Consider the following 57,671-nt stretch of genomic DNA (forward strand, 5'->3'; position numbering starts at 1 on the left):
CCTCGTGCACCACGGGATCCGGTTCATGAGCCGTGGCGTCCACCGCCGATGACAGGTCGATCAACCGCACATGGACCTCCACGTACTGTTCCGTACCGCTTTCGCCGACGCGTCAGATCGTGCTCCGTGCGAACGGAGAAGCGCTCAAACCTCACTCGGCTCCCGCGGGTCGCGTTCGAGCCGATGTCGATGGGCGTCGGGAATCGTTCGCAGGTGCCGCCCGTTCGGACCCGGACGGGACTAGCGTGAGGAGGACGCGGTGGCAATGCCGATGGGAACCTCGTCGTCGGTCGAGTCCCTCTATGCCGAAGTGCAACAGTTCTATGCCCGACACATGCATCTGCTGGACGCCGGGGACGGCGAGGGCTGGGCGCTGACCTTCACCGAGGACGGCTCGTTCGCGCCGCCCTCGCTGCCGGAACCCATCGTCGGCCGGGACGCCCTGGCCACGGGGGTCAACAAGGCCGCCGCGGCGCTCGCCGAGGCCGGCGAGGTGCACAGGCATCTGCTCAGCATGGTGTGGGTCCAGCCGCGCGAGGACGGCGAGCTGAGCGTCCGTTCGTACGCGCAGATCGTCGCCACGCCCCGGGGCGGCAGCCCCAGACTCCATCTGATGTGCGTATGCGACGACGTACTTGTGCGCGTGGATGGTGAACTGAGGGTGCGTGAACGCCGGGTCACGCGTGACGACCGGCATCCGTGACTCCGGCGCCGGGAACAGCCAGAACAGTCGAGGGCAGCGAGGAAGGGGGACGGTGTGGTGACCTCGCGTGACGCGAGCCGGCCCGGCACGGTCGCCGTGCTGGGCGCGACCGGCGGCATCGGACGACAGGTGAGCGCGGTGTTCTCGCGCGCGGGACACGAGGTGCTCGGTGTGGCCCGGCGTCCCGCGCCGCACGCCGCCGGCCGGGCCTTCGTCCCGCTGGACGTGGCATCGGCGGAGCCACCGGAGATCGCCGAACTCCTCGCCTCGCGGAACGTGGGGGTCGTGGTCAACGCCACGGGCGGCTGGGCGGTGACGGAGGGGGCGATGCACCACGCCCATGTGCGGCTGGTGGACCATGTGCTCGCCGGAGTCGCCGCGCTGCCCACGCGCCCGCGCGTCATCCACGTCGGCAGCATCCACGAGTACGGCTTCGTACCGCCCGGCACCGGCATCGACGAGTCGGTGGCGCCGGATCCGAGCACTCCGTACGCCCGTACGAAACTGGCCGGCTCGCAGGCCGTGCTGGCGGCGGCCCGCGCCGGGGACGTCGACGGGGTCGTGCTGCGCGCGGTCAATGTGTGCGGGCCCCATCCGTCGGCGGCGAGCTTCCTGGGCGCCGTGCTGCACCGGCTCCGCGGGGTGACGCCGGGGGAGCGGCTGGAACTGATGATCGCGGACGCCGCCCGCGACTACATCGACGTACGCGACGTCGCCTCGGCGGTCCTGCGGGCCGCGGACGCGGCGGCCCCCGGCGCGGTGTTCAACATCGGGCGCGGTGCGGCGCCGACGATGCGCGAGCTGGTGGCGACCCTGGTCGAGGTAGCCGGATTCCCGCCCGAGACGATCAAGGAGACCGGCGGGCCGGTGGAGAGCAAGGGCGGTGGTTGGACCAAGGCCGACATCCGTCACGCGGAACGGGCGCTGGGCTGGCGCCCGGTCATCGGTCTGCGCGACTCCCTGCGCGACATGTGGGAGGCGGCGGGCTGAGCCCCACCCTCCCCGATTGCTCGGCGGCGAGCGCTCTCTTTCCCACAAGCAGAGAGGATACGTGTGATGAGTGAACTCACCCTGCCGGTCCTGGTCGAGATCATCCGGGAGTGCGCCGGTGAGGCGGACGGAGTCGATCTAAACGGCGAGGGCGTCGGTGACGTCGAGCTGAATGTCCTCGGGTACGACTCGCTCGCCCTGTTGGAGGCGATCAGCCAGGTCGAACGGAGGTACTCGATCGGCATGCCGGATGCGGAGACCCGGATCCGGACGCTGAACCAGTTCCTCGATCAGGCCAACGAGCAACTGGCCCGGCGGCCCTGAACCCGGCGCCCGTCCGGTCCGCCGGGTCAGCCGGCGGACCGGACGCCGACGAAGAGGCCACGGCCGGCGGGCTCGACGGGGAGGTAGTCGACGCCGAAACCGGCGGCCGTGAACGCCGCCTCGTACTGCTTCTGGGAGAACAGGCCGATCAGGTGCGTCTCATGGAAGTGACGTACCCCCGACGCACCGTCGGCGACCAGATAGTGCACATGCATCCGGGACGCCGCCCCCTCCCGTACGGAGTGGGAGACCCGGGACACGGTCCGTTCCCCGACGGTCACCGTGCTGCCGGCGACATGGCCGTGCCGGTACGTCTCGGGGAACCACCACGGGTCGACGGCCAGCACCCCGCCGGGCGTCAGATGCCGTGCGCACCGGCGCAGCGCGTCCACCAGCGCCGACTCCGTCAGCAGATAGCCGATCGACCCGAACATGCAGGTGATGACGTCGTATGTGCGGCCGAGGTCGAAGTCCCGCATGTCGCCGACGTGTACGGGGACACGTGGCAGCGCCGCGTGCGCGAACCGGGCCATCGGCTCGGACAGCTCCAGCCCGGCCACCTCGTCGAACAGCTCGTCGAAGCACCGCAGATGCGCCCCGGTGCCGCAGGCCACGTCGAGCAGGGTGGCGGCATCCGGCCTGCGCTTCCGCACCTGCCGCTCCACCGCGGCCGCCTCTTGGAGATAGTCCTTGCCGCGGCCGCGGTGGATCAGCTCGTAGATCTCGGCGAGTTCGGCTCCGTACACGGCGACCTCATTCGTTACGTGCCCGACAGGGACGGGGGTCCGGAAGCACCGATCGTCGGGCGGGATGCTAGAAGAACGCCGGAGACCTGCTGGACGCGTGGGGCACCGGGGGCCCTCGTGGCGACCGGCCGCGCTGTCGAGCGGGGTTCGAATCCGCCCTGCCAGGGTCGGGAGGACCACGTACCCGCGGCACAGGTTGGAGCCCACCGTGAGCACAGGCGTGAGTACAGGCCGGATCGTCGGCGAGAAACACCCGGGCACGGCGCGCGACGATCACGATGGTGCGATCGACGGCAGTGGCAGCGGCGAGGGCGCCTGGTCACCGTCCGGCGAGGTCGCCGCACTGCTGGACGAACTGCGCCGTTACCTGGAACTGGAAACTCAACTCAGCCTGCCGCCTCGCGCGTTCACCTCTCCCGGCCTGTACGAGCTGGAACGCACCCGCATCTTCGGGCGCTCCTGGGTGCTCATCGCCCACCGCGACGATCTCGCCGAGCCGAACAGCTACGTTTCGGTCGACATCGCGGGGGAGCACGTGGTGGTCACCCGCGACGCGGACGGCGTGCTGCACGGCATGTCACCGATCTGCCGGCACCGGATGATGCCGCTTGTCGCACGCGGTGCCGCCGGTCGCGCCGACTCCTTCACCTGCCCGTACCACCTGTGGAAGTACGGACTCGACGGCCGGCTCATCGGCGCGACCCATATGCGCAAGAACCCGGACTTCGACCCCAAGGACTGTCGGCTGCCCGCCTTCGCGGTGGAGGAGTGGCACGGCTTCGTGTACGTGAACCTCGACGCGGCCGCCGCCCCGCTTGCCCCCGAACTGAGCCGGATCTCCGAAGACCTGACCAACTATCAGCTCGACGGCATGGCGCAGCTCGGGTCCTGGAGCGAGGAGTGGGCCTGCAACTGGAAGGTCGCCGTCGAGAACGCCCACGAGAACTACCATGTGATGGGCTTTCACCCGGAGACCCTCCAGCAGTCGACGCCCGGCGGGTCCGACACGGACGTACGGGTCGACTCTCCATGGGCGCTGCGCCTGCTCATCCCGTTCACCCAGCCGCAGGAGACCTACGCCCTGCCGCTGACCGACGAGGAGAAGGCCCATTTGTACGGCTTCTTCGTCTTCCCCGCGGCGAGCCTGGCCGCGGCCGGCGAGATGGTCATCTGGCTCAGCCTCATCCCGCTGACCATCGACCGGACGCTGGTCCGCGGCGGCATCCTCGTGCCGCGCGCAGCGTTGGAGGGCGCCGACCTCGACGAGATGCGTCGGCAGGCGGAGTCGTACGCGGGCATGATCAACAGCGAGGACCGGCGGGGACTGGAGGCCGTCCAGCGCGCCGTGGGGTCACGCTTCGCCGCACGCGGCCATCTGAGCCCCAAGGAACCCGGTGTCGTGGCCTTCTACCAGAATCTGGCCCGAGCCCTGTTGCGCGGCGACGGCGACTGGCCGGGAGAGCTGTGAACCCGTCGGCCGGGCGGTTCCGCCATCGCACGTCATGACCATCGCTACTCCGTTACTCAAGGAAGAGGGCTTTCCCCCATGCTCAGTTGTCGGATCTGCGGCGGTCGGCTGCACGAGTTCATGGACTTCGGACGGCAGCCGCTCTCCAGCGGGCTCCTTGAGCCCGAGTACCTCGGCGACGAGTTCTTCTTCCGGCTGGCCGTCGGCGTCTGCGGTGAGTGCACCATGGTCCAGCTCACTGAGGAAGTGCCGCGCCATCTGATGTTCAACAGCCACTATCCGTACCTGTCGTCCGGGTCCTCCGTCATGCGCAAGCACTTCGAGGGGACCGCGCAGCGCTTCCTGGAGACCGATCTCACCGGGAAGGACGCCTTCCTGGTCGAACTGGGCTGCAACGACGGCGTCATGCTCCGCGTCCTGGCCGAGGCCGGGGTCCGGCACCTGGGCGTCGAACCCTCGCAGAGCGTGGCCGACATCGCGCGTCGCCAGGGTATCCGGGTCACCACCGAATTCTTCCAGGAGTCGACGGCGGCCGACATCCGCAAGACCGAGGGGCACGCGCAGGTTATTTTCGCGGCCAACACGATTTGCCACATCCCCTACCTGGACTCGATCTTCCGGGGAGTGGACGCGCTGCTCGCGCCGGACGGGGTGTTCGTCTTCGAGGACCCGTACCTCGCCGACATCGTCGACCTCGCCTCCTTCGACCAGATCTACGACGAGCACTACTTCTTTTTCTCCGTCTCGTCCGTGAGCGCCATGGCCGAGCGGTTCGGCTTCGAACTGGTCGACGTGGAGCGGCTGCCCGTGCACGGCGGCGAGGTCCGCTACACCATCGCCCGCGCCGGGCGGCGCGCCCCCGCGCCCGCGGTCGCCGAGCTGCTGGAGCGGGAGCGGCGGCGCGGGCTATCGGACCTCAAGACCCTCAAAGGCTTCGTCGGCCGTGTGGAACGGGCCCGGGACGAGCTGGTCTCCCTGCTCCGCAGGCTGCGGGACGAGGGCCGTACGGTCGTCGGGTACGGGGCCACGGCCAAGAGCGCCACCGTGGCCAACTACTGCGGCATCGGGCCCGACCTCATCTCGTTCATCTCCGACACCACCCCGAACAAGCAGGGACGGCTGACACCGGGCTCGCACATCCCGGTGCGGTCGCGAGAGGAGTTCGAGAGCCCGTACCCCGACTACGCCGTGCTGTTCGCCTGGAACCACGCCGAGGAGATCATCGCCAAGGAGCAGCAGTTCCGGGCCTCGGGCGGCAAGTGGATCCTCTACGTCCCGGACGTCCGTGTGGTGTGAGCGCCTCGCGCTCCCGCTTTGACCACGCCAGCCGAGGAAGGGTGCCCCGATGCGGGTCCTGTTCACCACACACACCGCGAAATCCCATCTGTTCGCGCAGGTCACGCTGGCGTGGGCGCTGCGGGCCGCCGGCCACGAGGTCCATGTGGCCGGCCAGCCCGATCTCGCCGACGACATCACCGGCACCGGCCTGACCGCCGTAACGGCCGGTGCCGCGCTCGACCTGGCGGCACAGCTGGAGTCGTACGAACAGTACGACGGGCCAGGCGGGTCCGGTGCGGCCGGTGAGTCCGGAGGGTCCGGCGCATACGCAGCTCAGGCCCCGGAAGCCTGGGACGAAGCCGGGGGCGCGGACGACTACCGTGCGATGGCCGAGCGGTTCGAGTATTGGACGGACATGACCGAGATCCGTCCGGAGAAACTGTCGTACGAGTACATGCACGGCGTCTTCACCGCCATGACCACGCACGTCTTCCAGCAGTACTCCGCGCCGGCGATGGTCGACGACCTGGTGTGCCACGCCCGGTGGTGGCGGCCCGACCTGGTCGTCTGGGACCCGCTCACCTTCGCGGGGCCGATCGCCGCGCGGGCCAGCGGCGCGGTCCACGTCCGACTCCTGTTCGGCCTGGACCTCATCGGCCGGATGCGCGAGTCCTACCTCGACGCGGTGCGACGGCTGCCCCCGGGGCAGCGGGAGGACCCGATGGAGGAATGGCTGGGCTGGACCATGCGGCGGTACGGCGGGGAGTTCGGCGAGGACCTCGTCGTCGGGCAGCGCACCATCGACCCGCTGCCGGGCTCCCTGCGCTTCCCGGTCGGACTGGACCGCGTGCCGATGCGGTTCGTGACCCACAACGGCAGCTCCGTCTTCCCGGACTGGCTGCGCGAGCCGCCGAAGCGCAGGCGGATCTGCCTGACGCTCGGCGTCTCGCACCGTGACCTGCTCGGCGCCGACCGGGTGCCGCTCCGGGAGGTGCTCGCGGCCGTGGCCGGAGCGGACGTCGAAGTGGTGGCCACCTTGAACAAGGCCCAGCTCGCGTCCGTCACCGAGGTGCCGGACAACATCCGCGTCATGGACTTCGTCCCGCTGGAGGCCCTGCTGCCGAGCTGCTCCGTGGTGATTCACCACGGTGGTGCGGGCACCTTCAACACCGCGCTGAGCTGCGGGGTGCCCCAGCTGATCCTGCCCGACGGGGTGTGGGACACCGACCACAAGGCACGCCTGCTGGAGGAGCGTGGCGCCGGGCTCCGGGTCGCGGAACCGGAGCGGGCCGATGCCGGGATGCTGCGCGTCATGCTCACGCGACTGCTGGAGGAACGCTCCTTTGCCGATGCCGCCGCCCGGCTGCGCCAGGAGTCGAGGGACATGCCTGCGCCCAGCGCTGTCGTGCCGGTCCTCGAAGAGCTCGCAGAGGCCAACCGGCGCGGCGCCGGGGCGGAGCCCGTGCAGATCTGACGACCCGAAACAGACCGAGTGACCCACAACGAAACGGGGAGTGGCAGTGAAGGATTTCTCGCGCCGCGGATTTCTCGCGGGCGGCGTCGCGGCCGGCAGCGCCGTGGCACTGGCCGGGCCCGGTACGGGGGTGGCGGCGGCGGACACCGGGGCCGGTGGCTGCTTCCCGCCGCCTCCGGCCAAGGCCATGGGCCCCGGCGATCCGCGTTACGCGGAGCTGGTCGCCAGAGGCTACAACGGGCGCTTCTCCGGCCGGCCGGAGTCCGTATCCCTCGTCCACCGCGCCGACCACGTGGTCGCCGCGGTGGACGACGCCCTGCGGACAGACAGACGGATCGTCGTCCGCAGCGGCGGACACTGCTTCGAGAACTTCGTCGACGACCCGGCCGTCCAGGTCGTCGTCGACGTCTCCGAGATGAAGTCCGTCTATTACGACTCCACGCACCGCGCCTTCGCCATCGAATCCGGCGCGACGCTGGGCGAGGTGTACCGCACCCTCTACTTGGGCTGGGGCGTGACCATACCGGCGGGCGCGTGCCCCTCCGTCGGCGCCGGCGGCCACATCGCGGGCGGCGGATACGGCGGACTGTCGCGCCACCACGGCTTCGTCGCCGACCACCTCTACGGCGTCGAGGTGGTCGTCGCCGACTGCCGCGACCGCGCCCGCCTGGTGCTGGCCACCCGTGACCCCGCCGACCCCCACCACGACCTGTGGTGGGCCCACACCGGAGGAGGCGGTGGGAACTTCGGCATCGTCACCCGCTATCTGATGCGCTCGCCCGGCGCGCGCCGCAACGACCCCACGACCCTGCTGCCCAGACCCCCGGCGACGATACGTTCCGTCACCCTCGGCTGGTCGTGGGCGGACATGACCGAGTCCGCGTTCGTACGGATCCTGCGCAACCACGGCACCTGGCACGAGAAGGAGTCCGGCACCGGCTCCCGCTACGCACCGCTCAGCAGCTGGCTCATCCTCAACCACCGGGCGACCGGACGGTTCACCCTCGTGGCTAACGTGGACGGCTCTCTGCCGCACGGCAAGACGCTGCTCGACGAGTACGTCGCGGCGATCACCGCGAACACCGGAGTGCGTCACGAGACCGAGGAGTCGACCGCGCTGTGGATGAAGTCCACGCTGACCGCCGACCCGTACGCCGGCGGCAGATACCCTTTCAAGTCCAAGGCCGCGCTCCTGCGCAAGTCCTGGACGGAGGCACAGATCCGGACCCTCCACCGCTATCTGACCCAGGGCGGGGAGGAGCATCAGGCGTCCACCGTGTACCTCTCCACCCTCGGCGCCAGGATCAACACGGTCCCGGCGTCCGCGACGGCGATCCCGCACCGCAACTCCCTCTTCAGCGCGACGTACGAGACCTCGTGGTGGCCCGGCGTCCCCGGCGATGCGCAACTGGCCTGGGTGCGTGATCTGTACCGGGACGTGTACGCGGACACCGGCGGCGTCCCCGTACCCGACGCCGCCAATGGCGGGGCCTACATCAACTACCCGGACGCCGACCTGACCGACCCCCGCTGGAATACCTCCGGGGTGCCCTGGCACACCTTCTACTACCGGGACAACTACCCCAGGCTCCAGCAGGTCAAGGCACGGTGGGACCCCGCGAACGTCTTCCGCCATGCGATGTCCGTCCGGCTGCCGGGCCGCTGACGCGCCACCGGCGCTCGCGGCCACCCGGCCACAGTCCCTCACACCAGGGACGCCAGCCGCCCGACGAGTGCGGCGGGAGACGGCATCGCCGCTGTCTCGTCGCGCACCTCGGCCGCGGCCGTCCGCAGTCCCTCATCATCCAGCAGGGCCCGGAACTCCGCCGTCCCGACCGTCTCGGCCGCCCCCCCGATCGCGATGCCCCGCTCGATGACCGCGCGCTCGTTGTCCTTCTGGTCCGGGCTGAGCGGCATCACGCACTGGGGAACGCCCACGGCCATCGCGACCGCAGAGGTGCCCGACCCGCCGTGGTGGATCAGCCCGCGGCAGGTTCTCAGCAGCGGCCCGAGGGGGAGCCAGTCCACCGTCCATACGTTGGGGGGCAGTTCACCCAGGAGCGACGGGTCGCCGCCGCCGAGGGTGACGACGAACTCCGCGTCCGTGTCCGCCGCCGCGGTGACGAGCGGCGCCAGCACGGCCAGGCCGCCCCACAGACCGGCGATCGACCCGAGCGTGACGGCGATCCTTGGCCGCCGCGGCGGCTCCAGCAGCCAGCCGGGCAGCTCGCCGTTGCCGTTGAAGGGCACATAGCGGACCGGTACGTCGTCGTCCGCGCGCACCCGCTCCGGAAGCAGCTTCAGCAGGCTCGGCGGCATCGAGTTGAGCCGGAAGCCGGTCGCGGGCGCCGGCGTGACGCCGTGCCGCAGATAGTGCTCCTTCATGTGGTCGCGCAGCAGACCGTCGATGCGCGGTGCGCTGTCGGCCGGCCCGGTCACCACCGACACGGCGGGCACGCCGAGCGCTCCCGCCGCCAGCGGGCCGGCACCCTGGAGCGGTGAGTGGACGATCAGATCCGTGGACCAGCCGCGGGCGACCTCCACCACCCGGTCGACGGTGACACCGGAGACCCTGGCGAAAAGCGCGGCGACGAACTCGTCCCCGCCGTCGACGCTGAAGTCGATCTCCTCGGGCCGGAACACCGTCGCGTAGTCGAGCCCGGGGGTCACATCGACGACGTTGACGCCCGCGGCGGCCACCGCGTCGACGTCACCGCCCTGGGCGTACAGCACATCGTGACCGGCTGCGGTCAGCGCGTGCGCCAGGGGCACGGAGGGAAAGATGTGCCCCAGCCCTGGGGAGTTGACGAACAGTACGCGCATGGGAACTCCTCGCCTCACGAGAGGGATGGGGTGATGGGCTCACCTTCCACCGGTGTCCTTGAAGGCGCACGGAGCCTTGATGAACGGACTTCCCGACCGGGCCTCGGCCCGCAGTCCGAGACCCTTCGAGCGTCCTTCGACACCCGGCTGCGAAGGTCGGTGCCCCCAGCGAGCCGAAGGGCTGCCTTGTCAGATGGAGATCATCGGGAACGGGTTTCTCGCACGACATCTCGCACCGCTCTCGACCGAGCACCCCAGGGCGACGGTGCTGGCCGCGGGCGTGCCCACGCACCCGCTGCCCGACGCGGAACACCAGCGTGAGACCAGGCTCGTCGACGAGACGGTCCAGCACTGTCTGCGGCGCGACCGGATGCTCGTGTTCTTCTCCACCGTCAGCATGTACGGCGGACCCGGCGGTTCGGGCGACGAGGACGGCCCGCAGGTCGCCTCCACCCGCTACGGCCAGCACAAGCTGGACCTCGAACGGCTGATCAAAGCCTCCGGGGTACGCCACCTCATCCTTCGGCTCGGCTATGTGCTGGGCCCGGACGAACCCGGCTTCCGCCTGCTCGCCGCGCTCATCACCCAGGTGCTGGCCGGCCGGGTGCGCGTCCAGCGCGGGGCGCGCCGGGACATGGTCCACGTGGCGGACTTCACCACCGTCGTGGACGCCCTGCTCCGTACCGGGGTGTGCGACGAGACCGTGAACGTCGCCTCCGGAGACTGCGTGGAGGTCGCCACCATCGTGCGGCATCTCGAATACCGGCTCGGCGTCACGGCCCAGTGGCAGGTCACCGACGACAGCGTCAGGCACTGCCCCTCGCTACGGAAACTGCGGCGGCTGGTGCCCGAGGTCGACGGGCTGGGATTCGGGCCGGGCTATCACCGGACCGCCATCGACCGATATCTGGAGGCGACGCGCCCGGCGGCTGCCATCCGGACGGAAAGGACGGAAAGGCCATGACGGATCAGGCAGGCAGCACGGTCCAGGCGAAGGCGGGGGACCTCACCGGACCGCTCACCCCCGAGGGCCACGCCCTGCTGGACATACTGAGCAGGCATCTGCCGGGCATGGCGTCCGGCGCGGCCGAGCACGACCGCAAGGCCACGTTCCCGCTGGACGCCGTCCAGCGCCTTGGCGCCGACGGCGTACTCGGCGCGACCGTGCCGCGTGAGTTAGGTGGACTGGGCGTGAGCAGCGTCCATGACGTGTGCCTCGCCGTGAAGCGGATCGCCGAGGCCGACGCGTCCGTCGCGCTGTCGCTGCACATGCAGTTCAGCCGCGGGATCACGATGTCGTACGAGCGGGAGCACGGCACCGACACCGGACGCGCCCTGGCCGAGCGGCTGTTGCGGCTGATGGGCACGGAAGGGGCACTGATCAGCGGCGCCCTCAAGGACGCCGGCGTCACCACCGAGCTGGTGCCCGCGGACGACGGCGGCTGGCGGCTGACCGGCCGGAAGATCCTGGTCAGCATGGCCCCGTTCGCCACGCACTGTGTCGTCGCGGCACAGACCCGTCCCGCCTCCGGGCCCCCGCTGATCGCCTCCGCCTTCCTTCCCGCTGACGCCCCCGGCCTGAAGGCGCCGGACAACTGGAACGGCATGGGAATGCGGGCGTCCGCCAGCACCGAGGTCGTCTTCCAGGACTGTCCCGTTCCCGCGGCCGATGTCTTCCTGCGCGGACCGGTCGGCGTCCGCAACGACGCCGCGATGGCGGGCCAGACCGTCAGCTCGATCGGACTGCTCGGGGTTTACGCGGGGATCGCGCAGGCAGCACGCGACCTCGCCGTCGCGGGCATCGCCCGGCGCGGCGGACAGCCGCCGGCCGCGGTCCGCACCCTGGTGGCCGAGCTCGATGTGAAGCTGTACACGTTGCGCACGGCGCTCGCGGCGGCACTGACCAACGCCGACCACCACGCGCACCGGACGACGGACGACCCCGACGAGCGCGGCCGGCTGATGATGGCTCCCTTCCAGTACGCGAAGCTCGTCGTCAACCGCACCGCGGCGAGCATCGTCGAGGACTGCATGACCCTGGTGGGCGGGGCGTCGTTCACCGCGAACCACCCCCTGTCCCGCCACTACCGCGACGTCCGCGCGGGCTGGTTCATGCAGCCCTTCACCTACGCCGAAGCCGTCGACCACCTGAGCGCGTACGCGCTCGGCACCGACCGGGAAGGCAGCGCATCGTGAGCGGTACGAGTGGCGGAACCGTGGGCGGCGCCGGCGGGGACGAACGGCCCGTCGACGCCCTGGTGCGAATGTCGAACCTGGTGACCCCGATGGCGCTGCGGGTCGCAGCCACCCTGCGGCTGGTCGACCACCTGCGCGGGGGTGCCACGAGCCCTGAGGCCCTCGCCGAGGCCACCGGGGCGGACGCGGACGCGCTGTCGCGGCTGGTGCGGCACCTGGCGGCTGCCGGGGTCCTGGAGGAGACCGGCCCCGGCCGCTACGCGCCGACCCGCATCGGCAACCTGCTCGCCGACGACGACCCGTCACGGCAGCGTTCCTGGCTCGACCTGGACCAGGCCGTCGGGCGCGCGGATCTGACGTTCCTCGGTCTGTGCGAGGCGGTCCGTACCGGGCAGCCGCAGTACGAGGCCCACTACGGCAAGACGTTCTGGACGGACCTGTCCGAGGACGACGAACTCGGGGCCTCATTCGACACCTTGATGACGACACGGGAGGATGAGGCATTCGCCGCGCCCGTCGCCGCGTACGACTGGGGCCGGGCACGGCATGTGCTCGACGTCGGCGGTGCGCCTGGCGGCCTGCTCAGCGCGATTCTGCGGGCCGCGCCCGAGGCGCGCGGCACCCTGCTGGACCTGCCGGGAGCGGCGGGGAGGGCGCGCGAGCGCATCGCGGCGGCCGGAATGGACGGCCGTATCGACGTCGTCGTCGGCGACTTCTTCGACGAGCTGCCGGTGTCCGCCGATGTCGTCGTGCTGTCGTTCGTCCTCCTCAACTGGTCGGACGCGGACGCGCTGCGGATCCTGGGGCGCTGCCGTGACGCCCTGCGGCCGGGAGGCCGGATCGTCCTGTTGGAGAGGGCCGAGGCGCCGACCGGCGGGACGCGGACGTCGGACCTGTACTTCAGCGTGCTCGACATGCGCATGCTGGTGTTCCTCGGCGGTCGGGTCCGCACCGACCGCGAGTGGGCCGGGCTGGCCGACGCCGCCGGCCTCGACATCGTCTCCAGGAGCGGGCCCCTGGTGTCGCCCAATGTGCCGCTGGACTCCTGCCTCTGGGAGCTGTCCCCGCGCTGAGCCCGTCCGTCCACCACGACCGTCGATCCATGGAATCAAGGTTCCCCGAGCCGAGAGGAGTCTCGCAGTGGCAGAACGTATCGTCACGTCGCAGGAAGTGGAGCTGTGGAGCGAGGATTTCGGTGACCCCGCCGACCCCGCCCTGCTCCTGGTGACGGGCGGGAACCTGACCGCGATGAGCTGGCCCGTCGAGTTCGCCGAACGGCTCGCCGCCGACGGGCTGCACGTGATCCGCTACGACCACTGGGGGGTCGGCCGCTCCACCGGCTGGGACCCGGCCGAGCGCCCGTACGGCTATCTCCAGCTGGCCGCCGACGCCGTCGCGGTGCTCGACGGCTGGGACGTCGAACGGGCCCACTTCGTCGGTATGTCGATGGGCGCGGTCCTGTGCCAGCTGGTCGCGCTGGACCACCCGCAGCGGATGCTGAGCATGTCGATCATGCTCGGCGGGGCACTCGACGTGGACTTCCCCGGCAACATCCGCCGCGCCGTCGCCGGGGAACCCTCCGCCGACGGCCTCCCCCTGCCGCAGGAACGGTTCCTGAAGGCGCTCGCCGTCATGAACGAGGAGGTGGATGGCCTGGAGGCGGAACTGGACCGCCGGGTGCGCCGGTGGAAGCTGTTCTCCGGGGACGAAGTCCCCTTCGACGAAGCCGGCTTCCGGCGGTGGGAACGGGAGGCCATTGACCACTCGGGCTCCCTCACCGAGCCGCAGGTGCACTACGCGGTGCAGCCGCCGCCGCGCGAGCGCGCCCCCGAGCTGCGCGACGTCCGTGTCCCCACCCAGGTGATCCAGGCGACGGAGGACCCGATCGCTCCGCCGCCGCACGGCCGCCACCTCGCTGATCTGATCCCGGTCGCGCACCTGGTGGAGATCAAGGGCATGGGGCACGCGCTGCCGAGTTCGGTCCACCGGCCGCTCGCCGAGGCCGTGCTCCACCATGTGCACCGGCACCGGTAATTGACGCTCGGGCGTGCCGTGTCAGCCTGCCATGTCGAACCGGGGCTCCTCGGTCCGGGTGCGCTTGACCTCGTAGAAGCCCGGAACAGTGGCCATCAGCAGAAAACCGTCCCACAACTGTCCGGCCATCTCCCCGGTAGGAGCGGGGGAGACGGCCGGACCGAAGAAGCCGACCCGTTCGCCACCGGGCCCGACGACCGATATCACGGGCGTGCCGATGTCCCCGCCGGCCAGGGCGACGGCCTGCGCGTGCGAGGACCGGATCGCCTCGTCGTACGCGGTGGACTCGGCGACCTCTGCGATCTCTTCCGGCAGCCCGGCATCCGCCAGGGCCGCCGTGAGGTTCCCCCAGTCGCCCCGGAGGTGGAAGCGGGTGCCCATCGCCGTGAAGAGGTCACCCAGCGCCTGCCGGCCGAACCGCTCCTCCACCGCGGCACACACCCGCACCGGCGCCCACATGTAATCCTCCCATTCACCCTCGGGGTTGTCGTCCCGGTGCTCGTTGAGCACCGACAGACTCATCACCCGCCAGCGCACGGACACCGGCCGCACCTTGGTGACCTCCACCATCCACCGCGAGGTGATCCACGTGTACGGGCAGACGGGGTCGAACCAGAAGTCGACGGTCCGTTTTTCGGTCATCTGATCGGCTCCTCGCACGGTCTCGTTCTAGCGGCGCCAGCCGTCCGGCTCGGGCCATGGCTCACCGAGCTGGCGGTACGTGCTCTGGTACTCCGGCCAGTCCCGATGGTCCCTGATCTTGCCGTCGACGACGCGCAGCAAATGGATCTGCTCCCCGGAGAAGCGGCGGCCGGTCGGTGCGAAGCCCACCATCGGACCGACGTGCCGCCCGTAGAGCACCAGGTACGCACGCACCCAGTCCCCCCGCTCCTCGATCTTGACCTCCTCCAGGTGCGCGTCCTCGGAGAAGGTCATCCGCACCCAGGCTACCGCCATCGCGAACGCCTCGGGCCCCTCACCGATCCCGTGCTCCATCGTGGCCGGATTCAGATACTCGGGGTGGATGAACTCGTGGACGTCGTCGGTCCTGCCCGTGTTGTACGCCTTGATCATCCGCCGTACGGCTTCGACGTTCTGACTCACCGTGTGCCTCCGGTTCTCGGTGTGCTCGTCGCCGACGAGCATCCCAACACCACGATCGGCAGCGGATCGACATTCGCTCGACCCGCCGCTCCACGGCCGCTCGACCCCCCACCCGGCCATGGACGGCACCGGGTCCAGACGCTGTTGAGCGGGCTGCGAGAGCCGACGCCCACGTTGGACGACGCCACATCGTCAAAGCCCGACCTCGGATGTGAAAAGAGGCGCTGAGATGCAGCCGAACGACCTTGATCCCACCGGGAGCGGGGTGGTCACCTTCCTCAACAGGTTCACCGTGCACGCCTCGCCGGAGGAGTTCGAGAAGGCATTCGCCGAGACCGGACGGTACCTGGCGGACCGGGACGGATTCCTGCGGTACACCCTGCACCAGCACGCCGAGGACCCGACCCGCTGGTTCAACATCGCGCACTGGCGAGACGCGCACGCCTTCCGCGCGGCGGTGGGCCAACCCTCCTTCCCACAGCACGCCGCGGCGGTACGTGAACTGAGTACCAGTGAGCCCGGCCTGTACGTCCCCCGGCAGCACGTGTCGGCGGAGCGGGCGGCTACGGAGGACCGCTGATGGCCACGCCCACCGGCCGCCGTGCCGTCATCACCGGCATCGGTGTCGTCGCTCCCAACGCCGTGGGGCGCAAGCCCTTCTGGGACGCGCTGACCGCCGGGCGCACGGCCACCAGGAGCATCAGCTTCTTCGACCCCGCCCCCTACCGCTCGCAGATCGCCGCCGAGGTCGACTTCGACCCGCTGCGCGAGGGGCTGACCCCGCAACAGGCCCGGCGGATGGACAGGGCCGCGCAGTTCGCCGTGGTGAGCGCCCGGGAGGGTCTCGCCGACAGCGGGCTGGACCACGCGGAACTGGACCCCGCGCGGACCGGTGTCACCATCGGCAGCGCCGTGGGCTGCACCATGAGCCTTGAGGACGAGTACTCCGTCGTCAGCGACGGCGGGCGCCACTGGCACGTGGACGACTCCTACGCCGGGCGGCACCTCTTCGACTACTTCGTCCCGAGCTCGATCGCCGCCGAGGTAGCCCGCGATGTCGGCGCCGAGGGCCCCGTGTCGCTGATCTCGACCGGCTGCACCTCCGGACTGGATTCGGTCGGGCACGCGGTGGAGCTGATTCGGGAGGGATCGGCGGACGTGATGGTGGCCGGCGCCACCGACGCCCCGATCTCGCCGATCACCGTGGCCTGTTTCGACGCGATCAAGGCGACCACGCCGCGGAATGACGAGCCCGGGCGGGCGTCGCGGCCCTTCGACCGCACCAGGAACGGGTTCGTCCTCGGCGAGGGCGCCGCGGTCTTCGTCCTGGAGGAGCTCGGGCACGCCCGCCGGCGCGGCGCGCAGGTGTACGCGGAGATCAGCGGGTTCGCCTCGCGCTCCAACGCCTTCCACATGACCGGGCTGCGCCCGGACGGCCGAGAGATGGCCGAGGCCATCCGCGTCGCGATGCAGCGGGCCATGGTCGCCCCGCAGGACATCGACTATGTCAACGCGCACGGATCGGGCACCGTACAGAACGACCGGCACGAGACGGCGGCCTTCAAGAGGGCCCTCGGCGAGGACGCCTACCGGGTGCCCGTCAGCGGCATCAAATCGATGATCGGGCACTCTCTGGGGGCGATCGGCTCGCTGGAGATCGCGGCCTGCGCGCTCGCCATCGAACACAACACCATCCCGCCCACCGCCAATCTGCACGAGCCCGACCCCGAATGCGACCTGGACTATGTGCCGCTGACGGCACGTGAGCAGCGCGCAGACACCGTGCTCACGGTGGGCAGCGGCTTCGGGGGCTTCCAGAGCGCGATGGTGCTGCGGAGCCCGGAGAGGGCGACGTCATGACATCCACCGCTGTGATCACCGGTATGGGCGTGCTCGCGCCGACCGGCCTGGGCACCGCCTCCCACTGGCGCAGCACCCTGGCCGGGCGGGCCGCGATCGGCCCGATCAGCCGCTTCGACTCGGAGCGCTACCCCAGCCGGCTGGCCGGTGAGATCGAGGGTTTCGCTCCGCAGGAGCACGGCATCCCGAACCGGCTGCTCCCGCAGACCGACCACATGACCCGGCTGGCGCTGGTGGCCGCCGAATGGGCCATCAAGGACGCCGGGGTGGAGCCCGGCGCACTGCCGGACTACGGCATCGGCGTCGTCACGGCCAGCTCGGCCGGCGGATTCGCGTTCGGCCACCGGGAACTGCACAACCTCTGGAGCAAGGGCCCGGAGCACGTCAGCGCCTACCAGTCCTTCGCATGGTTCTACGCGGTCAACACCGGACAGATTTCCATCCGGCATGGACTGCGCGGCCCGGGCGGCGTGGTCGTCACCGAGCAGGCCGGCGGGCTGGACGCCCTGGCGAAGGCCCGGCGGCAGCTGCGCGACGACGTGCAGATGGTGATCGCGGGCGGCGTCGACGGCTCGCCGTCGCCCTGGGGCTGGGTCGCGCAGCTGGCGGGCGGCCGGATCAGCACCGTGGACGATCCCGAGCGGGCCTACCTGCCCTTCGACGCGGACGCCTCCGGCTACGTACCGGGTGAGGGCGGCGCGTTGTTCGTCCTTGAGTCCCCGGAGTCGGCACACGCCCGTGGCGTGCGGTCCTGGTACGGGGAGATCGCCGGATACGCGTCCACCTTCGACCCGCCGCCCGGGACGGGCCGGCCCGCCAACCTGCGGCGTGCCGCCGAAATCGCCCTCGAAGACGCGGGATTGGAACCCGGCGACATCGACGTGGTGTTCGCCGACGGCGCGGGCATCCCCGAACTCGACCGCGCCGAGGCGGACGCCATCCGCGAGGTCTTCGGCCCGCACGGCGTACCGGTGACCGCGCCCAAGACGATGACCGGGCGGCTCGGCGCCGGCGGCGCGGCACTCGACCTGGCGACGGCCGTGCTGTCCATCCGCGACAGCGTGATCCCGCCGACGGTGAACGTGCGGCGGCCGGTGCCCCAGTACGGGATCGACCTCGTCCGCCGCTCCCGCAACGTACCGGTGTCCGCCGCGCTCGTGCTGGCCAGGGGACACCAAGGTTTCAACGCGGCCGCGGTCGTGACCCGACAACGATGAGGAGAGACATGTCCACTCAAGACGACCGGCACGCCGTGGTCACCGGTGCCACCAGCGGCATCGGGCTCGCCGTCACGACGCTGCTGTGCCAGCTCGGGCAGCGCGTGTTCCTCTGCTCCCGTGACCCCGAGAACGTCGAAGTCACCGTCGCACGGCTCCGCGACAAGGGGTACGACGTCGCGGGACAGGCATGCGACGTCCGTTCCACCGAACAGGTCGGCGCCTTCGTCCGGGCCGCCGTCGACCGGTACGGCCCGGTGGACGTGCTGGTGAACAACGCGGGCCGCAGCGGGGGAGGCCACACCGCGCAGATCACCGACGAGCTGTGGCTCGACGTCATCGACACCAACCTCAACAGCGTCCTGAGGCTCACCCGTGAGGCGCTCACCACGGGCAGCATGCTTGAGCGGGGCACCGGCCGGATCATCAACATCGCGTCGACCGGCGGCAAGCAGGGCGTGGTGCTGGGCGCCCCCTACTCCGCGTCCAAGCACGGCGTGGTCGGCTTCACCAAGGCGGTGGGCCTGGAGCTGGCCAAGACCGGCGTGACCGTGAACGCGGTCTGCCCCGGCTACGTGGAGACGCCGATGGCGCAGCGGGTGCGGAAGGGCTACGCCGCGGTCTGGGACACCACGGAAGAAGCTGTGCTGGAACGGTTCGAGGCGAAGATCCCGCTCGGCAGGTACACCACCCCGGAGGAGGTCGCCGGGCTCGTCGGCTACCTCGTCACCGACCAGGCCGCCCCCATCACGGCGCAGGCGATCAACGTCTGCGGCGGACTGGGCAATTACTGACGGCCCGCGCGAGGACCAGGAGACCCGTAGCATGACGAACAATCACCGAGCCGAGCACCGGATCACTGTGCAGGCACCTGCGCGCACCGTCTTCGGCCTGATCGCGAACATCGAAGCGTGGCCGCGGGTCTTTCCCCCGACCGTGCATGTGGACGTCCTCAAACGGACCGCAGGCGAGGAGCGCATCCGGATCTGGGCGACCGCCAACGACTCCGTCAAGACGTGGACCTCGCGCCGCGTCCTCGACTCCGAGGGCCTGCGGGTGAGCTTCCGTCAGGAGGTGTCCCAGCCGCCGGTCGCCGCCATGGGCGGCGAATGGATCATCGAGCCGTTGTCGGATTCCCGGACCCTGGTCCGCCTCACCCACGACTTCCGGGCCGTCGACGACGACCCGGAGGGTGTGGCGTGGATCAACCGGGCCGTCGACCGCAACAGCGACGCAGAACTGGGCGCGCTCAAGCGGGCCGCGGAACCGGCTCCCGGGGCCGGAGCCGGCGATCTGTCGTTGCAGTTCGACGACGTGGTGGAGGTGGCCGGGGACCCCGCCGAGGTCTACGACTTCCTCTACGACGCACGGCAGTGGGAGAGGCGGCTGCCGCACGTGAACCGCGTGGAGCTTGCGGAGAGCACCCCGAACCTGCAACTGCTGGAGATGGACACGCTCACCCCGAACGGCGCGGTCCACACGACGAAGTCGGTGCGGATCTGCTTCCCTGCCGGCACCATCGTCTACAAGCAGCTGAAGACACCCGCGCTGATGGCCGTCCACAACGGCCGCTGGCGCATCGAGAAGAGCCCGTCCGGGTGCACCGTCACCTCGACGCACACTGTTGTACTGAACCGCGACGCGGTCGTCCCGGTCCTCGGCGGGGGCGCCACGGTCCAGGACGCACGCACCTTCGTCCGCGACGCGCTCGGCCGCAACAGCACCGCGACGATGCTGCTTGCCAAGGAGTACGCCGAGCGAGCGGTACGGGAGCGCTGATGCGCGTCCTGTTCGCCACCTTCGGCGCCCGCAATCACGTCCACGCCCAGGTGGCGCTGGCCTGGGCGCTGCGGGTCGCCGGGCACGAGGTCTGCATGGCCAGCCACCCTGACCTCGGGGACGTGATCGCCCGCACCGGCCTGACCGCGGTCCCGGTCGGCCGGGAGCTCAACGAGGACCAGGTGATGGAGGAACTGCGGGAACGCGAGGACGCCGCCCGTGACACGTACGACGAGGAGGCCCCGGACGCCCAGCTGCTGCTGACGATGGACGAACTGCGCCCGGAGAAGCTGACGTACGACCACATGCACGGCGTGTTCACCGCGATGACCTCGGCGGTCTTCCAGAACTACTCGTCGACCGAGATGATCGACGACCTGGTGGACTTCGCCCGTGGCTGGCGGCCCGACCTGGTGGTCTGGGACCCGCTGACCTTCGCCGGGGCCGTCGCCGCCCGGGTCACCGGCGCGGCACACGCCCGGCTGATGTTCGGCCTGGACCTGGTCGGCCGCATGCGCGAGAGCTATCTCGCGGAGGTGCGGGGGCGGCCCGCCGCGCTGCGCGAGGACCCCATGCGGGAGTGGCTCGGCTGGGTGATGGAGCGTTACGGCGGCGCGTTCACCGAGGACCTGGTGACCGGCCAGTGGACCATCGACCCGGTGCCGACCTCCCTGCGGCTCCCGGTAGGTCTGCCGTATGTCCCCGTCCGCTGCGTGGCCTACAACGGCAGGGGGAGCATCCCGCCCTGGCTGCGTGAGGTGCCAGAACGCCCCCGGGTGTGCCTGACGCTCGGGGTGTCGCACCGCGAGGTGATGGGCGGTGACCAGGCGTCGATAGGCGAGCTGATCGACGCGGTCGCCGGACTGGACGTCGAGGTGGTCGCCACCCTGAACGCCCGCCAGCTGCGGGCGGTCACCAGTCTTCCCGGCAACGTCCGCACCGTCGACTTCGTCCCGATGGACGCGCTGCTGCCCAGCTGCTCGGCCGTCATCAGCCACGGCGGGTCCGGCACGGTCCACACGGCGTTCCTGTACGGCGTCCCGCAGATCCTGGTGCCCGGCACCATGTGGGACAACGGCATCCGCGCCGACCTCGTGGAACGGTCGGGCACCGGCCTGCGCCTGGACGCGGAGACCCTGACCGCCGCCGCCCTGCGCGACGCGCTCGCCCGTGTACTGACGGAGCCGTCGTTCGTGGCCGGAGCCGACCGGCTGCGCCGGGAGACGCTGGCCACCCCGTCTCCCCGGGACATCGTCCCGGTACTGGAGTCGCTCACCGCCGAACACCGGCGCCCCGGTGCCACAAGACACAACGCCCCTGCGAGGAACGATGTCTGACACGGCCTCCCCGCCCCCCGCCCCGCGGTCGGTCGTGGTGACCGGAGGCGGCTCCGGCATCGGCAGGGCCACCGCACGCGCCTTCGTCGACGAGGGCGCGGCCGTACTCGTCGTCGGCCGGACGGCTGGTGACCTCGCCGACACGGCGCGGGGATACGACACCATCAGGACGCTCGCCGTCGACCTCACCGAGGCCGACGCGCCCCAGAAGGTCGTGGACACCGCGCTGCGCGAGCTGGGCGGGATCGATGTCCTGGTGAACAACGCGGCGGCCCTGGGGCACCGCGCCCTCGCCGACATCGACCCAGAGCAGGTGACCGTCCAGCTCGGCACGAACCTCGCGGTGCCCGTGCTGCTCACCCGGTGCGCGCTCGACGCCCTCGCCGCCGACGGCGGCGGCACCGTGGTGAACGTCAGCTCGTCCGGTGCGCGCGGGTCCCGGGCCTGGCCGGGCAACGGTGTGTACGGCGCCGCCAAGGCCGCGCTCGACTTCCTCACCCGTACCTGGGCGGTCGAACTCGCACCGCTCGGCATCCGGACCGTCGGCGTCGCACCCGGGCTGGTCGACTCCGGGTTCGCGGAGCGGGCGGGCATGTCGCCCGAGCAGTACGACGGCATGCTCCACCACGTCGGCGCCCGGACACCGCAGGGCCGCGTCGGCACCCCCGAGGAGATCGCCTGGTGGATCACGCACCTGACCCGGCCGGGCGCCCACTACCTGACCGGCGCCGTACTGCCGGTCGACGGCGGCCTCTCCCTGACGTGACATGACCCGGCATGACCTGACATCGGGACGACCACAGCGGGACCCCGGAGAAGCGGAGTTGAGTACATGGTGAGCATGACCGAGAGCGAGTTGGGCCGTGTGCTGCTCACGCACCGCGGCGTCCAGTGGATCATCGGCACGAAGGACGATCCGTACGCCCTGCTGCTGCGGGCCGCCGGCGACGATCCGCACCAGCTCGGCGAACTGATCAGGGAGCGGGGTCCGCTGTACTGGAGCAGCGCCGAGGCGTGGGTGACGGCGCATCACGAGGTCGCCGCTGCCGCGCTCGGCGACCGGCGGCTGAGCCTCCGGCACCCCGACGCGGACGCGCCCGCCGCGGACAACGAGGGCGGGCAGCGGGAGCCCATGCCGTGGGAAGTGCCCGCGCTGCGCGAGATCCTCCCCTTCGACGAGGTGTTCCTGACCGCCGGCCGGGCCGACTGCGCGCGCATGCGCGAGCTGCTCCAGCCGCTGCTGGGCGCGAGGGCGCTGGAGCGGTGGCGGCCCGCGGTCGAGCGGGCGCAGCGCCGTGCCCTCACCGCCGCGGGCACCGAGTTCGACCTCCGGGCGGACGTCGCGGACCCGTTCGCCGCCGACGTCGTGCGGGAGCTCCTCGGCGTACCGGAGGAGGACCGTGACCGCTTCGCCGCGTTGTGCCGTGGTGCGGCGGGCGTCCTGGACGCCATGGTGTGCTCGCCGCACTTGCGTACGGCACGCGAGTTGCTCACCGCGGTGGAGGGCATGCGGTCCCTGCTCACCGACCTGATCGCGCGGCGGCGCGAGAGGCCCGGGGACGATCTCGTCAGCGCCTTGCTGACGGCGACGCACGACGACGAGGTGCGGTTGGTGTGCATGCTGTTGGCCCTCGTCGGCCCCGAGCTGTCCGGGACGCTGTTCTGTGACGCGGTGGCGGCCCTGCTCGACCACCCCGCACCGTGGCGGTCGCTGTGCGAGAACCCGGATGTCGCGCCGGCGGTGGTCGAGGAGACCTTGCGGTACGCCCCGCCCGTCCGGCTCGTGCCCCTGTACGCGCACGAGGACCTCGCATTGGCCGGGACGGCCGTCGCGGCTGGCAGCCAGGTCGTGGTGGCGGTTGAGGCGGCCCATCGGGACTCCGCGGTCCATGCGGAGCCGTCCGCCTTCGACCCGTTGAGGGAGCGGGGCAGGGAGCACCTGGCGTTCCCCGAGGTCCTGCCCACGTCGCTGCTCGCGCCGCTGGTGCGGCTCCAGGCCGAGTCCGGGCTCCGCGTCCTGGCGGCCGAGGCGCCTGGTGTGCGGCGCACCGGGCCCGTACTGCGGCGTCTGCGGTCCGGGGTCACCGGAGCCGTCCTTGAGCTGCCCCTCGCCCGCTGACCCGCCCTCCTCACGGTGCGTCACGAATCCCTCGACCATGTGACTTGTATAGCTCGTAGCAGAGATACTATGTTTGATCTAACAGGTCTGATCGAAAGGTAGAGGGCCTATGGCAGAGGCAAGCGATCTGCACGAGCTGAGTCAGGCTGCGGGATCGCCTGAGAGCTCGGCAGGCGAACGGGTGATCGATATCCGCGGACTGCGGATGCGATACGGGTCCAAGGACGTGCTGAACGGGGTCGACTTCAGCGTCCGCAGGGGTGAGGTCCTCGCTCTGCTGGGGCCGAACGGTGCCGGAAAGACCACCACCATCGAGATCATGGAGGGGTTCCGCACCCGTTCGGCCGGTGAGGTCAGTGTGCTCGGTGCCGATCCGGCCAGTGGCGACGAGCGGTGGCGCGCCAGACTGGGCATCGTGCTCCAGTCATGGCGCGACCACGGGAAGTGGAAGGTCCGGGAGCTGCTGGCCCAGCTGGGCGACTTCTACCGGCCCTACTCCACCGCCGAGCGGCCCCGACCACGGAACGTGGACGAGCTGATCGCCATGGTCAGCCTGGAGGAGCAGGCGGACCAGAAGATCGGGTCCCTGTCCGGCGGGCAGCGCCGTCGCCTCGACGTGGCGATCGGCATCGTAGGACGGCCGGAGGTGCTGTTCCTGGACGAGCCCACCGTCGGGTTCGACCCCAAGGCCCGCCGGGACTTCCACGACGTGGTGCACCGGCTCTCCGACCTGGAGGACACCACGATCCTGCTCACCACGCACGACTTAGACGAGGCCGAGAAGTTGTCCGACCGTATTCTGATCCTGGCCGGTGGTCAGATCGTCGCCAACGGCAGCGCCGACCAGCTCGCCCGGCAGGCGTCGGGCAAGGCCGAGGTCCGCTGGAGCGTGAGCGGCGAGCACTTCGTCCACGCCACCCCCGACGCCAGCCCGTTCGTCCACGAACTGTTCAAGCAGCACGGCGACCGGGTCCGTGACCTCGAGGTGCGCCGGGCCAGTCTGGAGGACACCTACATGACCATGGTCCGGCAGCACGAGGCCGGCCGGTCCGAAGAGGCGATCGCCGCGTTCCGGGAGGCGGGTCAGTGAGTCCCACCGTGTACGCCGTACGGCTCGGTCTGCGCCGCGGCTGGACCGAGTTCCGACAGAGCCTGACCACGCCCGGCGACATCATCTACTACCTCGTCCTCGGGGGTGTCTTCCTCGGGGTGTTGTTCTTCATGCGGAACACGACCGTGGAGGGCACCGACCTCTCACTGGCGACGCTGTCCATGCCGAGCATGATCGGCGGACTGCTGGCCTTCCAGGCCCTGGGCGGCGCGGCGTTCGCGCTGGCGGCCGAGCGGGAGGACGGAACGCTGCTGCGGGCCAGGACCGTGCCGCAGGGCCTCGTCGGCTACGTCGCCGGCCGGATCCTGGGAATCGCGCTGAGCACCCTGCTCACGCTGACGATCATCCTGGTGCCCAGCGTGTTCCTCTTCGAGGACCTGGTGACCGGGGACCTCGCCAAGTGGCTGAACCTGCTGTGGGTGCTGGCCCTCGGATTGCTCGCCACCATGCCGATCGGCCTGATCATCGGGGCGATGGTGAAGAACCCGCGCGGCGCCAATACGTGGGGCATCTTCCCGACGATGGGTCTGCTGGCGATCTCGGGTATTTTTTACCCGATCACCTCGCTGGCGGGCTGGCTCCAGGGCATCTCGCAGATCTTCCCCGTGTACTGGGTCGGACTGGGTACCCGCGCCGCGCTGCTGCCCGAGGCAGCGGTCGCGGTCGAGCTCGGCGATTCCTGGCGCAGGCCCATGACCGCGTTCGTGCTCCTCGCCTGGGCCGTCGTCGCGCTGCTGATCGCGCCGAAGGTCCTGGGGCGTACGGCGCGCGGCGAGACGGGATCGAAGGTCGAGGCACGACAGCAGGAGGCATTGAAGCGCGTTGGGTGACAGGGCATTCGGCAGCAAGGGCGGTGCGACGCGCCGCGGCACGTCGGCGTCGGAGCCGGAGACCGGGGCGTCGGCCGCCCGGCCCGGCACCGGCACCGGCAAGTCCGCCGCGGGCCGGCAGGCAGCCGGTGAGCAGGGGCGTTCCCGGGGCGGCGGCGGGGCCGAGACGGTGCACAACCGCATCGCCGTGCTGCGGGTGGAGCGCGCCATCACCCGCAGGCAGCTCGCCGACGCCCTCGGGGTGCACTACCAGACGGTGGGCTACCTGGAGCGCGGCGAGTACAGCCCCAGTCTGTACTTGGCCCTGCGGATCGCGGAGTACTTCGAGGTCCCGGTTGAGGTGATCTTCTCGACCACCCCGTTCCCCCGGATCGGGACCACCCCGTCTGAGTCCGCATGAAGACGCCGCGGCCCTGGGGGCGTCGGTACCCCCAGGGCCGCGGCAGGCCGAACATCGGGCGATCTAGATGTACTGCCCTGTGAGGTTGGGGACGCGGCTGGCGGGTGGTTGGCCCTTGAGCGCGGTGTGTCCGCGGTGGTGATTGTAGGTATGCAGCCAGGCGGGGTAGGCATCGCGTCGTTCCCGCTCGCTGGCGTAGGGCTTTGCGTAGGCCCATTCGTCGAGCAGGGTGCGGTTGAACCGCTCCACCTTCCCGTTGGTCTGGGGCCGGTAGGACCGGGTGCGCTTGTGTGAAACGCCTTCCTTGGCGCGGTTCTTGCGGCCGGCGGTCCTGCCGAGGACCTTGTGGCCGCCGCCGTCGGGGATGTTCCCGAGTTTTTTGATGTCGACGTGGACCAGGTCGCCGGGGGCGGCGTGTTCGTAGCGGCGGATCACGCGGCCGGTGGTTCGGTCCAGGTGGGCCAGGCGGGCGAGCTGGAAACGGGCGAGGACGCGGTGCACGGTCGCGGGGTTCAACCGCAGCAGGCAGGCGATGCGGGCCGGTCCCCAGCGGCGCAGGAGACGGACCCTGACAATCCGCCGCTCGGTGCGGGTCGGGGGCCGACGCGGACTGTGATGCGGACGCGAAGAGCGGTCACACATCCCGGCCTCGCCGTGCTGGCGACAGCGGTCCGCCCACCGCTTCGCGGTAGTCGGTGAGACCTGGAAGCGTTCGGCGGCCCGCCGCAGCGGCCAGCCGTCCTCGACGACGCAGCGGGCCAGACGCAGACGGCCGGTCTCGGTCAAGGGTTATTACGGTGGGGCATGAGGACCTTCTGATCGTTCGTGTGTAGACGTCGCAATCCGCACCGAACCCGGAAGGCCCTCACACGTTCAAGATCACCCAACCGTGGAATCCGTCACCAACCTCCGTGGACAGAACATCAGAGCGCCCGCCCGGTGTTCGGCCGTGAGCTTCTCCAGCACCGGGACGATATCGGCGGGAGCCGGTGTACCGACGACCTCCTGGCGCAGCCGGTCCGCGTTCGTGCGGAACGACGGCTCCTCCAGCACCCGGACCAGCGCGGCGCGCAGCCCGTCCGGCGTCAGCTCCTCCGGATCGACGCACAGCCCGGCGCCCGCGTCCCGCACCCGGTGCGCCTTGGGGACGTTGCACCACATCTTGGCCGGCGCCATCACCTGGGGGACGCCGTGCGCCAGTGCCGTGTGCAGCGTCCCCGAACCGCCGTGGTGGACGATCGCCGCGCTGGCGGGCAGCACGGCGTCCAGCGGGGCGAAGTCGACGACCCGCACATTGTCCGGCACGCGCCGGCCCGGATCGAGCTGGTCCGCGGTGAAGGTGGCGACCACCTCCACGTCCAGCTCCGCCACCGCGGCCAGCAGATCGCCGACGGACGTCCGGTCCGCGCCGACCACCTCGCGGAACGACCTGCCGAGGGTCAGACAGACGCGGGGCCGCCGGGGTGGCTCCCGCAGCCATCCGGGGATCGTCGCCTCGCCGTTGTACGGCACGTAACGCACCGGCACGGACGGCAGGTCGACGGGCAGCCGCAGCGACGGCGGAACGGGATCGATGGTCCACTGGCCCACGACCAGGTCCTCAGTGAACTCCCGGCCGTGCCGCCGCAGGATCCGGCTCATCCACTCCTCCAGCGGATCCTCCCGCAGCGCCGGCGGTAGTCCGGCCAGCCCGCTCAGGTAGTGCTGGCGCATCAGCCCCACCAGGTCCAGCCCGAACATCAGCCGGGCGTGGGCCGCGCCGCTGATCCGGGCCGCGAGCGCGCCGGGGTAGTACATGGTGTCCCACACGACCAGATCGGGCCGCCAGGCACGGGCGAAGTCGATCAGCTCCTCGGTCGTGTCGTCCGGCAGGGTGTTCTGGTAGACGAACGACGTCCACGCGGTGAGCACCCCGTGCACATAGGGATAGGTCAGCTTCTCCGGCCAGGTCTCGCTGATGTCGAGGACGTCCAGCCAGGCTTCGTCACGGATCTCCTCGGGCTCGTCTGTGTAGTCCGGGTTCATCGTGGCCGGAACGTCGAGGACCTCGCCGACCGCGACCGCGGTCAGGCCGGCGTTGTTGATGTCCTCGACCACGTCCGGCTGGGTGGCAACACGGACCTCGTGTCCCGCGGCCCGCATCGCCCACGCCAGCGGTACCTGGGTGTGGACGTGGGTGCTCGCAGGGAACGGCGTGAACAGCACTCGCATGGACCCCACCCTGACGGTGCGCGTTCGCACGGCGCTCGAGGAATCCCGCAGCGTCGCACGAGGCCCCGTCGGCGGGCTTCCAGCGGACTTCGAAGCCGACCGGCGAGTCTCGGCCTCTCGGGTACCAGCGGCCCGACCGGGCGCCGCACCGAAGCGGGAGGACGACAATGGCCGCAGCCGACAGAGAAGTTGATGTCCTGGTCGTGGGCGCGGGCCTGGGCGGGCTCGCCACGACGATGTTCCTCGCCCGGCTGGGCGTGCGGGTGCTCATGGCCGAGAAGCACCCGACGACGTCGATCCACCCCAGGGCGATCGGCCAGAATCCGCGCACGATGGAACTACTGCGGCTCGCCGGGATCGCCGAGGGGGTGCAGCAGGTCACCGATCACCGGGGCGCGAAGGGCCACTTCACGACCCGGGTCGCCGAGACCGTACGGGGCGAGGTGCTCGGCACCTTCGAGGAGGGCTTCGACCACCTGGTCGCCACCACCGCGCCCTGTTCCCCGATGCCGTGGGCGCTGGCCTGGCAGGATCAGCTGGAGCCCCTGATGCGGGCCCGGTCCCTCCAGGACGGAGCGCTGATCCGGTTCGGCACCGCGCTGGTCTCCTACGAACAGGACGCGCACGGGGTCACCGCGGTGCTGCGCGACCGCAGGAGCGACGCGGAGACCACCGTGCGGGCGCGCTATCTCGTCGCCGCCGACGGCGACCGCAGCCCTGTCAGGGAAGGGCTCGGTATCGCCCGCCACGGCCACGGCTCGCTGTCCCACGTGGTCGGCACGATCTTCGACGCCGATCTGTCGAAGGTGCTCCCGCCGGACGCGTCCGGACTGTACTACCTGCGCAACCCTCACTTCAGCGGCATCTTCATCGGCAGCGACCGGCCGGAGCGGCACACCTTCCTGGTCGAGTACGACCCCGAGCGCGGCGAATCCGCCGACGACTTCACCCCCGACCGCTGCGTCGAGCTGATCCGCATCGGCCTGGACGCACCCGACCTGGAGCCACACGTCCTGGACATCCAGCGCTGGGAGATGGCGGCCCGCATCGCCGAACGGTGGCGCGCCGGCCGGGTGTTCCTGGTCGGCGACTCGGCCAAGGTCGTACCGCCCACCGGCGGGCTCGGCGGCAACACGGCCATCGGCGACGGATACGACCTGGCCTGGAAGCTGTCCGCCGTACTGACCGGCCAGGCCGGGCCGGGGCTGCTGGACAGCTACGAGCCCGAGCGAAGGCTCGTGGCCCAGCTCGTGATGGACGAGTCCATGCACCTCTACGCCTCCCGGCTCGCCCCGCACCTCCAGAACCGGATGGCGGAGCCCGTCGGCTACGCCGAGGTGATCCTCGGCTTCCGGTACCGCTCCGACGCCGTCGTCATCGACGACGACACCTCCCGGGTCGAGTCCCCGGCCCGGCCCACCGGACGGCCCGGATTCCGGATGCCGCACGTGTGGGTGCGGCGGGCGGGCGAACGGATCTCCACCGTGGACCTCTTCGGCTCCGGCTGGCTGCTGATGACCGGTGAGGACGGCGCCGGCTGGACCGAGTGGGCCCTGAGCGCGAGCAACGAACTCGGCGTCCCCATCGAGGTCCACGGCCTGGCCACCGATCTGCGCGACCCCGACGGCGAACTGGCCGAACGGTTCGGCATCGGCACGCGCGGCGCCAGCCTGATCCGGCCCGACGGCGTCGTCGCCTGGCGCACCGCCACCCGGCCGGACGACCCCGCCGCGACCCTGCGCGACGTACTGGCCCAGGTGCTGTCCCGATGAACGCGACCCCGCCGGGGGCCCACCCGGCTCCGGCCCGACCCACAGACGTCCGTACCACCGCGACGAAGGAGCGAATCCGCATGACGGCTCGAACCGACCCGATCACGGCCGACGTCCTCACCGACGAGGCCCGCCGGTACTACGAGGAGAACGGCTTCGTCCGGATCCCGCAGGTCCTCTCCGCCTCCGAGACGGAGCGGTTCAGGGCGGCCTCCGAGGAACTGATGGCCCAGCACGGCCCGGAGATCTGGGGCGCGGGCGAGGACGCGGTGCAGGTGCACTTCGTCGCCCAGGCCTGGCTCAAGCACGAGGCGCTGCGCGACCTCGCGCTGCACCCGGCGATCACCGGAATCGCCAAGCGGCTCGCCGGCGCCCCGCTGCGCCTCTACAGCACCGACATCCTCCTGAAAGCGGGCCAGAAGACCCTGACCACGCTGCCCACGCTGGTGCACGACGACGAGACGGGACTGCCGCTCGACGGCCTCGACCGGACGCTCACCGCGTGGGTCGCGCTGGTCGACGTACCGATCGAGAGCGGCTGCCTCAGCTATGTGCCCGGTTCCCATCTGCGTGACGCCGCCCACCGGCAGACCCATATGACCAGCTTCGCGGAGCACCGGGCCATCTCCGACATCTGGCCGGACTACGCCTGGCAGCCCCGGATCACCGTCCCGCTGAAGGCCGGTGACGTCGCCTTCCACCACTGCCGCACCGTGCACATGGCCGGGCCGAACCTGACCGACAGCCCCCGGATGGGCCACGGCATCGTCTACATGGACGCCGACACCACCTACCGGCCCGGGACCGAGGACGCCCACATCTCCCACTTGGCGCCCGGGGATCCGCTGAACAACGAGAAGTTTCCGCTCGTCTAGAGGAGACCGTCAAAGGTGAGCGACATTCAAGAGACACGGAACCGCGTGGAGATCGGCGAGTTGGGCAGGCGGCTGCAGCGGGCGCACGGGGAGGTGTGGCTGCACCAGGTCAAGGGTGATCCGTACGCCGATGTGCTCCGCGGTCACGCCGAGGACCCCCACCCGGGCTACGAGCGGATCCGCGCGCTCGGCCCGCTGTGGCGCAGCTCCATGGGCGCCTGGGTGACAGCGGACCACGACCTCGCCGGGACGCTGCTGGGCGAGGCGTGGCCGCACGGCCCGGTGACCGGCGAGGACGCCCACGTACCGGCGGACGACGCGGGACTGGGCGGCGACGCCGCACACTATGAGCGGCTGCGCGCGCTGGTGGAGACCACCCTCAGCCCCTCCGCCGCCACAGCGGTGTGCGAGCGGGTGGTGCACGGCCTGGCCAGAAGCTTCAACCTCGTCACCGACCTCGCGGAGCGGGTTCCGGTGGACCTACTCGCCGAGACGTTCGGACTGTCCGCGCCGCACCACTGGGAACTCACCGCATCCTGCGCCGCCGCCGGAGTCGTCCTCGACGGCCTGCTGTGCCCGCAGCGACTGGACGTCACCCGGCGCGCGGTGACCGCCGTCGGCCGGCTGCGGGCGCTCCTTACGCCGCCGGACGGTCATCCGGCCGCCGACACACGGGAGTTGGCGCTGCTGCTGGCCACCGCAGGGGTGCGCACCGCGGCGCGGCTCGTCGCGAGCGCCGTGCTGGCGGTGGTGGACCACCCCGAGGAGTGGTCGCGCGTGGCCGACGCCCCCGAGCACGCGGCCCTGGTGGTGACCGAGGCCCTGCGGTACGACCCGCCGGTGCAGCTCCATCCGATGGTCGCCCGCGCCGACGTCGAGTTCGCCGGGCAGCGCGTCCCGGCAGGCGAGCGGGTGGTGGTGCTCGTCGGGGCGGCGAACCGCGATCCCGAGGTCTTCGCCGACCCCGACCGGTTCGTCACCGGCCGCCCGGCCGGTGTGCTCGTTCCCGCCCTGTACCACCGGGTGACGCTGCCGTTCGCCCGCGCCCAGGCCGAAGCCGTCATCCGCGCACTGGTGGCCGCGGGCCGGCGGCCGCACCGGTCGGGCCCGCACCTGCGCAGCCGCCGCTCGCCGGTGACCAGGCACCTGCTCAGCTGCCCGCTGGCCACCGGCTGACCGGCGTCGACAGAAAGGAATCCAGCGATGCGCGTCCTGTTCACCTCGATCGAGGGCAATCACTTCCACCAGATGGTTCCGTTGGCCTGGGCTCTGCGTACCGCGGGCCACGAGGTGCGGGCGGCCTGCAACGAACGGCTCGTCGACACGGTCACCCAGACCGGCCTGACCGCCGTGCCGATCGAGTCGCCGACCCTGTGGGAGCAGCTCGACGACTTCCAGAAGGAGGCGATCTCCCTCTTCAATGACATCGGCACCAGCAAGCAGGACCCGTCCAAGGTGACCTGGGAGGACCACCTCGCCTACGAGAACATGGTGGTCCCCGCGCTCTACCAGCCACTCAACAACGACGCGCAGATCGACCAGTTGGTGGCGGCGGCCCGCAGCTGGCAGCCTGACCTGGTGGTCTGGGAGAGTTTCTCGATCGCCGGGGCAATCGTTGCCGTCGCGAGCGGCGCGGCCCACGCGCGGCTGGTGTCCGGCCCCGAGCTGGCCCTCCAGATGGTCACCCGCGGACACTTCGTACGCCACCGCGACCAGCAGCCCGAGCCGCTGCGCGAGGACCCGACGGCCGAGTGGCTCAATTGGACGCTTGAACGCCTCGGCAGCGACCGGCGGTTCGACGAGACGATGCTGACGGGCCAGTGGGTCGTCGACACCCGGCCCGGCAGCCTGCGCCAGGAGCTCGACCTGCCCACCCTGCCGATGCGCTACGTCCCGTACAACGGGCGCTGCACGGTGCCGAGGTGGCTCTACGAACCGGCGGAGCGCCGGCGGGTGTGCGTCACCCTCGGCACGTCCATCACCAGCGACGAGTCCGAGCGGTTCCGGCTCAACGACACCCTCGCCGCCCTCTTCCGGAGCCTGGCCGGACTGGACGTCGAGATCATCGCGGCCCTGGACCCGGCACAGCGCGACGCCCTGCCCGAACTGCCGGACAACATCCGCACGACCGACTTCGTCCCGCTCAACGAACTGGCCCCGTCGTGCTCGGTGATCGTGCACCACGCCGGCTACCAGACGAAGGCCACCGCGGACCTGCACGGCGTGCCCCAGGTCGTCATCGTCGGCTACGAGTGGGTGAGCGAGGACATGGGGGAGGAGTACGAGAAGTCGGGCACCACCCTGGCCGTCTCCGCCCGTGACCTGACCGCCGAGGTGCTGCGGGAGAAGATCCTCCAACTGCTCGACGAGCCCTCGTACACCGAGCGGGCCAGGGACCTTCGCAAGGAGATCCGTACCATGCCGACGCCCAACGAGGTCGTGCCGGTCCTTGAGAGGATGACCAGGGAGCACCGGCACGGCGCGTGACCGGGCCCCCGGCCCGGTCACGGTGAACCAGTGCTCCTCGTGCGCTCCTCGAGACTGGTGCGGCAGCGTCGTCGGCATGCCGAATCCGTGGGATCTCCCCGACGAACTGCCCACCGACCCTCCTCTCACCCGCTGCGAACTGCCCGACGGTCGAGTGGTGTCGGCGGTGCAGGAAGCGGAAGCACACACCCTCTGGGAGGAGATCAGCAGTGCCGCTCCCTATCGCAGGGCCGCCGAGGGCCTCCGCCCCGACGAGGCCGTCATCGACGTCGGCGCGCACATCGGGCTGGCGTCCCTGCTCTTCGCGCAGCTGGCGCCCGACAGCCGCCTGATCGCCTTCGAACCCGCCCCCAAGGCGTACACCTGTCTCGACGAGAACCTCGCCCGTCACCTTCCGGGGGCGACCGCTTCCCGGCAGGCGCTCGGAGCCGCGCCGGGGAAGTCCGAGCTGATCTACCGCCCCTACGTGGCCTCGGCCTCGACTCTGTACGACAACGCCGAGGACGACGCCCGCAACCTCGAAGTGCATCTCGACAATGTCGACGCGAACGAACAGACCAGGGAGGTCGTGCGGCGGACCTTCAACGTGACCCAGCGGGTGCCGGTCGAGGTGACCACGCTGACCGCCGTCATGGCGGAGCACGGCGTGGACCGCGTGGGCCTGCTCAAGATCGATGTCGAACGCGGTGAACTCGACGTCCTCGACGGCATCGATCCCGCCCGCTGGCCCGGCATCCGGCGGGTCCTTCTCGAAGTCCACGACATCGAGGGCAGGCTCGGCCAGGTCGTCTCGCGGCTGGCCGGCCTCGGCTTCCAGGCCACGATCTGCCAGTGGGGGGTCTATGTCGGAGGCAGCGTCCACCTGGTGCTCGCGGAGCGGGACTGACACGGCGAGGGGGAAGGACCGATGAGCGACGGTGCTTCGTGTCCGTCCGAACCCGGGGCACCGAGGCACCGTGCGCTCGCCCCCGATCTCGCCCGGGGCCTCATGCTGCTGATCGTCGCCCTGGTGCACGCCCACATGTTCGTGAGCGGGAGCGCCGTGGTGATCCGGGGGTATCCGCCGACCGCCGGCTCGCCGCCGGACGCGCTGACGGCCGGACTGCTCACCGTCCTGGCCGACAGCCGCAGCTTCCCCATGTTCGCCCTGCTGTTCGGCTACGGCATGGGCCGGATCCTCGCCCGCGAGAGGGAACGGGGACGGGACGGACCCGGGGCCCGTGTGGTGCTGCGGCGACGCGCCCGATGGCTGCTGCTGTTCGGCTTCGTCCACGCGCTGCTGCTGTTCGCCGGGGACGTGCTCGGCGCCTACGGGCTGCTCGGGCTGATCGCGGTCGGGCTGACCGGCGCCCGTGACCGCACTCTGTTCACGGTGGCGGGCGCCGGTGTGGTCATGGGGTCGGTGCTGTACGGGGGCATGATGTCCGCGAACGTCTCCGGCCAACCGGGCGACACTGCGGCGGCGCTGTTCCTGGCCGCCGACCCGGCGTCCGACGCCGCGTACCGCGTCGGCACCTGGGTGTTCACCACACCGCTGTTCGCCCTCGTTTCGCTCGGCCCGTTCCTGATCGGTGCGCGCGCGGCCCGACGGCGGATCCTGGAGGAGCCGGGCCGTCACCGGGACCTGCTGCGGCGGGTGGCGGTGACGGGCACCGCCATCAGCGTCGCCGGCGCTCTCCCCCTGGCGATGATCACCTCCGGGACGTGGGCCACCGCCCCCTCGGATATGACCCTGGGGCTCAGCGTGCTGCACATCCTGACGGGATACGCGGGCGGCTGCGGACTGGCCGCGGCGGTCGCCCTGCTCGCGCTGCGCCTGGAGGGCCACCGGAGCGGGACCGTGACCGCGGTCGCCGCGTGCGGCCAGCGGTCGATGAGCTGCTACGTGTGGCAGTCGGTCGTCTGGCTGGTGCTGTTCGCCCCGTACACCTTCGGGCTCGGTGACCGCGTCGGTGTGCTCGGCTCGGCGCTCATCGCCCTCGGCACTTGGTGCGGTGGTGTGCTGATCGCCGAACTGCTGCGCAGAAGAGACAGACGCGGGCCCGCCGAAGCGCTGCTGCGCAAGGCGACCCGTCGGGCCGGGAAGTCGTCCGGCGCGCTCCGGGAGGGGCGCGCCGGCACAGCGGGTGCCTCCCTGCGACGGCGACGCTGACCCGCCCGTCCCGGCCGAGCCCCTGCCCCAGTACGGCGGCGGGGCTCCCCGCGTCCGCTCACCCGAGCCGTGACGCCGGTTGTGCCGGTGCCGACCCGGTCGTACGGCGGACGAGCGGCTGCCACCACGCACGGTTGTCGCGGTACCACTGTATGGTCTCGGCGAATCCGCGCTTGAACGGGATCCCCGGCTCGAAGCCGAGTTCCTCCCTGATCTTCTCGGCGTTCAGGGCGTACCGGCGGTCGTGGCCCTTGCGGTCGGCGACGTGGTCCACCCGGTCCCAGCCAGCGCCGAACTCCTCCAGCACCAGCCGGGTCAGGTCCCGGTTGGTCAGCTCCGTCCCGCCGGCGATGTTGTACGTGGCCCCCGCCCGGCCGGATTCCAGCACGAGCTGGACCGCTCGGCAGTGGTCGTCGACGTGCAGCCACTCCCGTGCGTGCAGCCCGTCGCCGTACAGCGGAACGTTCCTGCCCTCCAACAGGTTCGTGACGAAGAGCGGAATGACCTTCTCGGGGAACTGGTGGGGCCCGTAGTTGTTGGCGCAGCGGGTGATCGTGGTCCACAGTCCATGGGTGCGGTGGAAGGCCCGGACGATCAGATCGCTCGCCGCCTTGGAGGCCGCGTAGGGCGAGTTGGGCTCCAGAGGGGACTCCTCCGAGAACGACCCCTCGTCCACCGACCCGTACACCTCGTCCGTCGAAATGTGTACCAACCGGCTCACCCCGTTGCGGGAGCAGCAGTCCAGCAGGGTGTGGGTGCCCGTGACATTGGTGGTGACGAAAGGGGCGGAGCCGGCGATGGAGCGGTCCACATGGGACTCCGCCGCAAAGTGGACCACGGCGTCGTGGCCCGGCAGCAGGTCCATCAGCAGCCCGCGATCGCAGATGTCGCCCTGGACGAACGTCAGCCTCGGATGGGCGCGCGGCAGATTGGTGAGCGTGCCCGCGTAGGTGAGTTTGTCCAGGACGGTTATCCGTGCGTCCTCGTAGCCGCGATAGCGGCCGGCGAGCAGGCTCCTCACGTAGTGGGAACCGATGAAACCGGCGCCACCGGTGATCAGCAACCTCATGACTGACGGCCTTTCGGATGCGGACAGGGGAGGCCGGGCGTGCGGCGTCCCGCTGCGGACGGAATCGCGCACGGCGCCGTGGCGGTGTGCCTCGTCGTTGTACGGGAGGTCACCGGGCCACGCTCGCCGTGATGTAGCGCACCGGGGTCTCGATCGACAGGGGCCCGCCGTCCGTGCGCATGTCGTCCAGCGCCTCGGTGAGCCGGATCCGCAGCCGCTCCCGGTCGTCGTCGGGCAGGTGCTCCCACAGCAGGCGCATGCCCTGGGTGTGGGACCACGTCACCCACGCCGCGCCGGACGGGGCCACGAGGTCGACCGGTTCATCGGCGATCTCCACCTCTCGGAACCCTGCGGACTCCACGGTCCGGCGCAGGTCGGCCTCTTTCGCCAGCCAGCTGTTGAAACGCCGCTGGAGCTCCTCCGGCCGCCACTGCGGCGGCAGGTTCTCCAGCAGCGACCGCGGGATGAGCTCGGTGAAGACCGGGGGAAGGAACGGAAAGGTGTCGTCGTGGAACACCGGGCTGGTGAAGGCGATGCGCCCGCCGTCGGCGAGCAGTTCGGCATAGCGCGGCAGGGCGGCCCGCGCATCCGGGAAGAAGATGAGGCTGTAGCTGCCGGTGACGACGTCGAAGGAGCGGGCCGGCAGATCGGGGAACTCGCCGTCCATCACGTGGAGTTCGACATTGCCGACACCGGTGGACGCCGCCTCCTTGCGCGCTTCCTCGATCATGGCCGGTGCGATGTCGATGCCGAGGACATGGCCCGACTCGCCGACGATCGACGCGGCGTGGAACAGGCACGCCCCCCGGCCGCAGCCCACGTCCAGTACGCGCTCCCCGCGTTTCGGGGCCGCTCGTTCGACGAGGCGTCGTCCCATGGGAGTGAAGAAGGTGACCCCTAGCCGGTCGTAGGACCCCGCGGCCCGGTCGAAGGCCGCCGTGACATGGGCCTTGTACGTTGTCTTGTCCACGTGCGCTCCTAGGAAATCCCACTCATCGCGGAGGATGACGAAACGGATGGGTGCCCGACGCCGCCGGGGCGAACGGAATTGGCGTGTCCGGTCCCACCATCGTCCGGCTGTCACCTTCGAAAGCGCTCGAAAACAGGTAGAGCGCGACTGGATGAAAACCTGGCTGTCGATGCGATATCTGGCGGCAACCGGAACGGCCCGCCGCCTGCCGAGCGGGGATTCCCGCTATATTTACATGTCTTGAACAGTAAAATACTGTGATCCGATGACTTCCTTAGACCAGGCCAACAGCCAGCGGCCCGCAGCCGACAGCCATGACGTAATCGAGGTCCGGGGCGCCAGGGAGAACAACCTGGCCGATGTTTCCCTCGACATCCCCAAGCGCCGCCTCACCGTTTTCACCGGCGTTTCCGGCTCCGGGAAATCGTCGCTGGTCTTCGGCACCATCGCCGCCGAGTCCCGGCGCCTGATCAACGAGACCTACACGGCATTCATCCAGTCGTTCATGCCGAACTTCGGTCGGCCCGATGTCGACGCCCTGCGCAATCTGAGCGCGGCGATCGTCCTCGACCAGGAACGGATGGGCGTCAACTCCCGCTCCACCGTCGGCACCGCCACAGACGCGCACACCATGCTGCGGATCGCCTTCAGCCGGTTGGGAACCCCGCACATCGGCACCTCGGCAGCATTCAGCTTCAACGCGCCCGACGGCATGTGCCCCGAGTGCGAGGGTATCGGCCGGGTCTCCACGCTCGACGCCGACGAACTGTTGGACGTCGAACGCTCCCTCAACGAGGGCGCGATCACTGTGCCCAACTTCAACGTCGGCTCCTGGTATTGGAAGTCGATCGCCCACTCCGGCTTCTTCGACCCGGACGTCAAGGTGAAAGACTACAGCCCCGCCGAGTGGGACGACCTGCTGCACAGGACCGCCACCAAGATCAAGCTCCTGCACGGCGGCACCGGCACCACCTACGAGGGTCTCATGGTCAAGGTGCGCCGCCTCTACCTGGGCAAGGACCGGGAAGCCATGCAGCCCCACATCCGGGCCTTTGTCGACCGGGCGGTGACCTTCGCCCGCTGCGCGGCATGCGGCGGCGGCAGGCTCAGCTCCGCCGCACTGTCCTGCCGGATCAACGGACTCAACATCGCCGAGTGCTGCGCCCTGCAGATCAGTGAACTCGCCCAGTTCGTCCGGGGCATTGACGCACCCTCGGTGGCACCGCTGCTGACGAGCCTGTCTGAACTACTCGACTCCCTGGTGGAGATCGGCCTCGGCTACCTGAGCCTGGACCGGGAGTCGGGCACCCTGTCCGGCGGCGAGGCCCAGCGGGTCAGGATGGTGCGGCACCTCGGGTCGAGCCTCACTGACGTCACCTACGTCTTTGACGAGCCCACCGTCGGACTGCACCCGCACGACATCCAGCGCATGAACTCCGTCCTGCTCCGGCTGCGCGACAAGGGGAACACCGTTCTCGTAGTGGAACACAAACCGGAGACGATCCAGATCGCCGACCATGTGGTCGACCTGGGCCCGGGCGCGGGACCGTCCGGCGGCGAGGTCCGCTTCACCGGCGACGTCGCCGGGCTCCGCCGCTCCGGCACGCTGACGGGGCGGTACCTGGACCACCGTGTACGGACGAGGGAACGGGTGCGGCAGCCCGCCGGACAGCTGCCCATCACCGGCGCTACGCTGCACAACCTCAAGGACGTCAGCGTCGAGGTGCCCCTCGGCGTGCTGACCGTCGTCACCGGCGTCGCCGGATCGGGCAAGAGCTCACTGATCCACGGCTCGCTGTCCGGCCGGGACGGTGTGATCGTGGTCGACCAGTCCGCGATCCGCGGGTCCCGGCGCAGCAACACGGCCACATACACCGGTCTGCTCGACCCGATACGCGCCGCCTTCGCCAAGGCCAACGGCGTCAAGCCGGCCCTGTTCAGCCCGAACTCCGAAGGTGCCTGCCGGAACTGCCGGGGCATCGGACTGGTCTACACGGACCTCGCCATGATGGCAGGGGTCGCCACGCTCTGCGAGGAGTGCGAGGGCAAGCGGTTCATTCCTGAGGTGCTCACCTACACGCTACGGGGCAAGGACATCAGCGAGGTGCTCGCCCTGACGGTGAACGAGGCCCGCGACTTCTTCACCGCCGGCCAGGCTCGGGTCATCCTCGACCGGCTCGCCGACGTCGGCCTCGGATACGTGGGCCTGGGCCAGCCCCTCACCACACTGTCCGGCGGCGAGCGCCAGCGCCTGAAGCTGGCCATCCACATGGCGGAGAAGGCTGCCGTCTACGTCCTGGACGAACCGACGAGCGGACTGCACCTCGCCGACGTGGACCAGCTGCTGAACTTGCTCGACCGGCTCGTGAGCGCCGGCAACACGGTCATCGTCATCGAGCACCACCAGGCCGTGATGGCCCATGCCGACTGGATCATTGACCTCGGACCGGGCGCCGGCCACGACGGCGGCCGGATCGTATTCACCGGCACCCCGGCCGACCTCGTCGCCCACGGCGACACCCTCACCGCCCGGCATCTGCGCGACTATGTCGCCACGCCAGGCGCTTAGGTGTGCTGCCCGGTGAGGTCGGGACGCGGCTCGGGGGCGGTTGGTCCTTGAGCGCGGTGCGGCGGGGCTGTCGTGGGGCGCGAGAAGACCACCTCACCCTGCGATCCGTCACCAACCTCCGTGGACAGAACACCTGGGGCTCATGCCGTCCAGCCGTCGTCGAGGCGCGTGCGAGACGTCGGGGCCATCATCGTCAGCAGCATGCGGGCCCAGTGGAGAACATCGAATCCTGACACGCCGGACACGGGACCCAGGCGCACACGGAACGCAGACCGAATAGATACGGCTTTTGAATCGGAGTCCGTTATGGTTTCCACCATGCAGTCGCGGGAACTCTCCGTCGAGGGCGCAATTGAATTCACCCCACAAGTGTTTGACGACGAGCGTGGCATCTTCCTGTCGCCCTACCAGGAGTCGACATTCTCGGGCGCCACCGGGCATTCGCTGTTTCGCGTTGCCCAGACCAATCACAGCAGGTCACGACGGGGTGTGGTGCGTGGACTGCATTACACCCTGACACCGCCGGGCTGTGGCAAGTATGTGTACTGTGCGCGCGGGAAGACCCTCGACATCGCAGTGGACATCCGGGTCGGGTCGCCGACCTTCGGCTGCTGGGATGCCGTGCTGCTGGACACCGAGACATTTCGCGCTGTGTATTTTCCGGTCGGCGTGGCGCATGGCTTTGTCGCGCTTGAGGACGACACCGTCGTTTCCTATCTACTCTCCGGGGAGTACGTTCCGGAGAACGAGCTGGCGCTGTCGATTCTCGATCCGGAACTGGCCCTGCCCATTCCCGGTGACGTCGAGCCGGTCCTGTCCGAGCGTGACCTCGCGGCACCCACCCTGGAGAAGGCGGCGTCGGACGGACTGCTGCCCGACTATGCCGAGTGCCTGGCCATCGACAGCGCCTTGCGGTCCTGATCCGCGGCGGTACGACGAGTGGTGGCGCCCCCGGTGGGGCGCCACCACTCGTCTGTGTCTGACCGTCTCATGGGCGCACGGTCTCCGTCAGCGTCTCACCGGGGCCGCGGGGCCAGCATGCTGTGCAGGCAAGCGACCAGGCTGCGGGCCTGGACGTTGAGGTAGTGGCTGTGCCGGAGGAGCGCGTTGAGCTGGTTCAGCGTCAGCCAGCGGTGGTCCCGGTCCTCCAGGAGGCCGGCCTCTCCGTCGGCTTCGACGACGAGATACCGGTTCAGGGCGTGGTGGAAACGGCCCCCCTCCTCGGACAGCAAGCAGGTGAACCTGATCCGTTCCGGCGGGGCCGACAGCACGTCGCCCAGGAAGCGGGGCCGGGCCGCGCCGGGCAGCACCTCGTAGCTCTCGGGAACGCACTGGACGGTGGGGGAGAGCTCTACCCCGTCCACGTAACCGGGCTCCGCACTGGCCCGCATCAGGACGTGGAGCACTCCGTCGATCTCCTTGACCAGCATGGCGATCACACCGGTCCCGTGCGGCTCGATCATGGGCTGGGACCAGCCGCCGACCTCGCGCGTGCCGGCCGAGACCGCCACCCCGATCACGGAGAAGAAGCGGCCGCTGTCGTGGGAGATCCGCTCCGGCGAACTGTGCCAGTCGCGCAGTTCGCCCAGCGGCACCGGGCGGGTGGCGAGGTCGGTGTGGGCGCGGTGTTCGGTGATCCAGCTCAGGAGCTCGGCCATGCCGTGCACACCGCCGGGCTCCCCGGCGCATGAGCGGACCAGAGCCTTCCGGAAGCCGTCGCCGGTGTCCGGTACACCGTCGACACCGCCGCCGGCCGGGGCCAGGCAGGACAGTGTCGTGCGGGTGTCCATGTTGACGATGTCCTCGACCGCCAGCAGCCGGTATATCTCGCCGAGCGTCAGCCAGCGGAAGTCCTCCTCGACACCAACGTCCTCGGTGACTTCGAGGACGATGTTCCGGTTGCGCTTGCGGAAGAACCAGGCGCCCTGTTCCGACTGGAGGACGTCGGCGATGACATGGTGCCGGGTCCTTTCCTGGAAGTACCTCAAATAAGGGACCGCGCGCCCCTTGTGCAGCCGCAGGTAGTTGCTGCGGGTGGCCTGCACGGTGGGGGAGAGCTGCAGATGGTTCCTGTTCCCCGGTTCGACCTTGGCCTGCATGAGGAAATGCAGTACCCCGTCGAATTCCTTGGCCAGCAGGCCGAGAACGCCGATCTCCGGCTGATGAATGATCGGCTGCTGCCATTGGGACACCGGACCGGATGGAAAACGGACGTCCAGTCCGTCGATGGTGAAGAAGCCGCCGCTGCGGTGCCGCAGCGCTCCCGTGCGCGGGTCCCGGTACCAGTTCCGCAAGCCGTCGAGTTCCATACGGTCGACGCGGAGACCGGACCGTTCGCGGGCGGCGGCGAACCACGAGGCGAACGAGGCCGGCTGATGGACCCTGCTCTCCTCGGCGAGGGTCGACCTCGCGAGCCGGTCCTGGAGCGAACGGAGAGCGGGCGGGGGCGGGGGCGGCGGGACGATTCGATTCACCAGGGGGTTCCTTTGCGCAGGAAGGGCAGGGGTGCTGGGATCTCAGCGGTCTTCCGCGTCCACGGCGTCGAGAAGAGCGGCCATACCGTTGTCCTCGGATGCTTCGCGCTGGTGGGGCCGTCGACGGCGCGTACGGCTCAGTAGAGTGCGGGCTGCCAGCAAGGGCCTCGAATCGCCCTGAATCTCCGTACGGGGCGGTGCGGTCACCGGTCCATCCCGCGCGGTTCCGGCGCACCGCGGCGCACACGCGGCGGGGGGCCGCCCTGGGGCCCGTCCGGCGGAATGCACGCGTCCGGAGGGAATCTGGAGACGGGTTCGACCGTTCTTCGAGGACGAGCTCCGATCGTACGTACATGACGACCCCATGCGATGGTGTCCCGTCGGGCGCAGTCGCCGTCATGCGACAGCGGAGCGGAAAGCGACGGGGCCGCACAGCTGGTCCGACCGGGGGCGACCGCCCGCAAAGCACCTCCTCCCCACGGTCGAGCCAGGATCGTGGAGAGCTCAAGCGGGAGCGGGGCGGCGGCGCGACGACGCGCTGCACCCGATGCCGTTCGCGTTCTGCCGACGTCGCGGGCCGGTGCCGCGGCGGCGACCGGGACGGACGGACCATCCGCGACGTCATCCGCCGGACGAGGCACTGGCACCGCCGCACCCCGAGGGCCGGGAAGGCCCGGCCGGCCGGGCGTGCTGAATGCAACCGTCGAATTTCGGTGACCGGTCGGCATGAATTCGAAGTGGAATCCGGCCTACTCCACACCGCCACCTAGGCGGACGCTCCGTGGACGCTCTCAATCCGTTTTCCGTATGGCTGTCCAGGGCAACGGCAGTGCCCGGCACGCGCCCCCGTGCGCAGGCGCCGAGTGGCGGGGCTCGCACGCTGCGGTGAGAAGTGTGCGCGAAGGATAGGGGCAATGACCTTGTCCTGTCGTATTGGAAGGGTTAATCTACCCCACAGGAAGAGGCAATATCTTGCAAAGACGCAGGGTCGCTGACGGGGGACGTGAGATGGACTTCCGGCTGCTCGGACCATTAGAAATTCTCGATGGCGCATGCAATGTTGTACCCACCGCTCCCAAGCCGCGCCAGGTAATTGCCCTTCTGCTGATGCGAAGGAACACCCTGGTGCAAACCTCGGAACTTATCGACGAACTGTGGGAGAATGACCCTCCCGCAAGTGCGATGACCACGCTTCAGACGTACATTTACAAGCTTCGAAAAGTCCTGACGGCGCGTAATTCGGAGGAGATCCTCTTCACCCGGCCCGGGGGCTACACCCTGGCCATCCCCGATACCTGCACCGACCTCCACCGATTCGAAGTGGAGGCCGACCAGGGCAAGTCGTTGCTGAAGAACGGGGACCCGGCGGGAGCGGCCGAGGTGCTCCAGCGGTCCCTGGCGCTCTGGCGGGGCTCCGCGCTGGTCGATGTCGTGCCGGGCGGTCTGCTGTCCTCCTACGTGACGCGACTGGAGGAGTTCCGGGAGCGCACCCTCGACCTGCGGATCGAGGCCGATCTCCAGCTGGGGCGCCATCAGGAGCTGATCAGTGAGCTGAAGTCGCTTGTGCTGAGCCGCCCGCTGCACGAGAACGTGCACGCCTCGCTGATGATCGCGCTGCATCGCTCCGGACGGCGCCACGAGGCACTGGAGGTCTATCAGATGCTGCGACGCAGCATGATCGACAACCTCGGCCTCGAACCGGGCCAGGAGCTACGAGCGCTCCATCAGGCGCTGTTGTCGGAGGCCGCGGTGGGGTTGCCGTACGAGCAGCACCAGCGGCCCGTCCTGATTGAGCACCACCAGACCGCCGCTACGTCTCCCGAGACTGAGAAGACGGCCGTGACCGCGGTGTCCCGTCCCGCTGCGCCGAGCATCCCTGTTCCCGCGCAACTCCCCGCGGACCTTGCCGACTTCACTGGACGGAAGTCCATCGTCACCCAGGCCCCCGCTGCTCTGGCCCGGGACGAGGAGTGCGCCCATCCCCGCACGGCCACCGCCGTCGCGGTCATCAGCGGCATGCCGGGGGTGGGGAAGACCGCGCTCGCGGTACATATATCCCACACCGTCCGGTCGTTCTTCGAGGACGGCCAGCTCTACGCGGATCTGCGCGGCTCCATCGGCGCGGGTCCGACCCCCGCGGACGTACTCCATGGATTCCTGAGGGCACTGGGGACCGCGGAATCCGAGATTCCCGCTGACCTCGAGGAACGGTCCAAGCTGTTCCGGTCCACCACGGTCGGCCGGCGGCTGCTGATCCTGCTGGACGATGTGTCGTCGCTGTCCGATGTACGCCCGCTGCTCCCCGGCGACCCGCAGTGCGCCGCCGTCATCACCAGCCGCAGGCGGCTGCACGGCCTGGGCGGTGCCTGGAACATCAACCTCGGTGCTATGGACACGGGGGAGGGCAGCGAGCTGCTCTCCCGCATCATCGGGGCCGCCCGGGTCACGCGGGAGAGGCACGCTGCCAGCCAACTGGTGGAGACCGTCGGTGGTCTTCCCCTGGCGGTGCGGTGCATCGGGGGCCGGCTCAGCGGCAGCCCGGGGCTCACCCTGTCGGGCTTGGCACTGCAACTGACCTGTTCCGAGAAGCTGCTGGACGAACTCCGTCTGGGGGAACTCGACGTCCGGTCCCGGTACGACTTCAGCTACGAGGGGCTCGGCCGCGTGGAGCGGAGCGTCTTCCGGCTGCTGAGCATCCTCCCGCCGAGGCAGTTCACCGCCGAGTCCGTCGTCGAACTCCTCGGCAGCGACAGCCGCACCGTGGAACGTCTGCTCCAGCGCTTCGTCGACAGCCACCTGATCAACATAGTCCGGTGGGAGAACGACGCGTCCCACTACGCATTTCCCGAACTGACCCGTGCGTACGCCCGTGAGCGGTTGCTGGACACCCTGTCGCGCGACGGGTTGGGGCAGGAGAGGGAATGGACCCCGGTGGGGGAGTCCGTGGGCGCCGGTGAGAAGTCAGCGGCCGACCGCCGGGCACGGCGAGTACAGCGAAGCCGGAGTGGATCCGATCGAACGGCGCATCCCGCGGGCGTCCGGCCGGACCGTCGGCAGTGGTGACACGGGGTCGTACCCCAGGAGCGCCAGGCGTTGACGGACCCCGCCCATCAGATGCCGGTCGGCAACATCCCTGCGCCGTCTCCGTGTTCTTGACGTACATGAGGCGGAGTGCGCTGGATCTATGGATTCGAGCAGACCGCGGGCTCTCTTGAGGTTGCCTTAACGGAGTTCGGTGGACACCAATATCGTAACCCCGACCGTCAGGTGCGATTGAGCTTCCTGGGCTGATGAAGGTCGTCCTGGGGATTAAGTGCCCGCTTGGCCGTCCGTCCGCTGTCCCCGTAGGAAGGCGGCCACCTCATCCCGGAGCGTCAAAGACAGGAAGTTCTCCCGGCTGCCGCGACCGTCGGCGCGCACATCATCGGCTGGGCGGACGACTGGGGGGTATCGGGAGCCACGGACCCGATGCCACGGCCGAAGTGCGGGCCGCCGGTAGGCCGAGGGGAAAACCGTCGTACGGGTTCCAGTACGTGCGGCTCGTGAGGGGCGGCAAGATCGATCATGTCGAGTTGCACCCGCACGCCTCTACCGTGATCAGGCTCGTCGCCCGCCGCATCCTCTCCGCCCCCGATCGCATCATGCCCAGCAGTGAGGCGGCGTGCCTGAACCGTGAGGGGGAGCCGTGCCCTGCCGACCATCTTGCCGTCATGTACGACAAGTCGTCGCGTGGCCGCCCCTGGCAGCCCACGAGCTTGCGGAACATCCTGCTGTCCGAGGCGGCTCCGGGCTATGTGATGCACCAGGGCAAGCCCGTCATCGATCAGGACGGCAACCCCGTACGTCTGTGTGAAGGCTTGCGGGACGGACAACTCACGAGGCGCTCAAGCAGGCCCTCACCACCCCACACGACGCCCTGGAAGGACGGGTCGAACCGCGAGCGCCCGCGGCCACGCCCCAGCAGGCCGCCGCCCAACAAGCCGCCCAACACCTTCGTGCCGCCTACCGGTCCGCAGCCGCCACCCCCATGCACGCCATGCGTCCTGCTCCAACAGACCATCGCATGGGGCGAACTGGGCACCGCCGACAGCCTCACCGACGTCCTCGTCCGGGGACTGCGGCGCCTGAGCAATCCGCCCACCACCACCGACGCACCCCGCGCACGGAGGAGCCCGCGAACGTCCCAGCAGCAACCCCCGACCCCGAAGCCGCAGGCGCCCGAGACCACCGCCGCACCCGTCCCAGCGCTTCCCGCTCCCCACGGACAAAGCGCTGACCAGCACAACAATCGGCTGGACACCGGCAACGGCGCCTGTGCTGAGGGTGGTTCCCGGTACCGACGGGAGGCTCGGGGCGTCAGCTGCCGAACGGGATGTCCCGCGGGGTGGCCATGCGGCGGGTTTCCGGGTGGGCCTTCACGTAGTCCGTGATGTACGAGAGCGACTCCCGCACCGCGCTGTCGTCCGTGCCGCAGCCCTTCAGGCCGCTGACGCCGTCCGGGTAGCACGACATCCGGTTGCCGTAGATCAGGCTGTCCACGGCGGCACTCCCGTCGGAGAAGTCGAGCAGGGTGGCGGCGCGCTCCCCATCGCCCTTGCCCACCGTCCAGCCGACGGTCTGCGCGAGCTCTCCGGCGTCCCGGGCCTTCCGGCCGGCCTCCAGCTCCCCCCGGATGCTGCCGAACTTCAACGCCATGCTGAACAGGCCGTTGTCCATCACGCGCTGATTCCCGGGGATGTTCGGCCCGTGCTCGGCGAAGCCGTCCCTGACCTGTGCGTAGTCGCTGCTGAAGCTGACCGCTTCCTTGGAGTTCAGGTCACCGAGGGCGTTCTTCCAGCCGCTGCCGCCCTCCTTGCCGTAGAAGCCGTAGAGCACCCGGATGCCCCTGCTCCCCAGCTTCTTGCGCGCCATGTCCCGAAGTCCGGCCACGGAGCAGTGGCGCCACTCGGGGTCGCTGCTGTCGCACCAGTCGGGGTTCTTCATGTCCAGCCATACGAAGGAGACTTGACGCCCGTCCTCATGCTCCTGTGCCACCTGGTCGAACATGTCCGACATGGTGTCCCCGTAGCTGGTGAGAGTGCCGTCGTGGTCAGCCCACCAGCCCTCGCGCCAGGCCGTGGCGTCGATCTCCAGCGCGTTGGCCCCGTTGTCGAGCGCCGTGGTCACCCCGCCCGTGGTCAGCACCCGGTGGGCGATGGCCCAGGTGGGGCGCTGCTCGGCGGTGCTGGGCGCGGTCTCGGATGGCTCGTCCTCCGGTACGGCCATTGCGGCTCCGGTGCCCAGGGTGGCTGCGGAGACGACCAGGGCCAGCGGCAGCAGTATGACGCGACGCCGACGTGGGGCGGCCATGAGGACGGGTCCTTTCCGTTGCATGGGCCACGCGTGGTGGCAGCTCGTCTGCCGTGCGGCGGCTGTCTGTCGTACAGACGGCGGGCCGACTGCCCGCGACTGCAGCACTCTACGTTAAGTTACCCGCGGGTAATCACTGGCTGCGGACCGTACACGGCAGCCCTGCCCGTTCGTGGGAAGGGAACGGGTACAGGCCGACGGCGCCGAACGGCCCGTCCGCAGCGTGCGGGCATGGACTTCACCCCTCGACCAGCCGATGCTGCCGACCCCGACACCTTCGGCGGTGTCGTCGAGGTGAACCGGCCAGGTGTCGATGTCGTCGAGCGCATCCGTCCAGCGGGGCGTGACGCCGCGCAGGGTGGTCGCGGTCGGCACCAGCGGGCGGTTGAGATACGCGACGAGGTCGGCTTGCGCGTTGCGGATCTCCTCCTCGTACGCGGCGCGCTGGGAGGAGGTGAGGGGAGCGCGGCCGGCGGCTGGGCGACCTGCGGCGTCTGTTCCGTCGTCGGCTGCTGCTCATGCTGCCCGCTCGCCTCAGCCGACGGGGCCGGGGGGCGCTGGTTTCGGGTATGGCGGTGCGCTCCTTCGGGATGGAGTGCGGAGATGAGAAAGGACCCGCCATTCGGGGGCGATATGACGCGTTTTGAGGCGTGACGAGTGTCGGACTGTCGCCGGATAGGCAGGTTGGAGTGGCGCCGGAGTCCCGCTGTGGCTTCGGCTGACACGTGGCAACAGCACGGCACCGAATAAGGGATGGGACGCATGGCAACAGGCAGGGTGAAGTCGTTCGACTCGGAGAAGGGCTACGGCCTTATCGAGCCGGACAACGGTGGCCCAGACGTCTTTGTCCACCACACCGCCATCAACGCCACAGGCTTCAGGTCGCTGGAGGTGAATCAGCAGGTCACGTTCGACATCACCCAGGGATCCAAGGGGCCCGAGGCGGAAAACGTGACTGCCCAGTAGGGCACTGCCCGGCGCTGTGCCCACTGGCTCACCACACGGGCGGAGCGCGGCTCCCGATTCGTTCGCCAACGTCGGCGACCGCACATCCGGAGACCGGATCAGGGTGGTCCCCATCGGTCCATCGGTGGACTGCGGCGTGGAAGGCGGCGTCACAGCCAGGGGTGATCGGTGACTCACACGTCAATGGCCCTGCGAGCGTGGCTCACGAACTGCTGTCGCTTGCTCGACGCATGACCGAGGAAGCTCCGGATGCGATGCGACTCGTTCGTGTCGAACGTGTCACCGCCCTCCCGGCCGAGGACTGTCGCGTGAATCGCACCTACACAGGCCGACAGCGACTGCACCAACTCCTCCGCCATCCGGGCCAGTTCCCCAGGCCCCTCAAGCTCGACAGCCGTCTGGGCCTCGGCCAGGTCTCCTCGAACCGACCTGCGGGTCTCTTCGATGAGGCCACGCAGACCATCGAGATCACGACCCGGCTTGGCCAGTTCGGCCTCGACACCTCGCAGAGCCTCATGGACCCTGTCTGCCTTGAGGGTGAAGGAAGCATAGGCATCACGACGCAGCTGACGACGCCAATGACGGTGCTCAGCCCGAACCTGCCGTTGCCCTGCAATCCCAGCGATCGTCGCGGCCAGGGCCGTCCCCACGACTCCCACCCCAGCGCCAAGCACCGCCGCAGTCCCCGCATCCACACGCACAGTCTGCCGGCGAGGCTCCCTGAGTGATCATCGACCTTCAAAGCAGAGATCAAAGGGCGAGCTTATTTGGCGGACAGGGTGCGGGCGTCCGCCAGGTCCTGGCCCGGTTCGAGGTCGGTGCGGTCCAGGGCGGGAGCGCCCGGAGCTGGCCGGCCGAGGGCGAGAATGAGGCGAGGAGCACGGCGAGGGGCGCTCGACGCTGGCCGCGGTCGCCCTCGCGCTCGCTGGCCGGGGCGGCGCCCGGATGGCCCGCGTCTTCGGAGTTTCGGTCAGCCGCAGCACCGTGCTGCGGATGGTCGAAGCGTCACCTGACCCGCAACTGCCGGCCCCGCGCCCGGTCGGCCTCGATGAGTACGCCACCCACAAGGGCCGCCACTACGGAACCATCCTGGTCGACGTGGAAAGCCGTCGGCCGGTGGAGCTGCTGGACGGTGCCGAAGCAGTCGCCGCTGCCGCTCTCGTCGCCAGCACGATCGTGGACAGCCAGATCGCGATCGATCCTGCGGAGTAAATGCCGATGCGCGCCGCGTCACGCCGGCAGCCAGGGCGTGCCGGGATGCGGCGGCGCAGCCGACACCTCCGTCACAGCGGACGGCTCCACGTCTCTCGCAACGCTCCGGGACCTTCCGTCCCAGTACGCCACCGCACCCCGGCACGCCCAGGCCACCGGCTGCCGGCCAACACCCTCGCCCACCCCCGAGGACTGCGAGGACCTCCTGGACGCCGTGCGCGCCGCGGGGAATTGATCCGGTCCGGACCGCACCATGCGGGTGCGGCAGACCACTGGGGGAGCCGTGCGGCGGTATCGCCCACTTGGCCGCCCAGCCCCCGGGGAACGGCAGCGGGACGCACGCCGTGACCACAGGCAGACCTGGAGAGTTCTCGGGAGCGTGTCCCGTGCTTCGCCCATGCTCGGCTGTGCGTGCGGAAGTGGTTGGGCGGTTTGCGGAAGGCGAAGAGGAATCCGGCGCGGTGAGGGGCAGCGAACCGGGTGGGAAAATCTCGCGGCCTTCCGGTTATGGGGTGGGCCGGGACGGAGCGGAACCGGGCTGCGGGCCGTAAGCGGTCAGGAAGCGGTCGCGGAAGGTGTCCATGCGCCAGACCGGTGCCTTCGGGCCGGGCCTCAGGCCGGGCGTCCAGCGCCAGCCGGAGATGCGCTTCAGCACTGCCGGGTCGTGGGCGACGACGGTGACCGGGACGTCACGGCTTGCGTGGTCGCCGGAGACCTTCGCGACGGGCTGGTGGTCGCCGAGGAAGACGAGGACGGTGTTCTTGGTGCCGTACTTCTGCAGGTACGAGATGAGGCTGTGCAGCGAGTACTGGATGGACTTGCCGTACTCGGTGCGTACTTGGGCGGTGTGTTTCCAGACGTCCACGGGTTTCTTGCCCGCCTTCTCAATGGCGTTGTAGACGGAGCCGTCACCGATCTCGTCCCAGCCGATCGTCTTGGGGAGGGGCGCCCAGGGGTTGTGGCTGGAGGTGAGGGCGATGAACGACATCAGCGGCTTCGCGTGTTGCCTGGCTCGCTTCCCGGCCTGCCCCTTGGCATGGGTCCTGCCGCGTTCCAGGCGCTCGAAGGCCGACAGGGCGTACTGGTCGGGCATCGTCGACCAGCTGAACTTCGGGCCTTTGTAGCCGAGGTCCCGGGAGTCGTAGACGCGGTCGAGGCCGTAGAAGGATGCCTCCGGCCACCCCTTGGTGAGGCCCGGCATGATGCCGACTGTTCGCCAGGCACCGGTGCGTTTGAAGGCGCCGGTGAGGGTCAGGCGGTCGCCGGCGGTGAGGGTGCGGTAGCGCTGTTGGTTGTCGATCCACAGGCCCGACATGAACGTGGAGTGGCCCAGCCAGCTGCTCCCGCCATAGGTCGCCGAGGTGAGCCAGCCGCTCCGTGCGGAGTACCCGGCAGCACGCAGCCGTTTGGTCCCGTCGGCGAGGGCGGCGTCGACTCCCGGCGCCACCAACGGGTCCTCGATGGCGCTGCGTCCGTAACTCTCTATGAACGTGAAGATGACGTCCTTGCCGCGCAGTCCGGTCAGCAACTGGTCGCCCGGGGTGTCGCGGAACGCGTCGGCGGCGGCCTCTTTCGCGAACGCCTGCTCGTCCTCCAGGCTCGCCCGCACCTGCTGCGCACGGTTCTGTACGAGCCCGGCCGCGCTCTCTGCGGCGACCGGCACGCCGGCCACCTGCACGCCGAGCGCTGTGCAGGCGACCCAGACGGTCCCGAGCACCAGGGTGGTACGGGTCGCGGTGGCGCTGTGCCGGGCCATGAGATTGCTGAGCCGGACGATCGCCAGCGTCATGACGACGAGCAGGGCGAGCACGAGGGCCAGGGCTCCGATCGCGACACCGATCGCCTTCGCCCGGCCGATCGAGTCCTGGAGGAACGATTCGCCATCGTCGAGCAGGCTCCAGTCGAACACCGGGTTGAACCCTCGGCCGAGAGTCTCGTTGAAGCCGATGTCGAGGAGGTTCAGCACGGTCAGCAGGCCGAGACCGGCCCCGGCGAGGGCAGCCGCCACCCGCCTCGTCTTCGGTGGGAGGACGAGCAGCAGGGCGGCACCGAAGATGCCCTCCACCGGGATCCGCGCGAACCGACCCGGGGTCAGGAGGGCGAGCTGATTCGGCAGGAGGAGGGCGAGGAGGACCAGGATGGCGGAGAGGGCTGTGGTGGCGCAGGCGATGGTCCGCGCGGTGGCCGGGTGACGGTCGCGCCAGGTGCCGCCACCAGCGGCGTCGTTACCCGCGGAGGCGTCGTCCGGGATTCGCTCTGGAAGGCCGTCCGGCGGCGGGCCCGCGTCCGTGACTGGCTCTTCGTCCGCCTCGTCCGCCGTAGCCGCCACGTCCGCATTCGGCTGCTGATGAAAGCGCGTGAAGAGTGACAACGCGAAGGTCCTTCCGTGCGGGGCCCGGTGGTGGCACGGCAGACCAGACCTGCGAGACCGGAGCCGCCGCCCCTATCCGTACGGCCGGGCGGCGGATTTCGTTCAATCGCGGGTCATCACCCCAACTGGGCGCTTCGCCTCGCAGGTCCGGGCCCCGCCCCGCCGTACGGACCGCTCTTTGGCGCTCACCGTAGTGTGTTGCGCGCTGCATCATGAGCCTGTACGACGACCGTGCCCGGGAGCGGTGGGGTCGGCCGGGTCGAGGGCGAGGTCGGCGCCGAGGACGAGGGCGCGTTCGCGGGCCTGCGGCAACGGGTCGAAGCCGATCAGCGGGGCGGCTCCGGCGAGGCGGGCGATCTCCACGACGTGTGCGCCGAGGTCGCCGGGGCCCCAGGGCCCGACGCTCCGGCCCGCAGCCCGCCGTGCCCCAGGCCAGGGAGACGCTGGTGTCCTCGGGCGCGAGGGCCCGGCGGTGTGCGACGACGGTGTCGAGGAAGGAGTTGGCGGCGGCGTACGCCAGCCGGCCCGGGAGTTGGAAGAGCTGGTCGGCGGAGGAGAACAGGGCGAAGAAGCCGAGGCTTCGTCGGCGAACGTCCGCCGTGAGCACGACGTCTCCCGGCAGGCGAACCGGCGGACGTGCAAGCGCTCCACACAACACGCCGGCCCGCAACGTTGCACGTCAGCCGGAAACCCCCCGTAGGAGCCGGTACGCCAGGCACAGAGCCGGTACGCCAGGCACAGCGGCCACGTCGACCTGCTGCGCGCGCGTATTGACAGGCGCCTGGGGCCAGCCGGTAGCCCCGCGGGCCCCAGGCCGCGCCCCACGCGACCTCACCGGCCCGTCGCCGACATCGTTCCCGGCGTCGGCGACGGCCTGGTGGCCGGTGGAAGGTTGCTCAGTCGCCGGCGTCGAGCCTGAAGTGGAAGATGCCCCAGGTGAGGTGCTTCTCGCGACCACCGTCGATCCAGTGGCCGAGCCCCTTCTTCATCTGGGCGAGGTAGTCGTGGCTGATCTTCCTGGCCAGCCCTGCGGCCTCTTGACGCTCGGTCTCCTCAAGGACCCGCGTGTAGTGGTTCACCAACTGCTCACGGTGCTCTTCGAAGCCACCGTCGACGGCGGTGAATCCGAGCCGGTTCAGCTCGCGTGTGTAGAAGCCGGGTGAGCCCAGGTCGTCCAGATGGATCCGGTCGAGAATCGGCTGCAGCACGTCGGTGGAGCCGCCGTCCGCCGCCGCCATCGGGTCGGTGAAGATGAGGTGGCCGCCGGGCCGCAGCACCCGCGCGATCTCCTCAAGGACCTGTACCCGGTTCCCGCTGTGCAGGAAGGCGTCCTGGGACCAGATGACATCGACCTGGTCGTCCGGGTACGGGATGTCCTCGAAGGACCCGTCCACGACCTCGATCCTGTCGGTCAGCGCGCGGGCCGAATTCAGCTCCTTGTGGCGCTGGTTCTCCACCTCGCTGAGGTTGAGTGCGAGGACCCGGCAGCCGTACGTCTCTGCCAGGTACCGTGCCGAGCCGCCGAACCCGGAACCGAGATCGAGCACCATGGAATCCCGGGTCAGCTCCAGCTTCGACGCCATCCGTGCGACGGTGCGCCGGCTGGCGTCCGCGATGGGCTCCGTGGGGCTTTCGTAGAGGCCGATGTGGATGTCCTCGCCGCCCCACACCGTGGCGTAGAAGGTGTCGGCGTCGGGCGAGTTGTAGTAGCTGCGGGCGGTGCTGACCGCGCCTTCGTACTGCCCCTCGTCCTCCATCCGGTACTCCTTCTCCGCCACATGCACGAAGAAGTCCGGCTGTTCCCCCCGGTAGGTGTGCTGGAAGTCGCCATAGGTCTCGATGCGCTGGAAACCTACGTCGGACATCAGTCGCCGGGTGTAGTCCTTCCGCAGGGGGAACATGTTGAGGTGGTACGTGGAGCCGTCCGGGAAGCCGTACCGCATACGGCACAGACCCTCGTCGACGTACTCCGGCTCTACGATGACGTCCTCACCGCAGTAGTAGTACCTGTGCTTGCTCGTGTACCCGTCGTCCAGGATCGCATCGTAATTGCGCTGGTCGAGTACGAGAATTCCGTCGTGCTTGAGCATGGCGTAGAACTCGGCCAGTGCCTTGCGCCGGTCACGCTCCGAGAAGAGATGCGTGAAGGAGTTGCCGAGGCAGACGATGGCGTCGTACTCCCCGTGGACGTCTCTGTTGAGCCACCGCCAGTCCGCCTGGACGACTCGCAGGATGTGCCCGCCCTGTTGCGTACCGTTCCCGAAGGCCCTCGCCAGCATTTCCGCGCTGCCGTCCGCGCTCACGGTCTCAAATCCGGCAGCCAGCAGCCGTACGGAGTGGAAGCCTGTGCCCGTCGCGACGTCGAGCACACTCCGCACGCCCCACTTGCGCAGCAGGTCGATGAAGAAATTTCCTTCGCTTTCCGCCCTCTTCTCCCAATCTATGAGCGAGTCCCACTTATCGACAAAACTGGGGACATACTCCTCCGTGTAGTGCCCGGTTTCTCGTACTTCGACAGGGTTGTCGCCGAACTCTTGGGCCGGTTGCACGATGATGGGGAACCCTTCAGTTGGGGGAATCTTGCCCGGCGCGGCAGCCCAGGACGGCACAAGCTCCGGACCCTTGGGAGCCGCGCGGTCTGAGCGCATCGCTATCCAAGATCGCGAGGTCTCATGCCACCAAAGTTCGTATACAGAGATGGCGTTGCGGTGAACTGCGGCCTGACCAGCGCGTTTCCACCTCAAGATTCTTTGGGCGGCAGAGGCTGCAGATATCTCACGTATGGGGCAGCCGCGGGCGAATCACCCCGTCGATGACTGCCACAGGCCGAAAGCGATGCCGCGACGACCGGCTGGCCCGCCCATGCCGAGCCCCGGCCGACACGGGCGACGGAGAAGCGGCAAGGATGGACGGGCGCGGACAGGCGCGGGTATTCCGGCAAAGCGGACGACACTCGCGACGGCCGATTTCTGCACCTCGGGTACTGGTCGTCGACGCTCGGCACGATCTGCGGACGGGCGGTGTCGGCATCCTACCGGTGGCATTTGCCTCCGGCGGCGGGACAATTGGCTCGGGCAGTCTCCTTTCTTCCCTTGAGTGCCCCGTCGCCCTTGCGGCCTCTCACACTCTCGTCGTTCAGAGCCGCGAGTCGCCTCTATCGGGCGGTAGCGACGTCATCGCCGTTTCATCGTCATTTCAGCGGGCCGGGGTTAGCGTCGAGGCCGTCCGATGCAGGCAGATCGCCCAGCGCCGATGGTCTGCCGCATCACGGCACCACCCCGGGGCGCGGGGGACCGAGGGCCGGTTGGGGCCCGTCGGCCGGCCGCTGACCGTGACCACCGGCCCCGTCTCCGTGGTGGCGTTCCGCCCCGACGGACACACCCTCGCGGCCACCACCGACAACGGCGTCGCCGGCTTGTGGAATCTGAACGCCGACGACGCGATCCGGCGAATCTGCAAGCGCAGCGCCGGTGCCCTGAGCCGTCAGCAGTGGAACCGGACATTCCGCAGCTCCCGTACACACCGCCATGTGTTCGCACGGCTGACGACTGAATCGCCTCAGCGCCTCGGCAGTGGTCCGCGTTCTTGATCAGCCGAATGTCGCGCAGTACTTGATCAGCCGAATGTCGCGCAGTAGGTGAAGTCGCCCCAGGCGTTGGGGTTCTTCTTCGCCCGGAGCCATGACCGGTGGACGCGGTCGACCGGCTTGGACTTCGGCGGCCGCTTCTCCAGGTCTTCCACCCGGGCGACGCCATCGGCCGACGGCACCCGGCCCGCGCCCGCGCGATCGTGCAGCGAGCTGCCCACAGTGGCCGGCGTGGAGGAGCCGGCCCCGATGACTTGGACTGGGGCGAGTACCTCGGGGCTGCTGTTGCGGGTGGTGGTGCCGTTCACCGTTCGACCGGGGGTACGCTGCCGCTCGCCGAGAACCGCTCCGAGGAGGGGCGACAAGGGGGGAGCGACCATGCGCCGTAGAGCTGCGGGAATCGGACACCAGGGCATGGTGGCCGTCGCCGTGCTGGCCACTGTGCTCACGGCTGCGGGGTGCGGCACGGACTCCGGTCCGACCGGCTCCCGGGCCACGGGCTCCGCCGACACGGCGGACTCCGGCGGCAAGAGCGCCCCCCCGAAGGCCTCTGCGGGCTCCCTCACGTGGAAGTTCGAGCACATCGCGGATTTCAGGGGAGAGCTCACCGATGTCGCCGTCCTGGCCGAGGACGACATCTGGGCGGTCGGGACCGAGAACAACGGCGAGTCCGACGCCCACCTGCTGCACTACGACGGTAAGCGGTGGAAGCGCGAGCCCCTTCCCGAAGCTCTCGGCACCACCGACTACCCGCCACTGCTCGAAGAGGTCGGCGAGGAAGCACTGTGGCTGCGGCCGCAGGTCTACGAAGAGGGCACCGGTGTGAACCCCTGGGCGAGGTGGGACGGCACGCGCTGGTCCGCGGTGCCGAACCCCCCGCCGGGCAAGGTCGGGGACTTTGAGGCCGCGGGCCCGGACGACATCTGGATCCTCGACGGCGAGCAGACCGCCCGGCACTGGGACGGCACCCACTGGACCACGACCCGGCTGCCCTACGGGGCCTCCGGCCTCGCTGTGGTGGGACCGGACGACGTCTGGGCGGTCGGCAGCCGCTCGACCGGGCCGGGCACCGAGCTGGGCCACGGCGAGCGGTACAGCCAGCCCGCCTCGATGCACTGGGACGGCACGTCCTGGAAGTCGGTGGAGACGCCGCAGGCCCGCTTCGAGGAGCCGATCCCGCCGGAGCCCAGCGCCGGCCTCGGCCAGGTCTTTGCGCTCGACAGTGGTGAGGTGCGCGCGTACGGCAACAACACCTTCAACCACGGCGAGGTCGAGAACGAACCCGCGGACGAGTACATCCGGCTGCGCTGGGACGGCTCGAAGTGGGTTGAGCAGGAGCCCGCGCCCGGCGGGTGCACTCTGCGGACCCCGGTGGGTCAGGACGACGAGGGCCTGTTCCTCGACGGGAACTGGTACCTGACCGACGACGGCCGGTGTGTGAAGATCAAGCGCCACCGCCTGCCCCTGTCGACCGGTGCCCGCAAGGGGTCGAACCAGTCGCTGTGGCTGAAGGAGATCCACCGGGTGCCCGGCACCGACGAGTGGCTGGGTGCTGGACACGTCCAGGTCAACCAGTCCGGCGATCCCTTCGGCGCCCCCGTCGTCGTACGTCTGAAGTGCGGCGACTGACCTTCTCGGCCAACAGCCGGCCGAGAAGGTCAGCCCGCCTCTGACGGGTCACGCGAGCGAGCCGCGGTCCGGATCGACGACGTCGGCCGGGCCGAGGACGAGGCGCACCCCGGGCAGGGTGCTGCACATGCGGGCTGAGCGTGCAGCTGCGGCCTCGCACCCCATTCGCCGGACTCCGGCTCCAGG

The 57,671-nt window shown here is 69.9% G+C and carries 50 protein-coding genes and 2 pseudogenes (1 of these 52 cut by a window edge); 35 read left to right on the plus strand and 17 right to left on the minus strand.

Translation table 11 applies throughout. The annotated features are described in order from the left end of the window. On the minus strand, positions 1-70 hold the beginning of the coding sequence (locus tag K9S39_RS40415; protein ID WP_248869194.1) for a cyclase family protein. Its footprint begins 710 nt before the window's first position; only the first 70 of its 780 coding nucleotides appear in the window; its start codon is at positions 68-70; its stop codon lies off the left edge, out of view. A gap of 195 nt (positions 71-265) precedes the next feature. On the opposite strand from K9S39_RS40415, the gene K9S39_RS40420 reads away from it, so the two are divergent. The 3 genes from K9S39_RS40420 to K9S39_RS40430 all read left to right on the plus strand — a co-directional run bounded on the left by K9S39_RS40420 (position 266) and on the right by K9S39_RS40430 (position 2,017). Next, entirely contained in the window at positions 266-703 is a 438-nt protein-coding gene (locus tag K9S39_RS40420; RefSeq protein ID WP_248869195.1) for a nuclear transport factor 2 family protein, read from the plus strand. Between the two features lie 57 nt (positions 704-760). Further along, the gene (locus K9S39_RS40425; protein ID WP_248868253.1) at positions 761-1,693 is read left to right on the plus strand and encodes an NAD-dependent epimerase/dehydratase family protein; all 933 of its coding nucleotides are present in this window, start codon (positions 761-763) and stop codon (positions 1,691-1,693) included. A 66-nt stretch (positions 1,694-1,759) separates the two neighbouring features. Next, entirely contained in the window at positions 1,760-2,017 is a 258-nt protein-coding gene (locus K9S39_RS40430; protein WP_248868254.1) for an acyl carrier protein, read from the plus strand. Between the two features lie 26 nt (positions 2,018-2,043). On the opposite strand, the gene K9S39_RS40435 is transcribed toward K9S39_RS40430, so the two are convergent. Then, complete coding sequence (locus K9S39_RS40435) at positions 2,044-2,763, minus strand: class I SAM-dependent methyltransferase (RefSeq protein WP_248868255.1); 720 nt, start codon at positions 2,761-2,763, stop codon at positions 2,044-2,046. Positions 2,764-2,971: 208 nt separating this feature from the next. On the opposite strand from K9S39_RS40435, the gene K9S39_RS40440 reads away from it, so the two are divergent. The 4 genes from K9S39_RS40440 (at position 2,972) to K9S39_RS40455 (ending at position 8,649) form a co-directional block, all read left to right on the plus strand. Then, positions 2,972-4,231, plus strand: a complete 1,260-nt coding sequence (locus K9S39_RS40440) for an aromatic ring-hydroxylating oxygenase subunit alpha (RefSeq protein WP_248868256.1) — start codon at positions 2,972-2,974, stop codon at positions 4,229-4,231. A gap of 78 nt (positions 4,232-4,309) precedes the next feature. Further along, positions 4,310-5,527, plus strand: a complete 1,218-nt coding sequence (locus K9S39_RS40445) for a class I SAM-dependent methyltransferase (protein WP_248868257.1) — start codon at positions 4,310-4,312, stop codon at positions 5,525-5,527. A gap of 49 nt (positions 5,528-5,576) precedes the next feature. After that, positions 5,577-6,983, plus strand: coding sequence for an activator-dependent family glycosyltransferase (locus tag K9S39_RS40450; RefSeq protein ID WP_248868258.1), 1,407 nt, complete (start codon positions 5,577-5,579; stop codon positions 6,981-6,983). 40 nt (positions 6,984-7,023) lie between these two features. Beyond that, positions 7,024-8,649 carry an FAD-dependent oxidoreductase gene (locus K9S39_RS40455; protein ID WP_319949623.1) on the plus strand — a complete coding sequence of 542 codons (1,626 nt, stop codon included), beginning with the start codon at positions 7,024-7,026 and terminating at the stop codon, positions 8,647-8,649. 38 nt (positions 8,650-8,687) lie between these two features. On the opposite strand, the gene K9S39_RS40460 is transcribed toward K9S39_RS40455, so the two are convergent. Next, a complete protein-coding gene (locus K9S39_RS40460; RefSeq protein ID WP_248868259.1) occupies positions 8,688-9,806 on the minus strand; it encodes a nucleotide disphospho-sugar-binding domain-containing protein in 1,119 nt (372 codons plus the stop codon). A gap of 193 nt (positions 9,807-9,999) precedes the next feature. Between K9S39_RS40460 and K9S39_RS40465 the strand changes: the two genes are divergently transcribed. The 4 genes from K9S39_RS40465 to K9S39_RS40480 all read left to right on the plus strand — a co-directional run bounded on the left by K9S39_RS40465 (position 10,000) and on the right by K9S39_RS40480 (position 14,036). Then, the gene (locus tag K9S39_RS40465) at positions 10,000-10,770 is read left to right on the plus strand and encodes an NAD-dependent epimerase/dehydratase family protein (RefSeq protein WP_248868260.1); all 771 of its coding nucleotides are present in this window, start codon (positions 10,000-10,002) and stop codon (positions 10,768-10,770) included. Then, positions 10,767-12,002 carry an acyl-CoA dehydrogenase family protein gene (locus tag K9S39_RS40470; protein WP_248868261.1) on the plus strand — a complete coding sequence of 412 codons (1,236 nt, stop codon included), beginning with the start codon at positions 10,767-10,769 and terminating at the stop codon, positions 12,000-12,002. The genes K9S39_RS40465 and K9S39_RS40470 overlap by 4 nt, the downstream gene beginning before the upstream one ends. Beyond that, positions 11,999-13,075, plus strand: a complete 1,077-nt coding sequence (locus tag K9S39_RS40475) for a methyltransferase (RefSeq protein WP_248868262.1) — start codon at positions 11,999-12,001, stop codon at positions 13,073-13,075. Before K9S39_RS40470 ends, K9S39_RS40475 begins: the two co-directional genes overlap by 4 nt. Positions 13,076-13,142: 67 nt before the next feature. After that, the gene (locus tag K9S39_RS40480; RefSeq protein WP_248868263.1) at positions 13,143-14,036 is read left to right on the plus strand and encodes an alpha/beta fold hydrolase; all 894 of its coding nucleotides are present in this window, start codon (positions 13,143-13,145) and stop codon (positions 14,034-14,036) included. 21 nt (positions 14,037-14,057) lie between these two features. Here K9S39_RS40480 and K9S39_RS40485 read toward each other — a convergent pair whose 3' ends face one another. Together K9S39_RS40485 and K9S39_RS40490 are read right to left on the minus strand one after the other, a co-directional pair. Further along, the gene (locus tag K9S39_RS40485; protein WP_248868264.1) at positions 14,058-14,678 is read right to left on the minus strand and encodes a DsbA family protein; all 621 of its coding nucleotides are present in this window, start codon (positions 14,676-14,678) and stop codon (positions 14,058-14,060) included. Positions 14,679-14,705: 27 nt separating this feature from the next. Then, complete coding sequence (locus tag K9S39_RS40490; RefSeq protein WP_248868265.1) at positions 14,706-15,140, minus strand: ester cyclase; 435 nt, start codon at positions 15,138-15,140, stop codon at positions 14,706-14,708. Positions 15,141-15,369: 229 nt separating this feature from the next. Here K9S39_RS40490 and K9S39_RS40495 point away from each other — a divergent pair, with 229 nt between their 5' ends. From K9S39_RS40495 to K9S39_RS43255, 11 genes are all read left to right on the plus strand, one after another. Further along, positions 15,370-15,720, plus strand: a complete 351-nt coding sequence (locus K9S39_RS40495; RefSeq protein ID WP_248868266.1) for an antibiotic biosynthesis monooxygenase family protein — start codon at positions 15,370-15,372, stop codon at positions 15,718-15,720. Beyond that, complete coding sequence (locus K9S39_RS40500) at positions 15,720-17,000, plus strand: beta-ketoacyl-[acyl-carrier-protein] synthase family protein (RefSeq protein WP_248868267.1); 1,281 nt, start codon at positions 15,720-15,722, stop codon at positions 16,998-17,000. The genes K9S39_RS40495 and K9S39_RS40500 overlap by 1 nt, the downstream gene beginning before the upstream one ends. Then, the gene (locus K9S39_RS40505) at positions 16,997-18,217 is read left to right on the plus strand and encodes a ketosynthase chain-length factor (RefSeq protein WP_248868268.1); all 1,221 of its coding nucleotides are present in this window, start codon (positions 16,997-16,999) and stop codon (positions 18,215-18,217) included. Before K9S39_RS40500 ends, K9S39_RS40505 begins: the two co-directional genes overlap by 4 nt. Positions 18,218-18,225: 8 nt before the next feature. Beyond that, a complete protein-coding gene (locus K9S39_RS40510; RefSeq protein WP_248868269.1) occupies positions 18,226-19,011 on the plus strand; it encodes an SDR family NAD(P)-dependent oxidoreductase in 786 nt (261 codons plus the stop codon). Positions 19,012-19,042: 31 nt separating this feature from the next. Continuing rightward, the gene (locus tag K9S39_RS40515; RefSeq protein ID WP_248868270.1) at positions 19,043-19,996 is read left to right on the plus strand and encodes an aromatase/cyclase; all 954 of its coding nucleotides are present in this window, start codon (positions 19,043-19,045) and stop codon (positions 19,994-19,996) included. Next, positions 19,996-21,333, plus strand: a complete 1,338-nt coding sequence (locus K9S39_RS40520) for an activator-dependent family glycosyltransferase (RefSeq protein WP_248868271.1) — start codon at positions 19,996-19,998, stop codon at positions 21,331-21,333. Before K9S39_RS40515 ends, K9S39_RS40520 begins: the two co-directional genes overlap by 1 nt. Then, on the plus strand, positions 21,326-22,099 hold the full coding sequence (locus tag K9S39_RS40525) for an SDR family NAD(P)-dependent oxidoreductase (protein WP_248868272.1): 774 nt from the start codon (positions 21,326-21,328) through the stop codon (positions 22,097-22,099). The genes K9S39_RS40520 and K9S39_RS40525 overlap by 8 nt, the downstream gene beginning before the upstream one ends. A gap of 66 nt (positions 22,100-22,165) precedes the next feature. Further along, positions 22,166-23,452: a cytochrome P450 family protein gene (locus K9S39_RS40530; RefSeq protein WP_248868273.1), complete on the plus strand. Its 1,287-nt coding sequence runs from the start codon at positions 22,166-22,168 to the stop codon at positions 23,450-23,452. A 205-nt stretch (positions 23,453-23,657) separates the two neighbouring features. Then, positions 23,658-24,542 carry an ABC transporter ATP-binding protein gene (locus K9S39_RS40535; RefSeq protein WP_248869197.1) on the plus strand — a complete coding sequence of 295 codons (885 nt, stop codon included), beginning with the start codon at positions 23,658-23,660 and terminating at the stop codon, positions 24,540-24,542. Further along, on the plus strand, positions 24,539-25,393 hold the full coding sequence (locus K9S39_RS40540) for an ABC transporter permease (protein WP_248868274.1): 855 nt from the start codon (positions 24,539-24,541) through the stop codon (positions 25,391-25,393). The genes K9S39_RS40535 and K9S39_RS40540 overlap by 4 nt, the downstream gene beginning before the upstream one ends. Beyond that, positions 25,386-25,793: a helix-turn-helix transcriptional regulator gene (locus tag K9S39_RS43255; protein ID WP_406708105.1), complete on the plus strand. Its 408-nt coding sequence runs from the start codon at positions 25,386-25,388 to the stop codon at positions 25,791-25,793. Before K9S39_RS40540 ends, K9S39_RS43255 begins: the two co-directional genes overlap by 8 nt. 63 nt (positions 25,794-25,856) lie before the next feature. Here the strand turns inward: K9S39_RS43255 and K9S39_RS40550 are convergent. Together K9S39_RS40550 and K9S39_RS40555 are read right to left on the minus strand one after the other, a co-directional pair. Beyond that, positions 25,857-26,599 (minus strand): annotated as a pseudogene (locus K9S39_RS40550) (integrase core domain-containing protein). Positions 26,600-26,672: 73 nt separating this feature from the next. After that, on the minus strand, positions 26,673-28,004 hold the full coding sequence (locus K9S39_RS40555) for an activator-dependent family glycosyltransferase (RefSeq protein ID WP_248868275.1): 1,332 nt from the start codon (positions 28,002-28,004) through the stop codon (positions 26,673-26,675). Between the two features lie 167 nt (positions 28,005-28,171). On the opposite strand from K9S39_RS40555, the gene rdmE reads away from it, so the two are divergent. The 6 genes from rdmE to K9S39_RS40585 all read left to right on the plus strand — a co-directional run bounded on the left by rdmE (position 28,172) and on the right by K9S39_RS40585 (position 35,290). Beyond that, on the plus strand, positions 28,172-29,776 hold the full coding sequence (gene rdmE / locus K9S39_RS40560) for an aklavinone 12-hydroxylase RdmE (protein WP_248868276.1): 1,605 nt from the start codon (positions 28,172-28,174) through the stop codon (positions 29,774-29,776). Positions 29,777-29,856: 80 nt separating this feature from the next. Continuing rightward, positions 29,857-30,651, plus strand: a complete 795-nt coding sequence (locus K9S39_RS40565) for a phytanoyl-CoA dioxygenase family protein (protein ID WP_248868277.1) — start codon at positions 29,857-29,859, stop codon at positions 30,649-30,651. A gap of 15 nt (positions 30,652-30,666) precedes the next feature. Further along, complete coding sequence (locus tag K9S39_RS40570; protein ID WP_248868278.1) at positions 30,667-31,827, plus strand: cytochrome P450 family protein; 1,161 nt, start codon at positions 30,667-30,669, stop codon at positions 31,825-31,827. A 27-nt stretch (positions 31,828-31,854) separates the two neighbouring features. After that, the gene (locus K9S39_RS40575; protein WP_248868279.1) at positions 31,855-33,138 is read left to right on the plus strand and encodes an activator-dependent family glycosyltransferase; all 1,284 of its coding nucleotides are present in this window, start codon (positions 31,855-31,857) and stop codon (positions 33,136-33,138) included. A gap of 76 nt (positions 33,139-33,214) precedes the next feature. Next, positions 33,215-34,024 carry an FkbM family methyltransferase gene (locus K9S39_RS40580; RefSeq protein ID WP_248868280.1) on the plus strand — a complete coding sequence of 270 codons (810 nt, stop codon included), beginning with the start codon at positions 33,215-33,217 and terminating at the stop codon, positions 34,022-34,024. 21 nt (positions 34,025-34,045) lie between these two features. Beyond that, entirely contained in the window at positions 34,046-35,290 is a 1,245-nt protein-coding gene (locus K9S39_RS40585; protein ID WP_248868281.1) for a DUF418 domain-containing protein, read from the plus strand. 58 nt (positions 35,291-35,348) lie between these two features. Here the strand turns inward: K9S39_RS40585 and rfbB are convergent, their stop codons facing one another. Both rfbB and K9S39_RS40595 read right to left on the minus strand, forming a co-directional pair. Continuing rightward, positions 35,349-36,359: a dTDP-glucose 4,6-dehydratase gene (gene rfbB / locus K9S39_RS40590; RefSeq protein ID WP_248868282.1), complete on the minus strand. Its 1,011-nt coding sequence runs from the start codon at positions 36,357-36,359 to the stop codon at positions 35,349-35,351. Positions 36,360-36,468: 109 nt separating this feature from the next. Beyond that, on the minus strand, positions 36,469-37,329 hold the full coding sequence (locus K9S39_RS40595; RefSeq protein WP_248868283.1) for a class I SAM-dependent methyltransferase: 861 nt from the start codon (positions 37,327-37,329) through the stop codon (positions 36,469-36,471). 265 nt (positions 37,330-37,594) lie between these two features. Between K9S39_RS40595 and K9S39_RS40600 the strand changes: the two genes are divergently transcribed. Together K9S39_RS40600 and K9S39_RS40605 are read left to right on the plus strand one after the other, a co-directional pair. After that, positions 37,595-39,898: an ATP-binding cassette domain-containing protein gene (locus K9S39_RS40600; RefSeq protein ID WP_248868284.1), complete on the plus strand. Its 2,304-nt coding sequence runs from the start codon at positions 37,595-37,597 to the stop codon at positions 39,896-39,898. Between the two features lie 318 nt (positions 39,899-40,216). Next, positions 40,217-40,819 (plus strand): dTDP-4-dehydrorhamnose 3,5-epimerase family protein, encoded by a 603-nt coding sequence (locus K9S39_RS40605; RefSeq protein WP_248868285.1) that lies wholly within the window; start codon positions 40,217-40,219, stop codon positions 40,817-40,819. Positions 40,820-40,914: 95 nt separating this feature from the next. On the opposite strand, the gene K9S39_RS40610 is transcribed toward K9S39_RS40605, so the two are convergent. Then, a complete protein-coding gene (locus tag K9S39_RS40610) occupies positions 40,915-42,372 on the minus strand; it encodes an NDP-hexose 2,3-dehydratase family protein (protein ID WP_248868286.1) in 1,458 nt (485 codons plus the stop codon). Positions 42,373-43,380: 1,008 nt separating this feature from the next. Between K9S39_RS40610 and K9S39_RS40615 the strand changes: the two genes are divergently transcribed. Continuing rightward, positions 43,381-45,435 carry an AfsR/SARP family transcriptional regulator gene (locus K9S39_RS40615; RefSeq protein WP_283113328.1) on the plus strand — a complete coding sequence of 685 codons (2,055 nt, stop codon included), beginning with the start codon at positions 43,381-43,383 and terminating at the stop codon, positions 45,433-45,435. Positions 45,436-46,728: 1,293 nt separating this feature from the next. Here the strand turns inward: K9S39_RS40615 and K9S39_RS40620 are convergent. Then, positions 46,729-47,721 (minus strand): PI-PLC domain-containing protein, encoded by a 993-nt coding sequence (locus K9S39_RS40620; RefSeq protein WP_248868288.1) that lies wholly within the window; start codon positions 47,719-47,721, stop codon positions 46,729-46,731. Positions 47,722-48,483: 762 nt separating this feature from the next. On the opposite strand from K9S39_RS40620, the gene K9S39_RS40625 reads away from it, so the two are divergent. Then, positions 48,484-48,687: a cold-shock protein gene (locus tag K9S39_RS40625; protein WP_248868289.1), complete on the plus strand. Its 204-nt coding sequence runs from the start codon at positions 48,484-48,486 to the stop codon at positions 48,685-48,687. A gap of 173 nt (positions 48,688-48,860) precedes the next feature. Here K9S39_RS40625 and K9S39_RS40630 read toward each other — a convergent pair whose 3' ends face one another. Then, positions 48,861-49,337 (minus strand): hypothetical protein, encoded by a 477-nt coding sequence (locus K9S39_RS40630; RefSeq protein ID WP_248868290.1) that lies wholly within the window; start codon positions 49,335-49,337, stop codon positions 48,861-48,863. Between the two features lie 295 nt (positions 49,338-49,632). Between K9S39_RS40630 and K9S39_RS40635 the strand changes: the two genes are divergently transcribed. Then, a complete protein-coding gene (locus K9S39_RS40635; RefSeq protein WP_248868291.1) occupies positions 49,633-49,899 on the plus strand; it encodes a hypothetical protein in 267 nt (88 codons plus the stop codon). A 505-nt stretch (positions 49,900-50,404) separates the two neighbouring features. On the opposite strand, the gene K9S39_RS40640 is transcribed toward K9S39_RS40635, so the two are convergent. The 4 genes and pseudogenes from K9S39_RS40640 to K9S39_RS40650 all read right to left on the minus strand — a co-directional run bounded on the left by K9S39_RS40640 (position 50,405) and on the right by K9S39_RS40650 (position 54,819). Beyond that, the gene (locus K9S39_RS40640; protein ID WP_406708106.1) at positions 50,405-52,270 is read right to left on the minus strand and encodes an alkaline phosphatase family protein; all 1,866 of its coding nucleotides are present in this window, start codon (positions 52,268-52,270) and stop codon (positions 50,405-50,407) included. 210 nt (positions 52,271-52,480) lie between these two features. Continuing rightward, positions 52,481-52,633, minus strand: coding sequence for a hypothetical protein (locus K9S39_RS40645; RefSeq protein ID WP_406708193.1), 153 nt, complete (start codon positions 52,631-52,633; stop codon positions 52,481-52,483). 70 nt (positions 52,634-52,703) lie between these two features. Then, positions 52,704-52,928 (minus strand): annotated as a pseudogene (locus K9S39_RS43260) (KR domain-containing protein); the annotation flags it as partial. A gap of 238 nt (positions 52,929-53,166) precedes the next feature. Next, positions 53,167-54,819: a glycine/sarcosine N-methyltransferase gene (locus K9S39_RS40650; protein ID WP_248868292.1), complete on the minus strand. Its 1,653-nt coding sequence runs from the start codon at positions 54,817-54,819 to the stop codon at positions 53,167-53,169. Positions 54,820-55,601: 782 nt separating this feature from the next. Between K9S39_RS40650 and K9S39_RS40655 the strand changes: the two genes are divergently transcribed. Further along, positions 55,602-55,859: a hypothetical protein gene (locus tag K9S39_RS40655; RefSeq protein ID WP_248868293.1), complete on the plus strand. Its 258-nt coding sequence runs from the start codon at positions 55,602-55,604 to the stop codon at positions 55,857-55,859. Positions 55,860-55,885: 26 nt separating this feature from the next. On the opposite strand, the gene K9S39_RS40660 is transcribed toward K9S39_RS40655, so the two are convergent. Further along, a complete protein-coding gene (locus K9S39_RS40660; protein WP_248868294.1) occupies positions 55,886-56,164 on the minus strand; it encodes a hypothetical protein in 279 nt (92 codons plus the stop codon). A gap of 70 nt (positions 56,165-56,234) precedes the next feature. Here K9S39_RS40660 and K9S39_RS40665 point away from each other — a divergent pair, with 70 nt between their 5' ends. Continuing rightward, on the plus strand, positions 56,235-57,485 hold the full coding sequence (locus K9S39_RS40665) for a hypothetical protein (protein WP_248868295.1): 1,251 nt from the start codon (positions 56,235-56,237) through the stop codon (positions 57,483-57,485). Positions 57,486-57,671: the final 186 nt, after the last annotated feature.

Source organism: Streptomyces halobius, from assembly GCF_023277745.1.
Lineage (GTDB): Bacteria > Actinomycetota > Actinomycetes > Streptomycetales > Streptomycetaceae > Streptomyces > Streptomyces halobius.

Bases quoted from the DNA above. Each gene is read 5' to 3' on its own strand.
- K9S39_RS40420 (WP_248869195.1), top strand. From the start codon at position 266: ATGCCGATGGGAACCTCGTCGTCGGTCGAGTCCCTCTATGCCGAAGTG.
- K9S39_RS40430 (WP_248868254.1), top strand. From the start codon at position 1,760: ATGAGTGAACTCACCCTGCCGGTCCTGGTCGAGATCATCCGGGAGTGC.
- K9S39_RS40445 (WP_248868257.1), top strand. From the start codon at position 4,310: ATGCTCAGTTGTCGGATCTGCGGCGGTCGGCTGCACGAGTTCATGGAC.
- K9S39_RS40450 (WP_248868258.1), top strand. From the start codon at position 5,577: ATGCGGGTCCTGTTCACCACACACACCGCGAAATCCCATCTGTTCGCG.
- K9S39_RS40460 (WP_248868259.1), bottom strand. From the start codon at position 9,806: ATGCGCGTACTGTTCGTCAACTCCCCAGGGCTGGGGCACATCTTTCCC.
- K9S39_RS40465 (WP_248868260.1), top strand. From the start codon at position 10,000: ATGGAGATCATCGGGAACGGGTTTCTCGCACGACATCTCGCACCGCTC.
- K9S39_RS40470 (WP_248868261.1), top strand. From the start codon at position 10,767: ATGACGGATCAGGCAGGCAGCACGGTCCAGGCGAAGGCGGGGGACCTC.
- K9S39_RS40485 (WP_248868264.1), bottom strand. From the start codon at position 14,678: ATGACCGAAAAACGGACCGTCGACTTCTGGTTCGACCCCGTCTGCCCG.
- K9S39_RS40495 (WP_248868266.1), top strand. From the start codon at position 15,370: ATGCAGCCGAACGACCTTGATCCCACCGGGAGCGGGGTGGTCACCTTC.
- K9S39_RS40500 (WP_248868267.1), top strand. From the start codon at position 15,720: ATGGCCACGCCCACCGGCCGCCGTGCCGTCATCACCGGCATCGGTGTC.
- K9S39_RS40505 (WP_248868268.1), top strand. From the start codon at position 16,997: ATGACATCCACCGCTGTGATCACCGGTATGGGCGTGCTCGCGCCGACC.
- K9S39_RS40510 (WP_248868269.1), top strand. From the start codon at position 18,226: ATGTCCACTCAAGACGACCGGCACGCCGTGGTCACCGGTGCCACCAGC.
- K9S39_RS40515 (WP_248868270.1), top strand. From the start codon at position 19,043: ATGACGAACAATCACCGAGCCGAGCACCGGATCACTGTGCAGGCACCT.
- K9S39_RS40520 (WP_248868271.1), top strand. From the start codon at position 19,996: ATGCGCGTCCTGTTCGCCACCTTCGGCGCCCGCAATCACGTCCACGCC.
- K9S39_RS40525 (WP_248868272.1), top strand. From the start codon at position 21,326: ATGTCTGACACGGCCTCCCCGCCCCCCGCCCCGCGGTCGGTCGTGGTG.
- K9S39_RS40530 (WP_248868273.1), top strand. From the start codon at position 22,166: ATGGTGAGCATGACCGAGAGCGAGTTGGGCCGTGTGCTGCTCACGCAC.
- K9S39_RS40535 (WP_248869197.1), top strand. From the start codon at position 23,658: ATGCGATACGGGTCCAAGGACGTGCTGAACGGGGTCGACTTCAGCGTC.
- K9S39_RS40555 (WP_248868275.1), bottom strand. From the start codon at position 28,004: ATGCGAGTGCTGTTCACGCCGTTCCCTGCGAGCACCCACGTCCACACC.
- rdmE (WP_248868276.1), top strand. From the start codon at position 28,172: ATGGCCGCAGCCGACAGAGAAGTTGATGTCCTGGTCGTGGGCGCGGGC.
- K9S39_RS40565 (WP_248868277.1), top strand. From the start codon at position 29,857: ATGACGGCTCGAACCGACCCGATCACGGCCGACGTCCTCACCGACGAG.
- K9S39_RS40575 (WP_248868279.1), top strand. From the start codon at position 31,855: ATGCGCGTCCTGTTCACCTCGATCGAGGGCAATCACTTCCACCAGATG.
- K9S39_RS40580 (WP_248868280.1), top strand. From the start codon at position 33,215: ATGCCGAATCCGTGGGATCTCCCCGACGAACTGCCCACCGACCCTCCT.
- K9S39_RS40585 (WP_248868281.1), top strand. From the start codon at position 34,046: ATGAGCGACGGTGCTTCGTGTCCGTCCGAACCCGGGGCACCGAGGCAC.
- rfbB (WP_248868282.1), bottom strand. From the start codon at position 36,359: ATGAGGTTGCTGATCACCGGTGGCGCCGGTTTCATCGGTTCCCACTAC.
- K9S39_RS40600 (WP_248868284.1), top strand. From the start codon at position 37,595: ATGACTTCCTTAGACCAGGCCAACAGCCAGCGGCCCGCAGCCGACAGC.
- K9S39_RS40605 (WP_248868285.1), top strand. From the start codon at position 40,217: ATGCAGTCGCGGGAACTCTCCGTCGAGGGCGCAATTGAATTCACCCCA.
- K9S39_RS40615 (WP_283113328.1), top strand. From the start codon at position 43,381: ATGGACTTCCGGCTGCTCGGACCATTAGAAATTCTCGATGGCGCATGC.
- K9S39_RS40620 (WP_248868288.1), bottom strand. From the start codon at position 47,721: ATGGCCGCCCCACGTCGGCGTCGCGTCATACTGCTGCCGCTGGCCCTG.
- K9S39_RS40625 (WP_248868289.1), top strand. From the start codon at position 48,484: ATGGCAACAGGCAGGGTGAAGTCGTTCGACTCGGAGAAGGGCTACGGC.
- K9S39_RS40635 (WP_248868291.1), top strand. From the start codon at position 49,633: ATGGCCCGCGTCTTCGGAGTTTCGGTCAGCCGCAGCACCGTGCTGCGG.
- K9S39_RS40665 (WP_248868295.1), top strand. From the start codon at position 56,235: ATGCGCCGTAGAGCTGCGGGAATCGGACACCAGGGCATGGTGGCCGTC.